Here is a 57,671-nt window from a genome sequence, read left to right as displayed (position 1 = left end):
GTGCCCGGTCATATCTGGCGAGAGCTGGCAGAGGCGGCGGCCGGAGGCGGCCCGCAGGCCGTCAACCTCTACGGTCCAACGGAATGCACCGTGGACTCGACCGCCGGGAAGATCACCGGCGACGGCCCCCACATGGGAACAGCCCTGCCCGGAACGGAACTGTTCGTCCTCGACGCAGCGTTGCAGCCGGTCCCGCGAGGAGACGTGGGGGAGCTGTTCATCGCCGGCCCCGGACTGGCCCACGGGTACCTGAACCAGTCTTCCCTCACCGCGTCGCGTTTCGTACCGAATCCCTTCGGCGAAGCCGGCACGCGTATGTATCGCACCGGGGACTTGGTGAGATGGGGCTCCGGTGACGTTCTTGAGTTCGTCGGCCGAGTCGACCGGCAGATCAAACTCCGTGGCTTCCGCGTCGAACTCGGAGAGATCGAGTCCGCGCTGACCAACCACCCCGGAGTCGACCACGCCGTGGTCGTCTGCCACGAGACGCAGTCCGGCCGGCAGGTGGTCGCTTACTACATTCCGGCGGAGGCCGCCGCCCCGTCTCCCGAGCACCTCAGAAAGCACGCGGCGCAGACGCTGCCGCATTACATGGTTCCGTCCGTGTGCGTGAAGTTGGAGGAACTGCCTCTGACCGCCAACGGCAAACTCGACGTCGCAGCACTGCCGAAGCCCGCCGCCGTGGTGAGCCGTGAGGAGACCCCGGGCGTCGAGCCAAAGGGCGAGCTGCAGGAGTTCATCGCTCAGGTCTTCGCCGAGGTTCTCGGCCGGGACGGGATCAGCGCTGACGACGACTTCTTCGCCCTCGGCGGGCACTCTCTCATGGCATTGCGCCTCGTCGCCCGGTTGAAGAAGAACCTGCGACTGGTCGTCCCCGTCAAAGAGGTGTACCGGCACCCGCGGGTCCAGGACCTTGCCGAGTACGTTGCGGAGCTGGCCGAAGTCGCGCCACGGTCCACCCAGAAGAGCCCCGGATTCGGCGTATCCAAGGACGGGGGAGGGCGGGCATGAAGGACACTACGGTCGTCCGCCCCAAGCGGGAACCGAAAGCCACCAAGCGCTTCATCTGCCTGGGTTTCTGCGGAGGAGGTGCCGGCTCCTACATGAAGTGGGCCGACGCCATGCCGCCCGGCGTGGAACTCGCCGCCGTCTGCTACCCCGGCCGCGAAGGTCGCTTCATCGAGGACTTCGTCGAAGACTGGGACGAGCTCGTCGACGATGCGCTCGACGCGGTGGTCTCCGCGGCCGGCATTCCGTACGTGCTGTTCGGGCACAGCATGGGGGGCTGGGTGGCCTTCGACATCGCGGCGCGGATCGAGGAGCGCGGAGGCCCCGTTCCCGAGGCCCTGGTGGTGTCATCGGCGAATGCTCCGAGCCGTGGCCTGACAGCGGCGGACATGTTCCCGTCCCAGCAGGACAGCGACGAACAACTCATGGCCTGGATACAGGAATTCGGGCTGATGCCCGAGCACGTTCTCAGCGACCCTGATCTCCAGGAGATGGCGGTTGAGCTGATGCGTGCCGACATTCGGGTCCGTGACTCCTTCCGTTACCGGGACGGCGCCGCAGTGAGTACGTCCGTTCAGGTGCTCACCGGCGAGAGCGACGAAGTCATCGACCCCGAATCGAAAGAACTGTGGCGCAAGGTGGCGAAAGGCGAGTTTCGGCACACCGAGCTTCCAGGAGGGCACTTCTATACACCTGAAATCTGGAACACCCTTCCCTCGCACATCGCCTCGCTCAATGAGCAGATCCCCAGCTCACCGGCACGCCGTGACGTCGCGGTGGCCTGGCGCGGCCGCCACGGAAGGAGTCCGCAGTGACCCCCGATGAGCCCGATCGGCTCGCAGCCATGTTCCTGAAGTCCGCCCACGACGCACCGGACCGCGTTGCGATTCGGGACAGCGGCGGTTCGTGGACCTACGCCGAGACCGCCGCAGCGGCCGTGGACCTGGCCGACCGGCTGGCCGGCGCCGGGGTGGCGCCCGGCGAACGGGTCGGGGTCATGGCAGCGCGCCGGGCCGGCGGCCCGGTGGCGATCCTGGCCGTCCTGCTGAGCGGGGCCGCGTATGTGCCGATCGACCCGGGCTGGCCTCCCGCGCGGCGCGCAGCGGTACTTCAAGGCGCACAGGCCCGAATGGTGCTGGCCGTCGACACCGGGCACGACACGCCGGAAGGTGTGCCGCGCATGGACCTGACGACGTCCGAACTGCTGCAGGCCCGGAGCGCCCCGCCGTCCTCCCCGCGCCCCCGCCCGCACCCGGGCGCCGCCTATGTCATCTTCACGTCCGGGTCGACCGGCGCGCCCAAGGGCGTCGAGATTCGGTCCGCCGCCGCGGCCGGGCTGGTCGAGTCGGTGGCGTCGCTGATCGGAATGGGCCCGGACTCCGTGTTCGTCGCCCTGTCCTCTTTCGCCTTCGACGTCTCGGTGTTCGAGATCTTCGCCCCGTGGTCCGTCGGCGGGGAACTCGTCGTCGTCGCCGAACTGCAGATCCTGGCGAACCGGCTGGGAGCACTGTTGGAAGCGCCGGGCCTCCAGGTCTTCCTCCAGACCACGCCGACGGTCCTGGAGCATCTCCTCCAGGCCGGGCTGGAGCTGCCGACGGGTACCGTCCTGCTGCTCGCCGGGGAGCGCCTGCGGCGATCGCTGGTAGCCCAGGTCGCGCACGTCGAGCAGGTGTGGAACCTGTACGGCCCCACCGAAGCCACGATCTACACGACCGCGCACGCCTGCCTTCCGCTGACCCCCGGCGACCCGGAGCCGGACCTGCCGATCGGGAGCCCGGTCAACGGCGCGGTAGCGGAGATCCGGCCGCTCTCGGACACCGCCGAGGAGGTCGGCGAGCTCCTGATCGGCGGACCTGGCGTCGCCCTCGGCTACTTCGGTCGCCCCGACCTGACCGCGGAGAGCTTCCTGGACGGCGGAGCGCGCTACGCCACCGGCGACGTGGTGCGACGGAGGGCCGACGGCCTGCTGGTGCACGCCGGGCGGCTGGACCGCCAGGTGAAGATCCGCGGCAACCGGGTCGAACTGGACGAGGTGGAGGCCGCACTCGTCGACCTGGTGGGCCACGGTCGCGTCGCGGTCCGGATGGACACGCACCGCGTGGTGGGCCCGTACCTCGCGGCGTTCGTCGCCGATCCCCACTGCGACGTCGTGGAACTGCGCCGCCGACTGGCCGCCCGAGTCCCGGCCTACATGGTGCCCACCCGGATCTACCAGGTACCGGAGATCCCGACGACCAGCAGCGGGAAGACCGACCACAGCGCCCTGCGGGCCCCGGAGGAGACCCGGGTGTGGGACGGAGCGGTGTTCGAGACGCTCTCGAAGCTGTGGGAGCGACATCTGGGCGCACCGGCGGCGCCCGACGGCAACTTCTACGCGCTCGGCGGACATCCGCACACCGCCCTGCAGATCGCGACCGGACTGGCACAGGCCCACGACATCGAGGTGGACGTCGCGGTGATCGAGCGGAACCCGGTACTGTCCGACCTCGCCGCCGCGGTGACCGAGCTTGTCGGTATGTCGACGCCCCGTGACTAGAGGAGTTGCTCAACCCTCCGACCGCCCCCGCGCTCCGCTTCGTCGGCAACGCGATCAGGCCCCTCGTCTGCGAAATCGAAAGACGTTCAACATCCCCTGAGCAGCCTCAACATCGTTGCGGGGCTGGACGGTTAGTCGTTACGCTGGCCGCTGCCGGCCGACACCTTCTCAAGGATGCGGCGTCTCGGCTACCGAAGGGATCGAGCTCTCGATCATGCAACGGATTCCCGTGCTCGGCCCAGGAGGACTTGACCACCGATCGGCGGCCAGATTCCTTCTCGCGCTCGTCGGCAAGCAAAAGGCCGCCACCCTCTGGGGCGCGGTCACGTCCGCCGTATGGATGACCAGCCAGGCCCTGATCCCGGTCGCGATCGGCCGCGCGATCGACGGAGGCATCGCCCGCAACGACAGCGGCGAAGTGGTCTGGTGGTCGATGGCCGTGCTGCTGCTCGGCGTCATCAGGGCGACGTCCGGTATCGCGTTCTACCGGCATTCGATCATCACGCGCACGGTGTCGGCCTCCTTGACCGTCCGCATGGTGACGCGGCACGTCACGCGGCTCGGTGCGTCCCTTCCACGACGGCAGGACGCCGACGCCCTGATCGCCACCAGCACCTCGGACGGCACAACGATCGGCGTCGGCCTGCTCTACGCCGGCCGGATCATGGGTGCCGTCGTGGCCGTCACGGCTGTCACGGTGGCCATGCTCACGGTCTCGGTCCCTCTGGGACTTCTGGTTCTCGTGACCGTCCCCGTCCTCAGCGGACTCAGCAGCCTGCTGCTGCGCCCCCTGCACCGGCACCAGGACAACTACCGGTCGCTGCAGGGGCGACTGGCGGGACGCGCCATCGATATCGCTTCGGGGCTACGGGTTCTCCGGGGCGTGGGCGGCGAGCGGCAGTTCGCGGCGCGCTTTCGCTCCGATTCGGCACAGTTGCGGTCGGCGGATGTCGGTGTGGCGCGTGCCGAAGCGGACTACGAGGCGGCGCGGGTCCTCGTGCCCGGTCTGGTCACCGTGATCGTGACGTACACCGCGGCTCTCTTCGCGCTCGACCAGCGCCTGACGATCGGCCAGGTCATCGCGTTCTACGGCTTCGCGACCTTCCTCGCCATGCCCCTCACCGACTTCATGGAGGGCACGAGCCAGGTGACTCGGGCGCTGGTGGCCGCCCGCCGTGTGACCAGGCTGCTGAACGTCGAACCCTGGCAGGGGAAGACGCCCGACGCGGCCGCCACCAAACCGCGGAACCGAGGCAAGGCTCACTTGACCGACACCACCTCGGGACTGGCCGTTCCCCCGGCGACGTTCATGGCAGTCGCCTGTGCCGACCCCTCCGATGCCGATGCCCTGGCCCGTCGACTGGCTCGCTTCGAGGACTCCGGCGATCCCGCACTCGGCGGCGAGTCGTTGGCATCGCTGCCGATCCCGGTGGTGCGATCACGGGTCCTGCTGGGCCTGAACAGCGACCGATTCTTCGCGGGAACCGTACGAGAGGAGATCGCACCGGCCGGCACGGTCGACACCGCGGACATCACCGCCGCCCTTCAGATCGCCTGTGCGACGGATGTCATCGACGCTCTTCCCGACGGCCTCGATACCCGGATGACGGGTCGCGGCAGGACGTTCTCGGGCGGTCAGCTGCAACGCCTGCGACTCACCCGGGCGCTGCTGGCGGACGCCGAGTTCACGGTGCTCGTGGAGCCGACCAACGCTGTCGACGCGTACACCGAGTACCGCGTGGCGGAGAATCTCGCCCGGTTCCACGAGACTCACCCGGAGGGACGAAGCACGGTCGTGTTCACTCTCAGCCCGCTCTTGCTCCAACGAGCACACCGGGTCGCGTACGTGGAGGATGGCCGTGTGATCGCCGCGGGGACTCACGACGACATGCTGGAGAGTCACTCGGCATACCGGATGTTGGTGGCGCGTGACGATGCCTCACGGGTTGGGAAATGAAGGTTCGTACACTCCCGGTCGCCGATGTGAAGTTCGTTCGCCGCTTTCTTCGGCAGGTGGCGCGTCGGCACAGGAAAGAACTGGCTTATGTGCTGGCCCTGTACGGCGTCGCCGTAAGCAGCGGCCTGGTCGGCCCCCGGCTGCTCGGCGCCCTCGTCGAGGACGTGCGGGACGGCACCACCGCCGGGCACGTGACTGCCGTCGCGGCTGCGCTGGGCGGATTCATCCTGCTGCAGGCGTTCCTGACCCGCGTCGCCTTTCGGGCAGCGGGTCGACTTGCCGCCACGGTGCAGGGCGAGATCCGTGAGAAGTTCGTCGACGACGTGCTCGCGCTTCCACTGGCCGTCGTCGAAAGGTCCGACGACGGCGATCTGGTGACGCGTGCCTCACAGGACACGGACACGCTGCGGCGCGCCATGCAGCTGGCGGTACCTCAGGTGACCGAGGCATTGGTGTGGATCGTCCTCAGCCTCGGCGCGCTGCTGCTGGTATCGCCGCTGCTGTCGCTCGCCCTTCTGATCATCCTGCCCCCGCTGGTGATGGTGAACCGGTGGTACCTGGCCAGGGCCCGCTCCGGCTTCCTGCGCGAGGCCGCGGCCTCCTCCGGCATCACCGAAGGCCTGGACGCGACGATCCAGGGTGCGGCCACCGTCGAGGCGTACGGCCTGGAGGCTCACCGTGTCCGCCGCGCGGAGCGCGACACCGAGGCCTGGTACGAGGCGATGGGGTACACCCTGCGCCTTCGGACGGTCCTCTACTCCGTCGAGGAGTTCCTCTTCACCCTGCCGTTGGCCGTCGCCCTGCTCCTGGGCGGATACGCCTACAACCAGGGCTGGGCCGACCTGGGCCAGGTGACCGCGGCGACCCTGTACATCCTTCAGTTGATGTTTCCCCTGGAAACGCTGCTCGACTGGGTGGGAACGCTCCAACAGGGCAGCGCGTCGCTGGCCCGCCTGCTCGGCGTCGCGGATCAGTCCGAGCCGGAGGGCGCCCAGTCCGAGCAGAAGCCTGCCGGGCGCGGCGTCATCGCCTCGGCAGACCTCTCCGCTCGCGATGTCCGGTTCGGGTACGACGACGGGCCGGATGTCTTGCACGGGATCGACCTCGTGGTGCGCCCCGGCGAGCGCGTCGCCATCGTCGGGCCGACCGGAAGTGGAAAGTCGACGCTCGCCCGGCTGCTGTCCGGGACCCATCCGCCGCGCATGGGCGACGTACAGCTGGCCGGCATTCCCCTCCACGAGCTGCCGCACCACGACCTGCGCAAGCACGTCGTGTTGGTGAGCCAGGACCAGTACGTCTTCGGTGGCACACTGCGACAGAATCTTGAACTGGCCGCCTCCGACGTCACACAGAACGCACAGGCGGAGGCCGATGACACCGCTCTCTGGAGAGCCCTGGAGACAGTCGGCGCGGATGGCTGGGTGGACGCTCTCCCCGAGAAGCTGGACACCACGGTGGGCGTCGGCGGGGAAGAGCTCACCGACGCGCAGAGCCAGCAGATCGCGCTGGCCCGCCTGCTCCTGGCGGATCCGAGCGTGCTGATCCTCGACGAAGCGACCTCTCAGCTGGATCCGAGTTCCGCTCGACAGCTTGAGCGGTCGTTCGCGGCCGTACTGGAGGGACGAACCGTGATCTCGATCGCACACCGGCTGCACACGGCCCGCGACGCGGATCGCATCGCCGTCGTGGAAGGTGGACGCGTCGTCGAGGTCGGTTCCCACCAGGATCTGATCGATCAGAACGGCGCCTATGCCCGGCTCTGGTCCAGCTGGGTATGAGCCGCCACTCGTAGCCCGGACGCCCTGCTCAAAACTGGGGATGAAACAGGCTCACTGCCACCTGAGGTTGCGAACCATGTCGCCTTTGCGGCAGGCGTGCTCCCATCGCGCTCCTGTCCAACATGGGGTGGCTTGAGGGGTCTTGTGCGGCGCAGAAATGCCTGCGTACGATAGCGCGGACTCAGCGGACTGCCGAGACACGCGGAAGGTTGTCAACCATGCCGGTGCAAGAGCAGGACGTCTCCCAAATATGGGCGGACGTGATTGGAATCCCAGAAGCGGATGTCGATACCAACTTCTTCGATCTCGGCGGTCATTCACTCCTCCTGATGGAACTCGCCAGTCGGCTCAACCAGCAACTGGGCATTGATACGGACGTCCTCATGTTGATGGAGTATCCGACGGTGGCGAAGTTCACGTCTCATTGGAACAGTGTGGAAACGCTCGTCGACGGCAACCGCTGACTGGCGGGACCACGATCAGCGTCGCGCAATTTCCGCAACTCCGGGTTCCGGCACGCATTCTCGCTCCTGATCCATTCCCGTGAGGCCCACATTGCTGCGTTGGAGGAGTACATGGGTGTCGGCGAGGCCGAAGCGCAGACGGACGATGTCCCTCTCGACGATGTCGAACAGCGCCTGATCTTGATCGTGCGCAAGACGTTGGATGTCCCCTGCACGCTCGATGACAACTTCTTCGCGCTCGGGGGCGGTTCCCTCGACGCGCTCGACGTCCTCGCGCGCATTCGCGAGGAGTTCGGGGTTCGCGTACGACTCCGCGCATTCTTCCGGGCAGGCACCATGCGCGAACTGCGCAACCTGATCGGAGACGTGGGTTGACAACAGACGGCATGGACGCGATGACGGACACGCTCCCCATCGGCCCGCTCCAGGAGGGCATCTGGCTCTTCTGGCGGCTGAACCCGTCGAGCCCCGCCTACAGCATGCCGGAGATCTTCCACTTTGACGGCGACTTCGACGTCAAGGCAGCGGAGTTCGCGTTCAACGAGGTCATCCGCCGCCACGAGGCCCTGCGTACGACGTTCCACGAAACGGACTCCGGCGTCGTGCAGGTCATCGATCGCGATCCGGAACCTGTCTCGGCCAACGTGGTGGACCTCCGTGGGCTGCCGGCCGCTGTGCGGTCCGAGCGGCTGCAATCGGCTCTCGAAGCGGCCTCGAACGAGCCATTCGACCTGTCGGCCGAGCCGGCGATCAGGCTCACCGCCATCCAGGTGTCCGAAAGCCGCACCACGCTGGTCCTGATCGCTCATCACATCGTGTGCGACGGCCTGTCGATGACCGTCGTCCTCGACGAGTTCGGCGAGCTCTACCGCTCCGCGCGCCGGGGAACTCCGCCCGATCTCGGGCCGATCCCACCCGGCTACAGCACCTTCGCGAAAGGACAACTGGCCGCACTCGCCAACGGCACCCTCCGGGAAGAGTCGGCGTACTGGCGGGAACGGCTCGCCGGAGTCACCGGCAGCGCGCTCCCCGGCGTCGACCACACCGCCACGCGCGCCCCGGGTGCGCTGGACACCTGCATGGTGTCCCTCACCCTCGACGACGAGCTGACCGAGGCGCTCTCGGAACACGCGCGCCGCGCCCGGTCGACACCGTTCGCCATCCTGCTGTGCGCGATGAACGTCATGATCGCCGCCGTCACCGGTGACGGAGACCAGGCGCTCGGGATGGCTACGAGCGGCCGCACGCCCGAGTTCGCACGCACCGTGGGCATGCTCGCGAACATGATCGTTGTCCGGTCGCAGATCGACCTGTCCCACACGTTCGCCGCGACCCTCGAAGAGGTGTCGCTGGACCTCATGGACGCCATCGACCACCAGGACCTGCCGTTCAGCAGGATGGTCGCCGACCTGCACGCCACCGGGCCGCAACCCGGCGCCGACGTGGTGCGCATGCTGTTCTCCGCGGGGGCCACCGGTGGCCTGAAACTCGGCGAGGGGCGAATGTCGGAGGTCGTGGCACGCACGGCGGAGGGGCCTTTCGACCTGGTCGTGGACTGCGATATCAGCCCTTCCGGTATCGCTCTCGACTGGGAGTACGCGCTGCGCACCTACTCGCACGAGGTCGCACAGGGCTACTGCGCCGCGTACCAGGAGGTCCTGGCGGCGTTGCTGCACCAGCCCGACGCGCCGATCGACTCACTCGGCCTGACCGAGATCCTGGCCCGTGTCGCCCCGCTCCCGCGAGGTGACGCACCCACGTCCGCCGCCGTGCCCCCCGTGGCGGAGCCGGACCGGTCCACGGACGCCGGGCTCACCGCGGTCGAGGAAGCGGTTGCCGCCATCTGGAGCGAGGTGATCGGCGTACCTGTCGAATCGCCGCACGACGACTTCTTCAAGCTGGGCGGTCACTCGCTGCTGGCGAGCCAGGTCGTCGTGTCGGTGCGCAAGCGGATCTCGCACACCGCGTCCCTGCGACTGCTCTTCGACCACCCGCAGTTACGCGATTTCGTTTCCTGCCTGGATGTCTGAGCCCGGACACGACCACGGTTCGAGTGAGGAGCAGAGATGCAAGAGCCGTTGGCCATCGTGGGCATGGCATGCAGGGTTCCGGGTGCGGCCGACTACCGGTCACTGTGGGCCAACGTCGAGGCCGGTGCGACGGGCATGGTGGAGGTCGGCGAGCAGGACCGCCGACGCGAGGGAGTCAGCCTCGACCCGGCCGTGCGCAACAGCTACGTGCCCGTGGCCGCGCCCCTGGACGGATACGACGAGTTCGACAGCGCCGCGTTCGGTCTCAGCGCCGGCGAGGCCAACGGCATCAACCTCAACCACCGCGTCATGATGGAAGTCGTGCTTGAGGCGCTGGAGGACGCCGGCTGCGACCCGCTGCGGTATCCCAGGAACATCGGGCTGTTCGCCGCCGGAGGGGGTGCCTCGCCGATCTCGGTCGTGCGGCGCATCGGGGACGCTCAGTACGGGGACACCGCGAGGCCGCTCAAGTTGTCGGAAGCGATCAACTGGACGGCGCTCCTCGACAACGATTTTCTGGCCACAAGGATCGCCTACCCGCTCGACCTGCGTGGGCCGTGCCTGACCGTCCAGACCGCGTGCTCCAGCTCCCTCGTCGCTGTGCACCTCGCGAGTCAGAGCGTGCTCTCCGGCGAGTCCGACATGGCCGTGGCCGGCGGCGTGAACATCGAGCTCCCTCACCGGGTGGGCTACTACCACCAGGAGGGGAGCGTCTGGTCCGCCGACGGCTACTGCCGACCGTTCGACAGCGCCGCCGGCGGCACCATCACCGGGAGTGGCGCGGGCGCGGTGGTCATCAAGCGTCTGGACCAGGCGCTCGCCGACGGTGACGCCGTCCACGCCGTCATCCGCGGCAGCGCGACCAATAACGACGGCAACCGGAAGATGGGCTTCACGGCGCCGAGTGTGCACCAGCAGAGCCTGGTCATCGGTGCCGCGCTGGCCGCCGCGGGGGTGGACAAGCGCGACATCGGCTACCTGGAGGCGCACGGAACCGCCACCGCGATCGGAGACGTCGTCGAATGGGCGGCCATCGAACGTTCCCTGGGCGCAGACGGTGTGCGGTGCGCCATCGGCGCGACCAAGGCGAACGTCGGCCATCTCGGCGCCGCCGCGGGCATCGTCGGCCTCATCAAGGCCGCACTCGTCATCACCCACGGCCGGATTCCCCCGGTCGCGAACTTCGTGGAACTCAATCCGCGCATCAAACCGGCGAGCGACCGGCTCTTCGTGCCCGACAGCCGCAGCGTGTGGGAAGACGACGAGAGGCCGCGGCGGGCCGGAGTGAGTTCGATGGGCATCGGCGGAACCAACGCGCACGTCGTACTTGAGCAGGCGCCGGTCGCTGCAACGGCCGACGAACCGCGCGAGCATGTCTGCGTCCTGCCGGTCACCGCCGCCTCCCGCCGCAGCGTCGAGGACACCGCCGACCGCGTGGCGGAGTTCGCCGCGCGGAATCCGCATCGTCTGCGGAGCCTCGCCCACACGTTGAGGACGGGCCGGCGCGTCCTTCCGCACCGAGAGGCGATAGTCGTCGCCAGGCGACACGAGGAGGTCACCGCTTGGCGAACCGGCAGCCGGCTCGCGCAGCGGAACCACAACAGCGCCCTCGTCTTCCCAGGCCAAGGAAGGCCGGCGGGAGATCTGACGGCGGCCGAGGCCGAGATCGACGGATTCGCGGACCTGCTCTCCCAGGCGCTTCAGTGTCTGCCGGCCGAGGACCGGCCGCTGGTGCGAGGGCTCCTCACCGGGGCGTCCGAGACCGCGCCCGAACCACGACTCGCCGAACTCGCGGTGCTCGTGCAGTCCGTGACGATCGCAAGGTCGCTGCTCGCCGGCGGCCTGCAGCCCCAGTCACTGTGCGGTTTCAGCCTGGGCGAGGTCGCCGCTGGCGTGGTCGCCGGCGTGTTCGACCTGACCGAGGCTGCCGCGATCCTGTCGGAGCGGGCCCGGATCGTGAAGGGCACCCCGGCGGGCGGGATGATCCGCGTTCGTCTCTCGGAGGCGTCCGTCACCCCGTACCTCGGCGCCGGGGTGTCGCTGGCGATCGTGCCCGGCGGCAGGGACTGCATGCTCAGCGGTGAGACGGCCGCCATCGACGCGATCGCCGCTCGACTGCGCGGCGACGGCATCGCCGGCGTCCGGGTCCCTGTCGCGCATCCCTACCACAGCGCGGTCCTGAAAGACGCCGTCGCGGAGTACACGGCGACTTGGTCCCAGGTCGACCTACGGCCGCCGAGTCTCCGGCTGATGTCACCGACGACGGGCGACTGGCTGGACGAGGAGACGGCCCGTGATCCCGGCTTCTGGGCGAGCCATCTGGTCCGGACGGTCCGTTTCGGCGACGCCGTGCACAGGCTCCGTGCGCACGATACGGATCTTGCCCATGTCCTGGACTCCGAAGCCGGTGTCACGCCGTTCGTCAGGGAGGTGTTCGGCGCCGACGCGCTGGCCATGACCACCGGCAAGCAGGCGGGCTACGACGCGTTCTCCCAAGCCCGGCTGTTGGCGTCCGCGTGGTCGGCCGGCCAGGACGCGGTCGCGGTGACGACCGCCGAGACCGGCCGGGGGAGCGACTCGGACGCACCCACGACGCTCGTGCACGCTCCCACCTACGCGTTCGACCGCAGTGCTCAGAAGGAGCGGCCGCCCATGCAGACGGAAGCGCAGCCGACTCCCGGTTCCGGCCGGCCGAACCCTGCGGCCGAGGACCGTATCCCGGCGGAAGCTCCGACGCCGGCCCTGTCGCCCGCCGACGCGGCGAGGGTCCATGCCGGGGTCCGGCGGATCGTCGCGAAACTCGTGGGGTGCACACCGCAGGAGGTGGAACCCGGCGCCTCCTTCATCGAGCTCGGATACGACTCGTTCCTGCTCATCCAGCTCGCGGACGCCCTGTCGGCGGAGTTCCGGACCGACATCGACGTACGACTGCTGTTCTTCGACCTGGATTCGTGTGACGGCGTGAGCGAGTACCTCAACGGCGTCGTACCGCCGAGCGGCCGGACGGCGCCCGTCGCCGCCGTGGGCACGGAGCCGCTCCGGACACCCGAAGAACCCGCCGCCCTCGCCACCGTGCCGGAACCGCCTGCCGCGCCCCTCGCCATCCCTGCTCCCCGGCGGTCCGAGCAGGGCGTCACCGCCGACGGCACCGATCCACTCCAGGCCGAGACCGACTGGGCGCGGCGGACCACGGTGTCCAAGCGCATCACCGAGGAAGACCGGTTCGCACTCGCGGACCAGCGAAACCTGATCTCCTCCCGCAAAGGACGCCGCGAGGCGAGCTACCCGGTGGTCGGGGCCCGGGGCGAGGGCGCCCGCTTCACCGACGTCGACGGGCAGGAGTTCCTCGACCTGTGCATGGGCTTCGGCGTCATCATGCTGGGACACGCGTCGGAGCCGCTCACGGCGGCCCTGCGCACGTTCGACGCCTCCGACCTCCTGATCGGCCCGCAGTCGTCCACGGCCGGCGACGTCGCCCGCGGCATCGCGTCGCTGACCGGCGTCGACCGAGTCGCCTTCACCTCTTCGGGGACCGAGGCGGTGATGGGCGCCGTGCGCGCGGCGCGCGCCAGGACCGGGAGGAAACTCGTAGCGCAGTTCTCCGGGTCCTACCACGGCACGTTCGACGGCGTGCTGGTCGCGCCCCGGGCCGGCGGTGAGCGCGGCGAGACGACACCCCTCGGCCGGGGTACGCCGGCCTCGATGGTCCAGGACGTCATCGTCCTGCCGTACGACGACTCCGCGCTCCCCGTCCTGGAGTCCTACGGAGACCAACTGGCCGCGGTGCTGGTCGAACCGGTCCAAAGCCGACGCCCCGGGTATCAGCCTGTCGAACTGCTGCACCAGCTCCGCGCGCTCACCCGCGCACACGGCACCGCTCTCGTCTTCGACGAGATCATCACCGGCTTCCGGTGCCACCCCGGCGGGGCGGCCGCGTACTTCGGTGTCCGTCCAGACCTGGTGACCTACGGCAAGGTGATCGGCGGAGGCACGCCCATCGGGGTCATCGCGGGTGACGCGGAGTTCATGGCGCCCATCGACGGCGGGCGCTGGCGGGAGGGCGATGTCGGGTTCCCGCAACGGCCGAGCATGGTGTTCGCCGGAACGTTCAGCAAACACCCGCTGACCATGGCGGTGGCGCAGCAGATGATCTGGCATCTCAAGAAGCATTCGCCTCGACTGCAGATCTCGCTGGCAGACCGGACCGCCGACCTGGCCAGGAGGATCAACTCCCACGCCTCCGCCAACGGATACCCCCTCGAAGTCGAGCACTTCTCCTCTCTCTTCCGCATCAACGTCGACGGCTCCCCGCTGGCCGAGGACATGTTCTTCCTCGGCCTCCTCAACCGCGGCATCTACGTGTGGGAAGGGCGCACCTGCTTCCTCAGCGCCGCGCACACCGAGGCGGACTGCACCCGCATCGTGGACGCCGTGGCCGAAACCGCGGCGGAAGTCGCCTCGCGGGGCCTGTGGGAGAAGACCCGCGCGCCGCGCGTACCGGCTCCCGCGCCCAAGCCGTCGCCGTCGGAGGTCGTCGGCGAGGCCCCGATGACCGATGGCCAGAAACTGTTGTGGTTGGCCGCCGAGTTGGGCGGTGAGCTCGGCCAGTCCTACCAGATGTCCGAGGCGCTGCGCATCGAGGGCACCCTGGACGCGGAGAGGCTGCGGCGCGCTGTCCAGCGGGTAGCAGAGCGGCATGAGGTGATGCGGACGGGACTGGACGAGAACGGCGAATCCCAGAACTGCCTCGCACACGCCGTTCCGAGAATCACGGTCAGCACCCTGAGCGACGCGTCGCCGGGCGACGTGGAGGCACTTCTCCACCGGTTCGCCCTCAGACCTGCGGACATGTCCGTGCCCTCGCTGTTCCGGTTCCACCTCGTCCAGACGGACGATGCCGCGTTCCTCCAGGCCACCGTGCCGCACGCGGTCGTCGACGGTTGGTCGTTCGAGGTCCTCTGGTCGGAGCTGTCCGCCTGCTACCTGGGCGGTGAGGCGGGTGACGCCCTGCCCGAACCGGCCAGCTTCCTTGAGTACGCGCGGTGGAAGCGCGGGGACGAGGACGCACGGTTCGAGGCGAACGACACCCTCTGGCGGGCCCGGCTCGACGCGGTCTGGGGGTCGGCCCGGCTGTTGGAGGGCGCGGGGCCCTGGAAACCCGTCAGGCGCGTGGACCCCCTTCCCCCGGAGAGCTCCGCGGGCCTGCGCGACGTGGCGCGGGCCGGCGGATGCACGAGGCACACCGCGGCCCTGGCGACGCTGGCGGTGGCGTCGTCGCTGCTCACGGGCGCCCCGCAGTCCCTCATGATGGCCCATCAGACCGGACAGCCCCGCCACACGGACAAGCCGCTCATGGGCTTCTGCGTGGACGTACTGCCCGTGATCGTCGACCTCCCCGACGACAGCACCCTGATCGACGTGGCGAAAGCTGTCCAGGCGCAGATCCTGGACAGCTCGGAGATCACCTCCGGCCTGTACCGCGTACTGCAACACAAGCGGTACCGCCGGCTGCCGACCGGCCTCATCGCCTTCAACTACGAGGTTCAGGGCTCCAGCCCGATGTTCGGCGCCACCGCCTCACCGATGGTGTTGCCGCGCGAGAACATGCCGTGGCCCGCGACCGTGACCATCGAAGAACACGGCGACAGCGTCGAGATGATCTCCGAGATCTCCGAAGACAGCGACCTCGCACCGCTGACGTCCCAACTGGCAGACCGGGTCCAGCAGGTCCTCTCCACCCCCGCCGCGCCGCTCGAAGAACTGCGTCGACGGTGAGCGAGGCCGGCGAGGAAGGCGGAGCCCACACGCAAGGTGCAGCCCACACGCCTCACCGTCGGGAACTGAGCCCCGCTTCCGAAACACGACAGGTGGACAATGGAATCTCTGGTCGAACTCCTGTGCTCGCGGGTGTCCGAGACCCCCGACGCGACCGCCCTGCTCGCGGACGGCGTACGACTGAGCTATGCCGACCTGGACCGGGCCGCAGACCTGGCCGCCGACCGTCTCGCCGCGGCAGGCGTGCGCCCGGGTGACCTGACCGGGCTGCTGGTCGAACGGGACGCGGAGACGGTCGTCTGGCTGCTCGCGATCCTCAAGCGCGGCGCCGCCTACGTACCCTTGGACCCCGGCTATCCGCGGGAGAGAACCCAGTTCATCGCCGAGGACTCCCGGCTCTCCCGCATCGTCGGAGCGCGCTCCACCGCCGAGCGCATCGGGCTCTCGGACCGTCGCCTCATCGACCCGGCGGCGCCGGAAGCCGATCCCGAGTCCACCGGCAGCCCCGGAACCGCGCCGTCGCCGTCCGCTGACAGCGCGGCCTACGTCATCTACACCAGCGGCTCGACGGGCAGGCCCAAGGGATGTGTGATCACGCACGGCAACGTTCTCGCGCTGCTGGACGCAGCCCTGCCCCTCTTCGCCCTCACGGCTGACGACCGATGGGCGATCTTCCACTCCCTGTGCTTCGACTTCTCCGTCTGGGAGCTCTGGGGCGCGCTGGCGACCGGCGCGACCGCGGTCATGGTCCCGTGGCGTACTGTCGTGCTCTCCGCCGACCTCATGGACTTCCTTCAAGAGCAGCGGATCACCGTCCTGAACCAGGTGCCGTCCGTCTTCCGCTACACCGCCCAGGCACACGCCGAGAACGGTCATCCGCAGCTCCCGCTGCGCTACGTCGTCCTCGGCGGCGAAAGCGTGAACCTCGATGTCATCAGGGATTTCGTCGCTGGAGCCGGACCGTGCGGCCCGGAGATGGTCAACATGTACGGGATCACCGAGAACACGGTGCACTCCACGTTCAAGGTGCTCGACGCCGAGACGCTCCGGTCGGGCTCCGCCTCGCCCATCGGCCATCCGCTCCCGCACGTCGGCGCCCACATTCTCACCGCCGAGCGAATGCCGGTGACGGACGGCACGGCGGGGGAGCTGTGGCTGTCCGGTGCGAGCGTGTCCGTCGGATATCTCCACCGCGACGACCTCACCAAAGAGCGGTTCGCCGACTTACGGGTGGGACCGGACTCCGCAATGGTCCGCTGCTATCGCACGGGAGACCTCGTACGGCGGCTGCCCGACGGCGAGCTCGAATACCTGGGCCGCGACGACGATCAGGTCAAGATCCGTGGTTTCCGGATCGAGCTGCGTGAGATCGAGACCGTCCTCGGCTCGCACCCCGACGTACGCGACGCCGCAGTCTGTGTCGTGGACACCGCTCTGGGGCCGGCGCTGGCCGCCTGCATGGTGGGTGTGGATGCTGCGTCTTCCGACGCACTCGCCCGGTCGGTCAAGGAGCTGCTGACGACCTCCCTCCCTGACTACATGGTGCCGCGGATGTACCTGACGGTCGATCGGCTGCCCCTCACGCCATCGGGAAAGCTCGACCGGGCGGCCGTGACAGCGCTGTTCTCCCACCGGAAGACGGGACAGCCGGCGCGTTCGACCCATGGCGCCACGTCCACCAGCTGACGAGGGACGCAGAGTGGGGGAACGCGCGCTCACGGCGCCGGTGTTCGCGGCCCGTCTGGACCGTAGCCCGGGTGATCCCTCACTGGTCCGCTGCCAGCGGCCTGGTTCCGGTCCCAGTCGACGACGGCCCGCAGCGGGAGGTCCGACTCCAGCGGGAAGAAGTGTCCGCCGGCGTATGCCCGCGCCGCGAAACCGGAATCCGTGTAGTCGCACCAGGCCGCGACCTTCGCCATCGTGACCGCCGGATCCAGCACACCGCCCTGCGCCAGAATCGGGGACGTGATCTTTCCTTGCCCGAAGGCATCGAGATACCGGGTGCTGGCGCGGCAGTCCGCGCTCAGCGAGGGCAACACGACAGCCGCCACCTTGTCGCCGAGCGGACCGCTGAAGTTCAGGCCTCCGAGGTTGCGGAGCGCCTCGGCGACCTCCATGGGTTCCATCTCATCGAAACGCACGGCCTGCGGCAGGTGCGGAGCGGCGCAGGCCGCGACCGCCAGCAGCGCCGGAGCCGGGGCGTGCATCCGATCCAGCCTTCGCGCCGTCTCCAGCGTCACCAGGGCTCCGAAGCTGTGCCCGTACAGGGCGTAGTCGTCGACTCCCTCCTCGGCGATGGCGTCGGCGATGAGCGCGGCCATCTCCCTGATGTCGTCAAGGCAGGGTTCGTCGAGCCGATCCTCGCGACCCGGCAACTGCACCACCCGCAGATTCTCGCGCAGCGGTGAGCGTGCGAAGGGCACCAGGAAGCTGCGCGCCCCCGTGCCGGCAGCCGGTACGCAGTACACCGTCCGGCTCGGCGGAACCGCTCCGTCCGCCCCGCCCGCGCCTTTGCGGAAGCCCCTGAAGGAAACACGGGGCGCGAGGCCACGTTCGCCGTTCATCCGGCCACTCCGCAGCACATGATGACGCTCAAGCGGAGGGCCGCCGCCGGCTCGGGGTCCGGGCGAGGGCCTGGCGCACACTCAAGGGCGTGATATCGGTCCACACCGTCTCTATGTGGTCCAGCACCTGGGACTTCGAACCCTGGAAACCCACTGCCGTCCATCCCGCCGGAACGGGCCGGCCCACGGGCCAGATCGAGTACTGCTCCTCGTGGTTGACCACCACGTCGTAGACGACATCCGCCTCGCTGTCGTCTTCACCGAAGGATCCATCGACCGGCATGTTCACGAGCCTCCTGATGTTGAGTCGGAGCCGCCGTCGACGGCTGCCGCGAGCTCAGCAGCCTGTTCGCCGGTCGGAAACGGCAACTCGTCGATCAGCGCGTCGGGATCGGCCAGGCCGCCTGTGAGCAGTGTCAGCAGAGTGTGCTGCCAGCTTCGTGCCGAGGTCCGGTCGAACCGGTCCGCGGCATACTCGACCTCGCCGGCCAGCCCGGCGGCGTGCTGCCGAACAGTCCAGGTCAGCGCGGTCTTCGCGGTACGTTGGTGGATGAACTGCTCGGTGATGTCAAGACCTTCGATGGCGCCGCCGCTGTCCAGCGGAGTGGACTGCAGCGCGAACATCGCGTGGAACAGCGGGTGCTGCCCGCCGCGCCGCGGCAGGCCTTCCACCACGTCGGCCAGCGGCAGCTCCTGGTGGGTCAGTGCCTCCGCCAGAGCCTCGTTGGTGCGCGCGATCAGCTCAGGGAAGCGCATGCCTTCGGTGAAGCGCATCCGCAGCGGGACCGTGTTGACCAGGTAACCGATCAGATCCTCGGTGCCCGGCCGGTTCCGGCAGGCCACCGGTACCCCGACCACCACCTCGTCGACGCCGCCCGTTCGGCGCAGAGCCGCGAAGAAGGCCGCGAGCAGCACGGCGAACGTGGTGGTCCCGCAGGCGCGGGCGACGCGCTCGACAGCGGTCGGATCGACGGCGTCGGGCGGCAGTTGGACGGCGAACCCCTCGGTGCCGAGTCGTCCCCCCGATCGGCGCGGGGATCCCAGTTCGATGGTCGGCAGGTCCCCGGCGAGCCGTGCGCGCCAGTAGGCCCGCTGACCGTCCGCTTCCGCCCCACGCAGCCAGCGCTCCTGCCAGGCGGAGTAGTCGGCGTACTGGGTGGTCGGCTCGGGCAGCGGCCGACCGGTGTAGAGCGCGGCGAACTCACGCCAGAACACGGCCAGCGACCAGGCGTCGAACACCGCGTGATGCACGTTGAGCAGCCACAGGTGCTCCTCGGCGCCGATGCGGTAGCAGGCCGACCGCAGCAGCGGGCCAGTGGTCAGATCGAACGGGCGCCCGGCCTCCTCCTCGGCCCGGAGGGCCGCCTCGTCGGCGTCGGCGACGACGGACACCGCCGTACGCACCGGACGTGCGGGCTGGATCCGCTGCCACACCTTGCCGTTCTGCTCCTCAAGCACGGTACGCAGCGCCTCATGACGGGCCACGATCTCGGTCAGCGCGGCGTCCAGGCGACCAAGGTCGAGTGGACCCCTGATCCGGTAGCCGACCGGTACCGCGTAGGTGGGCGCGCCTCGATGCACACGGTCCAGGAACCACAGGGCCTGTTGCCCGCGCGAGGCGAGGCACCGGTCGCCGTGCTCGTGCGACGGTACGACCGCCCCGTCCGACGCGCCGCGCTCGTGGGCCTGCTTCACCAGGGCCGCGATCCCGGCCACGTGCGGAGCTGCCCGCAGCTGTGCGAACGACAGCGCCACGCCCGTCACCTCGGCGACCCGGCTGAGCAGTTGCAGACCCCGCAGTGAGTCGCCTCCGGCCGCGAAGAAGTCCTCGTCGCGGTGGCTGGGCGGCCCGTCGAGCACGTCGCCGACGAGGGTGGCGACGACGCGCTCCAGCGTCGTCGTCCCCGCTTGGCCGGTGCGGTCGGCTCGGGTCGGCGCGACCGGCGGCAGGAGCGAGCGGGCCACTTTGCCGTTCAGCGGCGAACGCGGGATGCGATCCAGCAGCATGATGGTGTGGGGCACCATGGCCTGGGGCAGCCGGCCGGCGACGTCGGCGCGGATCGCCGCCTCGGACACTCCGTCCTCGGCCTCCACGTAGGCGACGAGACGGGATCCGAAAGGCGGATCCTCCATGGCGATGACGACCACGTCCCTGACGCCGGCGCAGCGATGCATGGCGCTCTCCACCTGACCGGGCTCGACGCGGTGCCCGCGGACCTTGACCTGGCGGTCGGAGCGTCCGAGGAAATGGAGGGTGCCGTCGCTCTGCCGGCTGCCGCGGTCGCCGGTGCGGTACATGCGTGCGCCGGGTGGGCCCTGGGGATCGGGAAGAAAGCGATCAGCGGTGGCAGCCGGGTCGGCAAGGTAGCCACGGGCCAGCGGCGGGCCGGCGAGCCAGATGTCTCCGGGCGTGCCGTCGGGCACCGGCCGCAGATCACTGTCGAGGATGTGGACCACGGCCTTCGCGAACGGGCGACCGATGGGCACCAGCGCGTAGTCGGAGCGGTCGCGGCCGGACAGGTCGCCGTGGTCCGGACGGTGCAGCGCCACGCTGATGGTGGCTTCCGTCGGCCCGTAGTCGGAGACCCAGTCGATGGACTCCGCTCCAGGGATCCGTGACCAGGCGGCGAGCTTGTCGACGAGAATCTTGTCGCCACCGATGAACACGATGCGCACGCAGTCCGGCAGGCGGACCAGTCCGGCTGTCAGATCGTCCACCCACTGATGCCAGTAGGCGCTGGGCAGGCTCACCGTGGTCACCGCGAAACGGTCGATGAGGTCGGTGAACTCCAGGCTGGTGAAGTGGCGTTGATCGGGCATGACGACAGCCGCCCCGGCGACCCACGCGGGCAGGATCTCTTCCAGCGCGGCGTCGATGGCAATCGCCGTGAACTGCAGGACCCGGTCGCTGGGCCCCAGCTTGAGCTCGTCCCGGAGGGACACAGCGTGGTTGGCGAGGCTGGCGTGCGCGACGGCGACGGGCTTGGGCTTGCCGGTGGAGCCCGAGGTGAAAACGCAATAGGCGAGGTTGGACGGGTCGATGGCGGGCGCCGGAGCGGTTTTCGGCCGGCCGGACAGGTCAACGTGGTCCAGGTCCACCGTGGGTACGCCGGAGGGAGCGACGGCGGCCGCCGATCCGTGGTGGACGAGGAGGCCGGCTCCGGCATCAGTGAGCATCGCCTCGGCGACGCCGCGGGGGAGTGACGGGTCGACGGGCATGTACACACCGCCGGCCTTCCACACCGCCAGCATCGTGACCAGCAGATGTGGCGACGGCCCCATGACGACACCGACCAGGCGCTCGGGCCGAATGCCGCTCGCGGCCAGCAGATGGGCGAGTTGGTTGGCCCGTTCGTCGAGTTCGCGGTAGGTGAGGGTGCCGCCTTCCCCGACGACCGCGACGGCATCGGGTGTCAGCGAAGCCTGCGCCTCGACCAGGTGATGAACGCAGGGACCGGGCATGAATCTCCTACCTCCGGACTCAACGGTACGGGTTTGTCCATGCGCACGAAGAAGGCCGTGAAAACCGGGACGGCTCGCCACCGGTACCCCGATTCCACGGTCAGAAATAGGAACGTAGCTCGCCGCGCCGTCGCACATCGACCGTTGCACAGTGGAAGGAACCGCCGAAGCTGTTGAAATTCCGGAACGGGCACGGGATCGCGGCCATTCCCCAGCTCTCGGCGAGGCGCCGCATCGGCTCGTCCTGAGCCTCCACGACCATCCTCTCCTCGTCGATCATGAGCACGTTCATGTTGATCCACTTGCTGGTCATGTACAGCGGGTGGCCGTCGGGAATCACCGGCTGCGGTGCCGTGCGCACTTCCCAGTCCTTGAAGATCTCCGGCGTCTTCGGCACGCGGTCCGGCTGGATCAGCAGCTTGCCCGGCGCCAGCGGCATCAGGCTCGCGTCGATGTGCATGGGGTGGCCGTCGGCCAGGGTCAGCTCATGCACCTGGTACGCATCGCCCAGGTGCCGGCGGACCCATTCGATGCCCATCGCGTTGGTGACATGGCTGCGTTGGGCGAAGATGTCGCGGCCGCACCGGATGAAGTCGGCCGCATCAAAAGTGGGCTCGAACTCGGTGATCACCGAGCGGAACGGCTCCCCTTCCGGTTGCTCCGTCCAGCCGGCGACGTACAGCTCGTCGGGCAGCTCGGGCTTGGGCGGCGAGCTCCATCGGGCTCCCTGCTGGAAGTACTCCTTGAGGAGCGGCCGGTAGGCCGACGCCGCGTGGTAGCGCGAACGCCAGGCCATCGGCGCCTCGATGACGTCGTCGCCGACGACCAGCAGCAGGTCCCGGGGCATCGCGTCGTACAGGCCCGTGCTCGACCAGCCTGGCGCACCGTAGGACTGTCCGTGGTCCCGCGGCTCGGGCCGACGTACCTTGACTCCTTCGCCGGCCAGGATGTCGACCAGCTGGTCGAGTTCGTCGCGCGCGGCCGCGATGCGGTCGGCGGGGAACGGCTGCCCGGCGCGTTCCTGAAACACGGCCTGCTGCTCCGGTGAGAGCGGTGCACCGACCGCGACATGCCACGGAGGGAAGTGCGCACCGTCGACAATGCCGACGATCACTTCCTCCAGTGGATCCCACTCGTTGTAGGAGCTGACCGGGCACTCGGCCGAGGCCTCTGACTCACTCACTTCGCGTCCTCTTCTGGTCGGTGTCAAGGGGGCATCTCAGGCCCCTTGGTCCATGAGCACGCGCAGGCTTGCCGGACGCATGTCCGTCCAGAGCTCGCCGATCCGGTCCAGGCATGCGGACCGCGCGGCCGGGTCACCGACCGGCTCCCAGCCTGCGGGGATCTCTCGCCCCGCAGGCCAGATCGAGTACTGGTGCTCATGGTTGCGCACGATGGTGTAGAGGTCGTCGGCCTCGGTCATGACTGCCTTCCGTCGTCGGCGGCGGGGCAGGCCCCACCGCCGGCTGTCGGTCAACGTGCCTCAGACTCGCCAGGCGTCCGCTTGACCGGTGTCACGGCTACGCGGTGGACGTCCAGGAACCCGACCATCGCGGGGACCGGCGACACGACGCGCCCCTCCTCGCCGAACGACTCGCCGTACTGCTCGGCGACGCGTGGCAGCCGGCTCCAGTGCGTGGTCGGGCGCAGGTGGTGCTCCTGGTGGTAGCCGTCGTTGAAGGTCAGCCAGTTGTAGACGCGGCCGTAGTGGCTGACCGAGTTCGCGTACCGGCTCTCGGGGTGGGCGCCGTAGTGCCGGTAGTAGTTCTGCACGTTGACCAGTGTGAAGGCCGCGGCTATCGCGGGCAGGTAACAGATCAGGAGCCACTGCCAGGACAGCACGGCGAGCAGTGCGATCAGCGCGATGTGAGTGAGGCGGTCGGCCTGCACCTGGCGCAGTTCGCCCTTGCGTCGCTCGGGGTTCCGGGTGGCGAGTTCCTGCAACAGCGTCTCGTCCGCACCGACCCGGCAGCCCCGCCGCAGGGCGGCGAACGTACCGAGGAACTCGCGGACCGATCCGGCGAGGCTGAAGACCAGGTATCGCCACAGCGGCGCGTGTCCGTCGTCTCGGCTGTGGCGAAAGGTGGAGGACACATCGCGTGTTGTGCCGTCCGCGCCCTTGCGGTCGTTGTTGTAGCGGTGGTGGTTGCGCACATGGCTCAGGTGGTACGCCTGAACCGACTGCGCGATGTTCGCCGAGTTGATCAGCGACATCACCGCGTTGAGGCGCGGCGAGACGAACCAGGGCTTGTGCACGAACAGATGCGACACGATGATCACGCTGTACGTCACCAGGAAAGTCACGAGCGCGAACGACCCTAATCGCGGCCACAGCCCGGTGGGGTCAGTCGTGGCGAGTGAGATCGTCACCGCGAACTGAGTGATGCTGAACAGAACCAGAACGGCGTCGATAGGGCTGTGGCGGAACACCCGGGGCTGGCGAGTTTCCATGAGACTGACACCTCTGCTTGTCATGTGCGCTGAAATGCATAGGGTCGGATAATCCGGCCGCGCGACGCGCCCCGATCGCGAGGCTTCGCAGAGCTTCCCATGGCTTCGGTTACTGATTTGGCGTGTACGGTCAAGTCGCCGCCCCCGTAGATGACGTCCTGTTTCCCGCGCAGTGACCTGATCAGGCCCAGTGTTCTCTTGAATTGGCCAGGTCTCGTGCTGGAAGTCGACATGCAAACGCAACACCGCATTCAACAGCGTCGGTTGTGAGGAGGTCAAGACCTCGTTTGGAGTTCAGCATCTCCTCACAGTCATTAGTTAATCGGAGCCTTGTCGTCCGGTGCCTGCGGTGAGGGCGGTGTGAGTCGCCGCAGGCCGCTGACTCCGCACGGACAACCACCGGCCATGCAACACCTCTTGACAGTGCAATTCCCGACGGAAAATACTGTTGGCCATCCATGTTGAGGGGATGGCTGGAGGCTCAGGTCCTCCTGGGGGCACCGATAAACGCCACCTCCCCAACCGCCGTCGACAGTGCCCATTTCCATCTGGTGGAGCGAAGCCGAGTTGGTCGCCGGCATTGTGGAGTGGCGGTCCATCTCCGTTGGGACAGCAAGCGCATCGCCGGTAACCAGATCGTGGCGCAGTGCTGGTGGAATCTCCGCGTTCAGGATTCGCAGTGGGAGGGACAAGACTGTGGCCAGCGTTGATCGCGCCGAACGGTACCGGTTCTCACCGGACATCCTCGCGGCGGTTCGTGCCGCGTCGCGTCCGGACAACTGGCACGGACCACTCGAAGTCGTCGAACACTGGCTATGGATCTCCGTGTGGTGCGCGGCGTCCGTGCTGGCGATTCAGCGTGCCCCGCTCTGGGCTGCCGTCCTGGTCTACATCGTCGCGGTGTTCTTCATCGGCGGGCGCCAGCGGGCCCTCGCCGGAGTACTGCACATGGCCACCCATCGCGCGTTCATGGCGCACTACCGCGCCGGCAACGTCATCGGGGCGCTGTTCGGCGGATACCCGGTGCTCCAGAGCTTCACCGGCTACCGGGCCTCGCACCTCGGTGAGCACCACGGCCGGCTGGGCGATCCGGACCGAGACCCCGACTACCAGCAGTACCAGGACAACGCACTATGCGGAGACAACCTCAGCCGGGCCGCGTTGCGACGGTATCTGTGGACGGCCCTGAGCCCACGTGCCACCGCCTCGTACATCCTCTACCTGCTGCGGCACCGGATCGTGGCCAAGGGCGAGCAGACGTCCGAGCGGTGGCTGCGGGTCGCCGTCCTCACCGCGGTGCTCGCGTGGGCGGTGCTCGGCGGTTGGTGGACCTGGCTTCTGCTGCTCTGGTTCGTGCCGCTGATCACCACGCAGGTGTGGATCGGCGCCGTCGCCGAACTCATGGAGCACTTCCCGCTGATCGAGACCGCACCGCGCATGGACATCTACATGTCCTGGAACCGGGTGTACGGCCTCGGGACGCGCTTCCTGCTCGGGGAGAAGGACGGCGAGGGCTTCCACCTCGTCCACCACCTGTTCCCACGGACACCGATGTGGCGGCTGCGGGAGGTCGACGCGATCCTGCGCAGCGACCCGGTGTACGCGGCGCTGCCCCGCCTGGACGGCGTGCTCGGCGGGATGGGACAGATCTACTGGTCCCTGCCGTCCGACGGCCGCGGCACCGCGGGAGCGGTCCCGAGCACCCCGCTGCCTGAAACGTGAGCGTCCGGGACGGTGTCTCGATCGTCGTCTGCTCGGCCGGCGCGGTCACCCCGACGGGAGATCGACGTCGACGCCCATGCACTACTCACGAACGCGGGGGAACTCGATGACGTCCAGTGCTGACGTGGAGCACGCCCGAACTCCGTCCTCGGCGGCGCCGGTCGCGCTGACGGGGCTGGTACCGGCGTCGGTGGGGCAGGAGGGGCTGTGGTTCGTCGATCAGCGCGACGGCGGCTCGACGCAGTACTCGATGGTGTTCGCCTTCCGCTTCCGTGGGGATCTGGTGGTGCCCGCTCTGGAATGGGCGGTCAATCAGGTGGTGGCTCGGCATGGGGCGCTGCGCACGACCTTCGTGGACGTGGAGGGAAGGCCGCTGCAGCGGATCGCCGATGAACTGCCCGTGCGATGGGTCGTCGAGAATGTGTCGGGGGACGACGCGTTGCGCCGGCGGTTGCTCCTGGAAGAGGAGCACGGTTTCGACCTGGAGTCAGGCCCTGTGTTCAGGGCCGGTCTGCTGAAACTGGCCGAGCGTGAGCATGTGCTGGTGCTGGCGGTGCACCATGCGGTGTTCGATGGTCATTCACTCGACATCCTGATGGATGAGCTGCGCGAATTCTACGCGGCGGCGGTCGACGACCGTGTGCCGGCCGTGGAGAAGTCGGTGGCGCAGTACGCGGATTTCGCGGTGTCGCAGCGGCAGTGGATGCAGACCGACGAGTGCCGGGAGCAGCTGGAGTTCTGGCGCCGCACGCTGGACGGTGCCAAGCCGCTGAGTCTGCCGGCTGACCGACCGCGGTCGGCGGTCTCGTCGGTTGCCGGGGATGTGGTCCAGTTCGAGGTGGACCAGGAGGACATCGCTGGTCTGGACCGCCTGTTGGCCGAGGAACGGGTCACGCCGTTCATGTTCCTGCTCGCGGTGCACCACGTGACGTTCGCGCGCGCCTCCGGGCAGCGTGACGGCGTCGTGGGCAGTCCGATGGCGAACCGGCGCGGACCGGGGATGCAAGAGGCCATCGGATATTTCGTCAACATGGTGCCGCTGCGGGTCGATTCGACGGACGCTCGCACTTTCCGGGACCTGTTGCGCCGGGTCCGTGGCGTGTCACTGGACGCGTATGAGAACCAGGACTATCCGTTCCCACAGCTGGTGGCCGATCTGAACTCAGGACCTGGCGGGCGCCGGACCGAATTGTTCGAGACCGCTCTGGCATTGGAATACGGCTCATCGGATCTCGACGGGTGGCCCGGTGCCGAAGTCGAACCCGTGGGCACCGGGGGAGTCACAGCCGCATTCGATGCGATGTTCTCGATCTACTCGGCGGGCCGAGGCTTCGGCGGGGAGATCAGCTTCCGCACCGCTGTGTTCGACCGGTCGACAGTCGAGTCGCTCGCGGAAGACTTCGTGGTGATCCTGCGTCAGGCCCTCGCGAATCCGGACATGGAGCTGGGCGGGCTGCTGGCGCCGTCCGGCGAGCAGCCGAACGGGCCGGGCGTGCTGGCGGCCGACGGTCAAACCGAACGACCGGTTCCTGGAAGGCCGCCGCGCAACGCCCGGGAGGAGATCCTGTGCGGGTTGTTCGGCGAGGTGTTGCAAGTCGAGGACGTTCGGATCGACGACGACTTCTTCGATTTGGGCGGGCACTCGCTGCTGGCCGGACGCCTGGCGTCGCGGGTGCGATCGGTTCTCGGCGTGGAACTGGCCCTTCAGTGGTTGTTCGAGTCTCCGACGGTGGCGGGTCTGGCCGGCCGGTTGGAGGACGGAGCGTCCGATTCGCTGGCGGCTCTCCTGCCGCTGCGAGCGGAGGGCAGCCTCGCCCCCGTCTTCTTCCTGCCCCCGATCGGTGGACTGAGCTGGTCCTATGCGAGATTCCTGCCGTACATCCCGAAGGGACACCCGGTGTACGGCTTGCAGGCCACCAAGTTCGCCGGGGACGCCGACCGGCCGGCGTCGGTCCGGGAGCTGGCCGAAACGTACCTCGAACTGATCCGGGGAGCGTGCCCTCAAGGACCGTACTCCCTGATGGGATGGTCGTTTGGCGGCGTCGTCGCCCAGGAGATCGCCGTGATGTCGGAGACCGCCGGAATCGATGTCCGCAACCTGGTGCTGCTCGACGCCGTCCCCGCGGTTCACAGGCCGACGGCGGGAAAAGAGCCGTCCGAGGAAGAGCGTGAGGCCATCGCGGAATCGATCCATGGATCCGGCGGCAGCGCCTCCGGCGAACTGACGGAGTCGGTGTTTCGCGAACTCTCGGAGATCGCGGCCCACTGCCTCGGCCTCCTGCGGGCCCATCGCTCGCGGGTGTACGGCGGGAGCGCGGTGAGCTTCGAGACCGACGAGACGGGACCGGAACGCGATCAGGTCGGGGTCGGCTGGGCCGAACTCGCCGGTCGCGGCGTCGACATCCACCGGCTGGATTGCACGCACGAGGAAGTCATGGATGCCGCGGTGGTGCGACGGATGGGGCCCATCATCACAGAAGCCATGAACGAGCGGAGTGCGGGGCGTTCCGACGCCTGAGCGGGCCGAACGGCCTGGATCGGTGGACCGCCTCGCCGTGCCCGTCGTCGCGGCCCTGCGGGGCTCCGTCAAGCTCACGGTGAGCGGTGCATCACCGGCGAACAGATCGGGCAGAGCCTGAGTGACACGATCTCGGTCACCCAGCGACACTGCGCACCGCGAGGGCCGTCGTGGCGTGGATGGCTCTGTTCGGTAGGCCAGGTCTCATGGCGTGCGGAACCCGCGAAACGTGACCTGCTTCCGGCTCTCGAAGCCGAGCCGTTCGTACAGCGCGATCGCGGCGGTGTTCGTCTCCGCCACGTGCAGGAAGGGGCTTTCGTTCCGGGACAGGACGCGTGCGACGAGCGCACTCACCAGGCGGACGGCGTGGCCTTGCCCGCGTGCCTCGGGCGCTGTGCAGACGGCGCTGATCTCGGTCCATCCCGGAGGCCGCAGCCGTTCGCCGACCATGGCCACCAGACGGCCGTTGTCGCGGATGCCGAGGTAGGTGCCGAGTTCGTGGGTGCGCGGCCAGAACGGCCCCGGTCGGGTCCGCGCGACGAGGTCGAGCATGTCGGGCACATCGGCCGTATCCAGTTCGATCACGCCGGTGTCGAGCGCGGCGCGGGCCTGAGCGGGGCGGTCACCGGGCCAGATCATCTGCCGGCCTTCCAGGACGAAGACCGGCTCCCAGTCCGGCGGCGGGGTCGCCGGGCAACTGAACATGTCGGCGAACGCGCCTTGACCGAGCAGCCGGGCGAGGTCGGCCCAGTCCGCCGAGTCCGCAGTGGGCGGCACTGCCGAGAAGCTCGCGACGTCCGGCACGTACGTGGCGGCCCGGCCAAGTCGGCGGGCGAGGGCTGAGTGGTGGCCGCGCAGTGACTCGCCCACCGGGTCATCGAGTACGGCGGCGTCCTCGCTCGTCATCGTGCTGTGCCTTTCTCCGTCGTTCCAGCCGGTGGGGGCTGAGGCTGGACGGTTGGGCGGACGGTACCGGGAGCCACCGTTCGCCCAACCACCGGCCCCCCGTGGCTCACACCAGCAGGAGTGTCTTGCCGATCGTCGTCCTGGCTTCCATGGCGGCGTGGGCGTCGGCGGCATGTTCCAGCGGGAACGTCTGCCCGATCACCGGCCGCAGGCGCCCGGCCGCGGCCTGCTCAAGTGCGTCGGCCCCCAGCTCCTGAAGGTTCAGCCCCATCTCCCTCACCTGCTGCAGTCCGAGCACGGTGACTCCCCGCTCCACGAGCGCGGCGGGGTCGGTGTAGCCGCCGCTGGCGGCGCCGGTCAGCAGGAACCGTCCGCCGGCCTCGACCAGAGAGGTTGCCGCCGTGCCGATGTCGCCGCCCACGCCGTCGAACACCACGTCGACGGTCGCGCCGCCGGTCAGTGTGCGCACCCGCTCGGTCCAGTCGGGCTGTGCGTAGTTCACCGCCTGCGCGCCCGCGTCGCGGACGGCCGACAGCTTGGCGTCGCTGCCGACGGCGCCGATCACCTTCGCGCCGGCGTTCACGGCGAGTTGCACCAGAAGGCCGCCCAGGCCGCCGGCCGCGGCCTCGACCAGCACCCACTCCTCCGGCTTCGGGGCGGCCAGCCGGAACAGGGCCATCGCGGTCGCGCCGTCCGTGAGCAGGGCCACCGCGTCGGCGGTGGACAGCGCCTCCGGAATCGGGATCACAGCGTCGGCGGCGACCAGCGCCTTCTCCGCATAGCCCCCCGAGCCGCTGGACTGAGCGATCACCCGCCGGCCCAGCAGGCCCGGATCGGTGTCCGGGCCGACCGCGCCGATCACCCCGCCGACGCCGCTGCCGGGTATGTAGGGAGGGGTGGGCAACGGCAGCGGGAGCGGAGCGCGTCCGGCTCGTATCTGGGTCTCGGCGAACACCACGTTCACCGCTTCGACGTCCACCACCACCTGACCCTTGCCGGGCTGTGGATTCAGGGGCCTCACCGGCCACCAGCACCGAGGGAGCTCCGAACTCGGTCAACCAAATTGCTCGCATGGGCGGTCAGGGGCACGGCGACCCGTGGGGGTCCGTTGCCCCGTCCTCCTTTCACATTCGTGTGTGCGGCTCCCGCACACCGCTTACCAGTCGGTCACCGCCCGTGGGCGGGAGGTCCGGGTACCTCGTGGGACGAGGGAGGCGGCAGGGTCACCGGCGAAGGGCGCAGCCCCTCGGAGAGAAGGGCGAGGTAGCGTCTGCGGTCCGCGCCGTGGGGATCGTCGGGATGCACGGTGGCCATGGTCATGACGATGACCGCGACCAGGTCGCGTACCTCCAGTTCCGGCCGTACCGCTTTGGCGTCGATGGCGCGGCTCAGCAGCCGTTGCATGGAGTGCAGGAAGTGCTGGGCGGTTTCGTTGGCGAACGCCTGGAACTCCAGGGCGAGTGAGTGAATCGCCTGCCGCCGGGCCAGCAGGTCGGTGACGGTGGTGAGCGCGTCGACGAGGTCCTGCCAGGGATCGTCGGTGCGTACGGTGGTCGCGGGCTCGATCTCGGTGGCCAGGAGATGGTCGAAGACGGCCTGGATGAGCTGGTCGCGATTGCGGAAGCGGCGGTAGAGCGTCATCACGCTCACCTCCGCCCGCTCGGCGATCTGCTCCAGTGTCGCCTCCGGCCCGATCTCCTCGAAGGCCAGGACCGCGGCGCCGACGATCCGCTCGTAGTTACGAGCGGCATCCGCCCGCAGTGGCCGTCTGCTCACCAGGTCACTCGCAGGCTGTTCAAGCCGTACACGGCGCTGAAGACCTTGAAGTCGGCCCGCTCGTCGGGGTCCGCAAGCGCCAGGCGGGGGAAGCGCTCAAGCAGGGCCGGGAAGGCGATGCGCATCTCCAACCGCGCCAGCGGAGCCCCCAGACAGTGGTGCACACCGTGGCCGAAGGCGAGATGACCGGCGGCTCCCCGGGTGATGTCGAGGGCGTCGGGATCGTCCAGGAAGCCGGGGTCGCGGTTGGCGGCGGGCGGGGCGAGGATCAGCAGCGAGTCCGCGGGGATGGCATACCCGGCGAGCTCCACGTCCGTCGTGGTCGTACGCGACGGCAGCGATTGCACGATGGACAGCCAGCGCAGCAGCTCCTCGACGGCGGGCTCGACCAGCGCCGGATCCTCGCGGAGCATCGCCAGCTGGTCCGGATGCCGCAGCAGGGCCAAAGTGCCCAGGCCCAGCATGTTGGCGGTCGTCTCGTGCCCGGCCAGCAGCAACAGGCCGGCGATGCCGACGAGTTCGTCGGTGGACAGGTCGTCGCCGTGCTCGCGCACCAGCATCCCCAGCATGTCCTCGCCCGGATCCTTCCGGGCACGGGCGACCAGACCGGCCATGTAGACGCGGTCCTCCCGCCGCGCCGCGGCCTGCCGCTCGGGCGACGAGGTATCCAGCAGACGAGCGGAGCGCTCCTGGAACTCCGCACGGTCGGCGTACGGCACGCCCAGCAGCTCGCAGATCACCAGTGACGGCACCGGCAGCGCGAAGTGCGACACCAGGTCCGCCGGCTTGCCGACCTGTTCCACATCGTCCAGAGCAGCCTGCACGATCCCCTTGATCCGCGGCTCCAGCCTGCGCATCCGGCGCACGGTGAACTCCGGGGTGAGCATCCGGCGCAGCCGCGTGTGCTCCGGCGGGTCGAACGCGGGCAGTATTCCCGCCCGCATCCTGGCCCGCTCGTCCTCGTCCAGCGCACCGGCGGCGTCGAACGGTGTGCGGGCGGCGCTGAACCGGTCCGGGTCCGCCAGCACCTCCCGCACATCCTCGTAACGACAGACCAGGTACGCGGCCCCGCCGAACGGCGACTGCGTCCGCACCACGCCCTCGCCGTCTCTGGCGCGGGCCAGTTCCTCGACCGGATCGAATCCGTTCCGCCGCATCTCCAGCGGCAACTGCGGCGTGTGCGTCATCTTCGCTCCGTCCGTCGCACGAGCGTGTGAGGTGGTCCGAACGCCACCACGTAACCGTTAGTCGCCTAACAGTTAGCTGGTTTGCGTTGTGCAGCGAAGAGGACGGGATGTAGCGGCGGGCGGTCGGCCTTCGTTCCGCCCCGTCCGGAGTCTCAGGGCTGCTCGGGCCTCCGTGCGCCGTCGAGGAAGATCACGGCCGCGTACTTGGCGCCTTCCCGCAGGTCGACGGCGATGATCCGGGCGATCGCCCGGTCGGCCGGAAGATCGCCGAGACGCGCGGCGTCGAACGCCTCTCGGCCGGAGCGCGGGCAGCATCGAGCGCACCAGCGGTGAGCGCCTCGCGAACCTGGCGCCCTTCCCCGTCGACCTGCACCAGATCCACGCCCCTTCCCGGCCCGCCAGGTGGAGACCGCGCACGAGGAACTGGCAGCCTGGATCGCACCACCCCGTTGATCGACGAACTCCGCGCGATCGCCGACGCGCACCGGGCCCACCGTCGGCCAGGTGGCCCTGGCCTGGCTGATCGCCTACTACGGCGACACCGTCGTAGCCACACCAGGAGCCTCCAAACCGCATCACGCCGAAGAAGCCGCCGGGGCGACGAAGATCACCCTGAGCGACGAGGAGACCCGGTGTCTCGCCGACCTGTCGACCGAAGTCACCCGCTGACCATGCCCTGGTTCTGGGGCCGCGGACACAGAAGGAGCACAAAGGAGCACAGTGGAAGGTGGGGGCGAAGCGTCGTCCGCTGCGCCATGCGCAGGCAGGAAGGAGCCGCGACGATGACTACCCAGCACAGCACCGTCAGCGAGGTGATGACGCGCGATGTCGTCACCGTCCGCCCGGACACCCCGTTCAAGGAGATCACCTCCGTCCTGTCCAGCCACGGCATCAGCGCGGTGCCCGTGGCCGACGCGCGCGGTGCGCCGATGGGTCTCGTGTCCGAAGCCGACTTGCTCCGCAAGCAGGCCGAACAGCCCGCCGGTGGGCAGGCGGCCGCGCCCGGATGGCCCCGCGAGAAGGCCAAGGCACGCGCGGAGAACGCCGCCGGGCTGATGACCACCCCCGTCGTCACCGCTCACGCCGACTGGACGGTCGCGCAGGCGGCCCGTGAGATGGACCGCCACCGGGTCAAGCGGCTGCTGGTCGTGGACGAGACCGACCGCATCACCGGCATCGTCAGCCGCTCGGACCTGCTCCACGTCTACCTGCGCCCCGACGAGGAGATCCGCGAGGAGATACGTGCCGACGTGCTGCAAGGGATGTTGCGGCTGGGCGGAGACGAGGTGCAGGTCCAGGTCCACGACGGTGTCGTCACCCTGCGCGGCGAGGTCGAGAAGCGCAGCACCGCCCAGATCGCCGAACGGCTCGCCGGCGGAGTGGAGGGTGTCGTCACGATCAGGCCGATGATCGACTACGCCATCGACGACAGGACCGCCGAGGACCACCGGCAGCCGGGCATCGAGGCCACCGGTCCGCGACACCGTCCCCTGTAGGGGCCCTGCGCAAGGACCGGAAGGACCCCGGTGGCCCCTATGCCGCTGTCGTTTCACGGCAGTGGCGGGGGGTACCCGAAGCGCCCTCCAGCGCCGGAAGGGCAGGCGAGACCCATGGCAGCTCCTGGGATGAGGGTGGTGGTCGTCGGGGCCACCGGAAATGTCGGCACCAGCGTTGTCCAGGCGCTCGGCGCGGATGAGCGGATCGACTCGGTCCTGGGGCTGGCCCGCCGCTTTCCGCAGTGGTCACCGGCCAAGACCGAGTGGGCGAGCGTCGACATCGCGGACGACAGCACCGACCTGGCCGGTCACTTCGCAGGCGCCGCCGCCGTCATTCATCTGGCATGGCAGTTCCAGCCCACGCACCACCCGGCGACGACCTGGCGCACGAACGTGCGGGGCAGCACCCGGGTCTTCGACGCCGTGGCCGCGGCGGGTGTTCCGGCGCTGGTCCACGCGTCCTTCGTCGGGGCCTACTCACCCGGGCCCAAGGACCGGGCCGTGGACGAATCGTGGCCCACCGACGGCTGGCCGGAGGCGACGCTCTGCCGGGAGAAGGCCTACGTCGAGCGCATCCTGGACGCCTTCGAACCCCAGCACCCCGAGATCCGGGTGGTGCGGATGCGGCCCGGCTTCATGTTCAAGCGGGAAGCCGCATGCGAGCAGCACCGGTTGTTCCGCGGCCCGCTGGTGCCCAAACGCCTCACCCGTCCCGAGCGCATGCCCGCGATTCCGGCCATCCCCGGCATGCGGTACCAGGCGCTGCACACCGACGACGCGGCCGAGGCTTTCCGTGAGGCCACCGTCCGCACGGTGCACGGAGCGTTCAACCTCGCCGCCGAACCCGTTGTGGACGCGGCCATGCTGGCCGAGATGTTCGGTGCCCGGGTCTTCCCGATGCCCGGCTGGCCCGTCCGGGCCGCGGTTTCCGCCGCCTGGCGGACGCGTCTGCTGCGTACGCCCCCGTCCCTGTTCGACGCGGTCCTGCACTTCCCGATCATGGACACGTCGAGGGCGCGGCGGGAACTGGACTGGGCGCCCCGGTACACCGTCCAGGAGGCGATGCAGGAGTGGCTGGCCGGCCTCCGCGACGACGCGGGCATGCCCACTCCACCTCTGGCCCCTTCCGCCGGGCGCGCCGGTGAGGCCAGGACCGGAGCCGTCGCGCGATCATGAAACGGTCCCATGTCCATGTCCATGTCCATGTCCGCGCCGTGGAACTCGCCGACTCCTGAGGATCTCCTGCGAGCCGTTCAAGCGGTCGGCGTCAGCGACGAGCGCCTGCTCCAGGCCCTACGAGCGACGCCCCGAGCGGCATTCGTCCCCACCGGGCGGGAATCGCACGCCTACCAGGACGTGCCCATTCCGATCGGGCACGCACAGGTCACCACGCAGCCCTCGCTCTCCGCCACGATGATCCAGGGCCTGGACCTGAGCGGGCACGAGCACGTCCTTGAGATCGGTACCGGACTCGGCTTCCAGACCGCACTGCTCGCCCGGCTGGCCGCCGATGTCGTGACCGTCGAGATGTGGCCGGAGATCTCCCGGCAGGCGGGGCGCAACCTCGCCCGGCAGGGCATTCGGAATGTCGAGTTGCGCATCGGGGACGGCAGCGGCGGCGTGCCGGACCGCGCACCCTACGACGCGGTCATCGTGTCCGCCGCGTTCCCGGAGGTTCCCGCGCCGCTGGCCGGGCAACTGCGACGCGGCGGCCGTCTCGTACAGCCCATCGGGCCGGGCGGCCGGGAGAAGGTCATGTCCTTCCTGCGTACCGCGACGGGACTGCAGCGCACGCGGGTACTCACACCCGCGCGTTTCGTGCGCCTGCATGGCCAGTACGGCTTCCCTGAGCGCTGAGCGCTGAGCGCCGGGCAGCGGGTACTGAGGAGCCGTCATTCCTCCGCGATGCGGGCCAGGGCGAGCGTGATGTTGTCGGGTCCGCCGGCCGCGATGGCGGCCTTCCACAACTCGAAGGCGGCCCGGCCGTCGTCGTACTCCCGCAGCAGTTCGTCGAGGACGTGGTTCGGCAGCGGGTCGGTCAGGCCGTCGGTGCAGATCAGGAATCTGTCGCCGGGAGCCAGGGGCGCGGCCGTCACATGCGGGGTGACAGCGCGGTACTTCGTGGTGCCGCCGAGGGACTGGGTCACGACGGAGGTGGTGCGCTGTCCGGGTGCGAGCGGAGGGTTGTCGTCCACGCTGACCTGGAGCAGGCCGTCCCGGGGAGCGGCGAAGACCCGGCTGTCGCCCACGTTGAACGCCAGCAGCGACCGGGGCAGTATGACGGCGCCCGCGACGGTCGTGCCCATGGTGGCCAGTCCCTCGCCGTTGTCGCCGGCGGCCGCGTAGACCTCCCGGTTGCAGGCGTGCAATGCCTCGCGGACGTCCTGCTCATGGGCCAGGACAGGCCCGGTCGAGGCGAGCCGGCGGACGACCAGGGCACTGGCCACCTCGCCGCCGGGCTGGCCGCCGAGCCCGTCGGCGACGGCGACGACGAGCGGTGTACCGAGGGGGAACACCAGCGTCTGCGGGTTCTCCGTCGCGGTGGCGCACAGCGTCCACGGCCCGACGACGAGGCTGTCCTCGTTCCGGTCGCGGACCAGCCCAGGATGGCTGAGCGCACTCACAGCGACGTACGTCATCGGGCGCCACCGCCTTCCTCGTACGAGACCGGATCGTGCGCCAGACCGTGCTCAACAAGACCATTCTCAAGCGGCCGCCCTCGGCAGTGCATCTTGGCCGCGGGGAGCGGCCGCCTTTCTCCAGTCATTTCGCCTGTATTGCTCGATAACGGATATGCGGCAGTTACGTAATAATTGGCCATGTCAGTCACGTCTCCTTGACGGGATGAGGCACATGGGTAAGGCAGGGACCCATGTCGATGAGCGGTTGTCGATGGGCGGCGTCATCGACGAAGCGGCGACGGCGAGAGTGTCGCTCGACGAGAAGGGCACCGTGACCGGCTGGAACGCGGGTGCGGAGCGGCTGCTCGGCTACGGCGCGACGGAGATGGTGGGCCGTGGCGGCGCCGTTCTGCTCGCCGACGGCCTCTCCTCAGGAACCGAGTACGCCGGCACGTCCGCCGAGGAGTTCCTGCGGTCCCTGGCGACGCTGCCCCGCTGGAACGGCCGGGTGGCGCTGCCGGGCCCCGAGCCCGAGGACGACCGACTGACCGGATGGAGCTTCGCCCAGACCCCGTGCTGCGCCATGGCGCTGTACGACGCCGGCCTCCGGCTGCGCCGGGCGAACGGACCGGACCGGCTCGGCCAGGTTCTCGCCCAGCCCGCCGTCTCCCTGGACGCCCTGTGCGACAGGGCGCTGGGCGCCATGCTGTCCGGCGGCCGCCCCACGGACGACATTCCGCTGCTGGTCGCCCGTACCCGCGCGCTCGACGCCGATCACGTGGCGACCCTGGACGTGCCCGCCGATCCCGCCATGGTCGCCGGGGCGCGCAGGTTCGCGGCCGACCGGCTCGGGGAGTGGGGGCTGGATGAGGCCGCGTACGTCACCGAACTGGTCGTGAGCGAACTGGTCACCAACGCGATCCGGCATGCCGCGCCGCCCGTCCAGCTGCGGCTGATCCTCGACCGCACGCTCATCTGCGAGGTGTCCGACGCCAGCTGCACCGCCCCCCACCTGCGCCGGGCCCGCACCTACGACGAGGGCGGCCGCGGCCTGATGCCGGTCGCCCAGCTGACCCGGGCCTGGGGCACCCGCCACACCGCCCTCGGCAAGACCATCTGGGCGGAACAGGCCCTGCCCGCCCCCTGAACCCAGGGCAGCGGAGCGCGCCCGGCGAACCCACGAGCGACGGACGGAGGAAACCACAGGGACTGCAACCCACTCATCCACACTTTCCGCCCAGCCATCGCATGGAGCCACCAGCGGAAACGGGGTTCCGAGATGCACGGACCCGACGACGGGTACGCACGCCACGACGGGTACCGAGAACACGACGAGGCGGCCCGGGCCTTCGCCCAGGGCGGGCCGTCCGGGGCAGTGCTGGCCGGAATCGACTGGGCTCGGACCGCTCTCGGGCCCACCTGGACGTGGCCGCACCGGCTGGTGGAGACCCTGCGTGTCGTACTGACCTCCGAACAGCCGATGGCCCTGTTCTGGGGACCCCGGTTCATCCTGCTCTACAACGACGGCTACGCCGGGATCATCGGCACCAAACACCCCAGGGCACTCGGGGCCCCGGCCAGGCAACTGTTCCCCGAGAACTGGGACGACTACACCCGCCCCATGTTCCAGTCCGTCGTCGACCGGCGCCGTGCCATGGTCGTCCACGACCGCTCGTTCTGTCTCATCCGCCGCGGCTTCCTGGAACAGACCTACTTCGACATCTCCTTCCAGCCGGTGTTCCTGGACGACGGCTCCGTCGGCGGGGTGCTGTGCTCCGTGTCGGAGACCACCGGCCGGGTGCTCAGCGAGCGGCGGCTGCGGCTGCTTGCCGAGGTCGGTGTGCACGGCGCCGACCTGTCCGGTCCGGCGGAGGTCGTGCGCGAGATCGCCGGGGTGCTGGCCGCTCACCCCGACGACCTGCCGTTCGCGCACCTCTACCTGCCCTCCGAGAAGGAGGAACCCGCTCTCGCCGCGTCCACCTGCCGCCCCCTGCCCGCCGGGGCAGCACTGCCGCCGGACATCACCGCGGAACTCGCGCGGGGCACAGCGGTCGTGGTGCCGGCCGAGCCGTTCGTGTGCGGGACGGCCACGGCCCGCGACACCGTGCCCGGCACGCCCTCCGACGTGGTACCCGCCGAGGCGCTCGCCCTCCCGCTGACCAACGCGGGCCGCCTGAACGGCGTGCTCGTCGCCGGAATCAACCCCCTGCTCCCCCTGGCCGGCGGCTACCGCGACTTCCTCGACATCCTCGGGCGCACCGTCACCGCCGCGCTGGCGGCCACACTCGCACACGAGGAGCAGCGCCAACGTGCCGAGGCCCTGATGGAGCTGGACCAGGTCAAAACGGCGTTCTTCTCAAGCGTCAGCCATGAACTGCGCACGCCGCTCACCCTGTTCCTCGGTCCCGTCCAGGACGCACTGGCGCAGGAGAACCGGCCGGAGACGCGCCGACGTCTGGAGATGGCCGAACGCAACGCACTGCGGCTGCTGAAGCTGGTCAACACACTGCTGGACGTCACGCGCGCCGAGGCCGGGGCACTGGAGGGCGACTTCGAACCGGTCGACCTGGCGGCCTTCACCGCCGAAATGGCCGGCATGTTCCGTTCCGCTTTCGAGGCCGTGGGTCTGGCACTGGACGTCGACTGCCCGCCGCTGCCCCAACCGGTCCACGTGGACCGGGAGATGTACGAGAAGATCATCTTCAATCTGCTCAGCAACGCGCTGAAGTTCACCCCGTCCGGCGGAGCCCGGGTCGCCACGTCGGCCGTCGGCGACCGGGCACGGCTGACCGTCTCGGACACGGGCATCGGCGTCTCGGAAGAGGAACTGCCGCGGCTCTTCGAGCGCTTCCACCAGGTGCACGGGACGCAGGCCCGCTCCCACGAGGGCAGCGGTATCGGCCTGGCACTCGTCAAGGATCTGGTGCAGCAGCACGGCGGCACCATCGGCGTCAACAGCCGCCCGGGCCGGGGCACCACGTTCACGGTGGAGATCCCCTTCGGCACCGCGCACCTGCCCCGCCCGCCGTCGGCGAAGCGGGCACGCGGAACGGCGCCCGCACCCTCCCGGCAGGCCACCGCCTATGTGCAGGAGGCGTACGGCTGGGTCACCGGCGAAGGACCGCCGCCACGCACCGAGCGGCAGCCGCACACCGACGGGGCCACCGGGCACAAACCCCGCCCCCGGCTGCTCATCGCGGACGACAACCGCGACATGCGGGACTACCTGTACGACCTCCTGCACGGGGAGTACGACGTCCGGCTCGTGCCCGACGGCCGGGCGGCCCTCGCGGCCGTGGCCGAGAGCCCGTACGACCTTGTGCTGACCGACGCGATGATGCCCGGCATGGACGGCTTCGAACTGGTCCGCGCGCTGCGGGCCGGCCCCCGCACTTCCCACCTGCCGATCGTGATGCTCACCGCACGGGCCGGCGAGGAGGCCGTCGTCCAGGGCATCGAGGCGGGGGCCGACGACTATCTGGCCAAACCGTTCTCGTCCCGCCAACTGCTCGCCCGCGTACGGGCCAACCTGGAGCTCTCGCGGCTGCGGGGCCGGATCCTGACCGAAACCCGTGAGCACGCCACCGCGCTGGCCGCGCTCGCCGAGGCCGGGCTGCGGCTGTCGGGCAGCCTCGAACCCCGGCAGGTCCTGGAGACGGCCGGTGAACTGCTCGTCCCCCAGGTCGCCGACGAGGTGCGTATCGAGGCCCTGGGTCCGGCCGCGGACGGGTCGACGGACACCGTCGTGTACACCTCGTCGGACAGTGCCCAGGCCGACGAGCGGCCGGCCGAGATGGTGGCCCGCATCCTGCGTGGCGCCCGCGAACCGCAGGAGGCCGCGGACGGCCGCATCCTCGCTCTGCCGCTGACCTCACGCGGTCGGACACTGGGCGCCCTCGCCGTGGTCCGGCGGCACCGCCCCTGCTCCGGGGACGAACGCACCTACCTGCACTCGATGACCAGCCGGATCGCCGTGGCGTACGACAACGCCACCCGCTACCAGAACGAGCGCCGTCTCGCCGTCGCTCTGCAACGCGCCCTGCTGCCCCAGGCGTTGCCCGAGGTGCCGGGAGTGGCCACCGCCTCCTACTACCGGGCCAGCGCCCTGGGAGCCGAGGTGGGCGGCGACTGGTACGACGCCATCCAACTGCCGGGCGGCGCGGTCGGCTTGGCGATCGGGGACGTCATGGGCCACGACGTCGACGCCGCCATCGTGATGGGCAGCCTGCGGTCGGCACTGCACACCTACGCACTGGAGGGCGCCACCCCCAGCGAGGTGCTGGCCCGCCTCGACGCCCACTTCCGCGCCCTCGACAGCGACCGCTTCGCGACCTGCCTGTACGCCGTGTACGAGCCCGGTTCCCACCGACTGCGCTACGCGTCCGCGGGCCATCTGCCTCCGCTCCTCGTGGCCGGGGACCGCACCGGCTACCTGGACCTCGACCCGGGCATGCCGCTCGGCGTGGCCTGCGGCGACGTCACCGACCACGTGACCCGTCTCCTCCCGGGCACCGGCCTCCTGCTGTTCACGGACGGCCTGGTCGAGCACCACACCACCGACCTGGACGACCGCCTGGACGCCCTGTGCCGTGCCTGCCGCGACCCGGCGCCCGCTCCGGTGTCCTCGCGGTCCGCTCTCACCCCGGACATGATCATCGGCCGGGCTCTCGGCCTGCTGGCCACCCCCGGCCGGGTCGACGACGACACGGCCCTGCTGGCCGCGGTCCCGGAGTGAGGACCGCGGCCCGGAGCCGACGTCACTCGGCGTGGGTCAAGGCGCGACCGCGCTGCCGCCGAAGGTCACCACCAGCCGGCCGTCCGCAGCGAAGGACCAGCGCAGGGCACCGGCGTACGAGGAGCACCGGGAGCCGTTCGTGCCGGACCAGAACTGGTTCGAGCTGTCGGAGTTACCGATGATCCGGTCGTTCGTGCCGCTGCCGCTGCGGCACGAGGTGTTGTTCCGGAACACCGAGGTACCGCCGTCGAAGTTGTAGTTGCGCTCGGCGTTGTCGATGCTGACGTTGTCCGACACGGTCATCGTGCCGGGGTTCCTGTTGTAGGTGAAGCCGTGCTTGCCGTTGCCGTAGGCGATGCTGCGCCGGATGACGTGGGCGACCGCGATGTCCTCGCCGCCGAGCTTGTAGCCGTTGCGGTCACCGTTCCCGGCCTGGGAGCCGTCGCTGAGGGTGCCGTTGTCGTAGGAGAGGGAGTCCTCGATGGTCACCGGGCCGATGGCTCCGGTGTCCGTCTTGGTGTAGAGGTCCCAGCCGTCGTCGATGTTGTTGCGGGACACGGCGTAACGGAAGACGTTCCCGGGGCCGGTGGTCAGCTTCGCGGCGAAGCCGTCGGCGTCCTCCCCGTCGGAGTCGGCGTTGTCGTGGGACTCCGCGCTCAGGACGAGGTTGTTGGACGGCCACTGGTCCTTGGGGGTGCTGGAGGCCATTCGGGAGAGCTGTAGTCCCGTGTCCCGGTTGTAGCGCGTCACCGTGCGCTCGAAGACGTTGTTGCTGCCGCCGACGAAGATGCCGTTGTCACCGGCGCGTTCGACGACGATGCCGGAGACGTGCCAGTACGACCCGTTCACGGCGAGCCCGCGGTTCGCCGCGTCCTCGCTCTGCGCCGAGAAGTTCAGGACCGGTGTCTCGCCCGGGTAGGCGGACAGTTTCGTGCGGGCACTCGACGTGCCGTTGTTGCCCGCCGGGATGGTGACCGTCTGCGCGTAGCGGTAGGTCCCGCCGCGCAGATGGATCGTCCCACCGGGAGCGATCCGGCTGATCGCCGAGGGGAGCGTCGTCGGGGCCGACTCGGTACCGGCCGCGCCGTCGCTGCCGTTCGGCGCCACGTACAGCACTGAGCTCGCGGCCTGGGCCGGGTTGCCGGACAACGCGACGAGCGAGCCGGCCAGCAGGCTGACACCTGCGATCACAGTTCTCAGTTGCATCGTGTCTCCCAAGTTCGGTGGACGGGTGCGACGATGCGGTCAGTTCCCGTGCATGAACAGACGGGACGGCTGGATACCGCATCCAGGGAGGAGTAAGCGCTTTCCCTGGACGCTAGGATTCTGTTGCGTACGCGTCAATAGCTGCATACATGATTTTTATTCACAAACATGAATGACCGCCGGGCGTCGTGCCCGCCAAGGGCTTACGCGCCCCTGCCTCCGGACGGCCGCTCCCGCACCACCTCGGTCGCCGCCTTGTCGTCCCGCAAGCCCAGGAACCGCGGATGGCGCAGCATCCCGTCCCGCGTCCACTCGGTGAACGCGATCTGTGCGACCAGCTCCGGCTCGACCCACCGGGGACGCGGCTCGCGAACGCGGTCGACGAAAGGTGACGTCGGCCTGCGCATGCCCTCCAGACGGCGGTGCAGCTCCACGAGGGTGCGGTGGTCGAAGCCCGTGCCGACCTTGCCCGCGTAGCGCAGCCGGCCGGCGCCACCGCCCTCGTAGTGGCCCAGCAGCAGGGCGCCGAACCCGACGCGGCTGCCCGCCGGTGCCGTGAAGCCGCCGATGACGAACTCCTGGCTCCGCGAGCACTTCAGCTTCAGCCAGTCCGGGGAGCGACGCGGCTGGTAGCGGCTGCCCGCGCGCTTGGCGATCAGGCCCTCCCAGCCGCGGGCGCACACGGCGGCCAGCAAGTCGGCACCGCCCTCGTTGCGATGCGTCGTCATCCGCAGCGGATCGCGGTAGGTGAGGGCACGGCGCACCAGGGACTTGCGGACACGCAGCGGCAGTTGTCCGGTGTCGGCGCCGTCCAGGCGGAGCAGGTCGAAGACGTAGTACGTCACGGAGACCGGGCTGGCCTCGACGTCACGGCGCCGGGTGAGGCCCATCCGCTGCTGGAGGCGGGAGAAGTCCGTGCGGCCGTGCGAGAACGCGACGATCTCCCCGTCGATCGTGAAGTCCTCGCACTCCTGGTCGGCCAGCGCGTCGACGATCTCCGGGTAGGTGGCGTTGATGCGGTTGCCCGAGCGGGAGTACAGGCCGACGCGGTCTCCTTCGCGCACGGCCAGCGCGCGGATCCCGTCCAGTTTCCGTTCGAAGACCCAGTCGCCGGAGAACTCGCGTCGCTCGCTCAGTGTGGCAAGCATCGGCTGGGAGGCCAGCTCTACTCCGGGCCGGGCCGGGCGCAAGGCACGCCGCTGGGCGTCGGGGAGCGTGGCGAGCAGGCCCGTCGTCATCGGGGCTCACTCCTGGCGGCTGTCGGCCGCCACCTGGGCGAGTGTGCGGCCGGTGCGGATCGAGCGGGCACGGCGGGGGTCCGGTGTTCCCCGTCCGGCCTGGCCGCCGCGTCCCTCGCGTGCCTTCACCAGGAGCCACGCCTCCTCGCCGCCGTCCGCGCCGTCGCGGAACCGGGTCAGCGCGTACTCGCCGCGCATCTTCGAGCCGTGCAGCCGGAACGTGGCGTGTCCGCGCTCCAGCGCCTCCCCGAAAGGAACGGGCCGGCCCCGGCGGTCGTGGCTCAGGGGCTCATACGTGCCGTGGTCCCAGACGATGACGGTGCCGCCGCCGTACTCGCCCCTGGGGATCACGCCTTCGAACTCCTCGTACTCCATTGGGTGGTCCTCGGTCGGGACGGCCAGCCGTTTGTCCTGCGGGTCGCTGGACGGGCCCTTCGGAACGGACCAGGACTTCAGTACGTCGTCGACCTGGAGCCGGAAGTCGAAGTGCATCCTGCGGGCGTCGTGGATCTGCACCACGAAACGGGGCGCGTCGCCTTCGGGTGCCTGCTCAAGGGATTCCTCGCGGCGCTTTCCTCCACCAGGCTCTTTCGTCCTCCCGAAATCACGTTTGCTCCGGTAGTCACGCAGCCGGTCGTTCGCGCTCACATCCGGCTCCCTTCTCGGAGAGGCGACGCTACGGTGGTCGGCGGGCACGGTCGGCACCGCTCGTGCCCTGGCTCGCCCACCTGCACGGGCCCTGGCCCGCCCCTGCATCGTCATCACCCGGGTACCCACTTGAGGTCCGAAGGAAGGAGTCGCGCCGCCTTGCCCCACGAAAAGGATCAACAGAGGGAGCTCTTCAGGAGGCAGTCCCGGGTACGCGGAATGATGCTCGGCCTGGCACTTGGGGACACCATGGGCGGGGCGCGAGGCAGGCTGCCGGGCGGCGGGGCGCTGCGGGCCGGCGTCAGCACACAACTGGCCTGCTTCACCGCCGAGGGCATCATCCGCGCCCAGGTGCGCGGGAAACACAAGGGTATCTGCTATGCGCCGGGGGTGGTCCTGCACGCCTACTGCCGGTGGGCCTTCCTACAGGGCATCGAGACGGAGACGATGCGGCGCCGCTGGAATTCCCACGGCCACGCGGTGTGGCCGGACGGCTGGCTCGCCGGGGTGCCCGCGCTGGCCGAGCGGCGCGGTAGCGCACCGGCCACGGTGACGGCCCTGTCCCGGATCGAGGAAGGCCAGGAGCAGATGGCCACCACGAGCCGGGGCTGTCACGCGCTGACCCGGACCCTTCCGCTCGCGGTCACCGGACTCGGAGGCATCGCCCAGGCCGGTGCGCTCGCTGCTCTCACACACGGCGACACAGCCGCGCAGGCCGCCACCACCCATGCGGCCATCCTGGTCCACCACTGTCTGACGCACCCCGATCCAGAACCCGGCCCGCTGTCCCCCCACTCCGGCGGATCCGCCCGGGAAGCGCTGCACGCGGGGATCACCGCCCTCGCGTCCTTCGGGAAACGCATCACCGACGACGAGCACAGGCATCTCTCGGCAGCGTTCCGGCACGCTGTCGACGAGCCGGCGGACGCGGGACGGCTGGCTCGGCTCGCGCCGGACGCCACCGCACCCTCGGCGCTGCTCGGTGGCCTCTACGCAGCGGCATCCTTTCCCGACCGCGCCGATTTCCGCGCCGCACTGGAGTTCGCGGCGGGCGCGCCGGACGGTGACTCCGTCGCCTGCGTGGCCGGCGCGCTGCTCGGTGCCGCACACGGGGTCGAGGCACTGCCGCTCGGCCTGGTCAGCCGTCACGAACTGGCGTGGGTGCTCGACACCCTGGCCTGCGACCTGCTGCTGGAAGACGAAGACTCACCCAGCGGCAGTGAGTACGTCAAAGGATGGGACCCGCACTGGTGGCACCGCTATCCCGGTTGGTGACGCTCGTCGTCTCAGAGACGAGGGTGATGTCCGCCCAGTCCCGCGCCGACCGTCAGGAGAACGAAGGCGCCGAACGTCGCACCGAGCCTGGCGAACCGGCGCCAGGGCGGCAGCACCCACACCGCCACCATGGCGGCGATCATCATGAGGAAGCCGAGGGCGAAGCTCAAGGCACCGAGCAGGGCGACCAGGGCGAGCGTTCATGTATGTGGATGCTGTCTTGCATGTAAGACGGCATGCCCTCGAAGATGGCCCAGAGCCGTCGACCGAACGGCCGGAGGGCGGGCGAGGGCTGATGGGGTGGGACTCCGCGGCGATGCTCGTGCTGGCCGGGGTCGCGGCCGGGCTCGCGGGGTCCGTCGCAGGGCTGGCCTCGTTGTTCAGCTACCCCGCGCTGCTCGCGGTCGGGCTGCCGCCCGTCGCCGCCAACGTGACCAACACCGTGGCGCTGTTCTCCAACACCGTGGGCACCGCGGCCGGTTCGCGGGCCGAGTTGCGCGGCCAGGGGGAACGGCTCCTGCGGCTGGGCGTCATCGCCGCGCTCGGCGGCGCGGTCGGTGCCGCACTGCTGCTCGGCACCCCGTCCTCGGCGTTCGAGGCGGTCGTGCCGTGGCTCATCGCCCTCGGCTCGGTGCTGATCCTGGTGCGCGATCCCCTGCGGAGGATGGTGGCGTCACGGGCGCCGGACCCCGGATCGGCCCGGCCCACCTTCCCGCTGACCTGCGCCGTGCTGCTCGTGGGACTGTACGGCGGCTACTTCGGCGCGGCCGCGGGGGTGCTGATGCTGGCGGTGCTGTCGCTGGCGGCCGCCGAACCGCTCGCCGTGACCAACGCGGTGAAGAACATCGCGACCGGGGCCGCGAACCTCACCGCGGCCGTCGCGTACGCCGTCGTGGCGCCGGTGGACTGGATCGCCGCCGTGGTCCTCGGGCTCGGCGCCCTGCTGGGCAGCTGGGTGGGTCCCATGGTCGTACGGCGGCTGCCCGAGACCCCGTTGCGGATCGCCATCGCCCTCGCCGGGCTGGGCCTGGCCGTCACCCTGTGGTACCGGGCCCAGGCCTGACGTCACCGGACGGCGAGTTCGGCCTTCCGCAGGGGGAGCGGGACGACGGCGGATCCCACAGCGTCCGCGTGCGCCGCGATACCGGCGCTTTCCACGTCCGTCCTCTCGTCGAGGGCGAGTTCGGTCTCCGCCGTGCCGTCGTCGGAGGCGGCGGTGGGCCCCGCGGACTCGCCCGTACGGACCGACCGCGTCAGCACGGCACGCGAGCCGGTGCGCTCCTCCCGTGTCCGCAGCAGCCATGCGACGTCCCGCCCGAAGGACCACAGCAGCGAACCGAGGGCGGCGGCCACCAGAGAGAACGTCACACCGTACGGCAGCCACCCGGACGCCGCCGCCAGCAGCACCACGCCCTGGACCGCCGCCACCGTCTTGCGCGCCATGCTGTGCGGCAGAGAACCGTTCAGCCACGGCATCACCCGCGCCGCCGCCACGAACCCGTACCGCATCAGACCGATCAGCAGCACCCACGGGCCGAGCGCCATCGACACGTACACGCTCAGCACCAGGATCAGGAACGCGTCGACCTCCATGTCGAAGCGAGCCCCCAGCGCCGTCGACGTGCCCGTGCGGCGGGCGACCTTGCCGTCCACGCCGTCCAGAATCAGCGCCACCGCCGTGAGACCGACGAAGAGGGAGACCGGCGGTGAGCTCTGGAAGGAGTCGGCGACCAGGGCCGTGATGCCGCCGACGAGCGTCGCCCGTCCGAGCGTGACACGGTTGGCCGGACCGAAGGAGCGGGGCCGGGTGCGGCGCAGGGCGCGGTTCAGGACCGTCCAGGTGGCGAGCGCGAACGCCAGACCCGTCAGCCAGCCCGCCGGGCCCATCCCGATCGCCGTGCCCAGGAACGCAAGGAGCAGGAGTTGCGCACCCGCGCCCACCGCCGTCTCCTGGAACAACGGCCGTGCGTCGTACGTGTTGTTCAGGGCCACCGCATACCTTCCGAACGTGTGACAGAGTCGATCATCGCCGCGTACCGTGTGCGCGACTCCCACCGCTGCGTACGTGGAGAAGCACCCGACCGTTCAGAGAGACCCACATGAACCGCACAGTCCGTTCCTTCTGGCTCCGCTCGCCCGGTCAGGGGGAGATCCGTCAGACCGCGCTGCCGGAGACCGGCGAGGGAGAGGTCCTCGTACGGACTCTGTGTTCCGGGGTGAGCCGCGGCACCGAGACCCTCGTCTTCCGAGGTGGCGTGCCCGAGAGCCAGCACACCGCGATGCGCGCGCCCTTCCAGGAGGGCGAGTTCCCCGGGCCCGTGAAGTACGGCTACCTCAGCGTGGGACAGGTGGAGGAAGGGCCGGCGGAACTGGTGGGCCGGACCGTCTTCTGTCTGTATCCGCACCAGACCCGGTACGTCGTGCCCGCGAGCGCCGTGACCGTCGTACCGGAGAACGTGCCCGCCACGCGGGCCGTCCTCGCAGGGACCGTCGAGACCGCGGTCAACGCCCTGTGGGACGCGGCACCGCTGATCGGCGACCGGATCGCCGTGGTCGGCGGCGGCATGGTCGGGTGTTCCGTCGCCGCGCTGCTGGCCAAGTACCCCGGTGTGCGCGTCCAACTCGTCGACGCCGATCCCGCCCGCGCCGGCATCGCCCGCGCGCTCGGTGCCGACTTCGCGCTGCCCGCCGACGCGTTGGGGGAGTGCGACCTCGTCGTGCATGCCAGCGCCACGGAACAGGGGCTCACCCGGTCGCTGGAACTCCTGCGCGACGAAGGCACGGTGATCGAGCTCAGCTGGTACGGCGACCGGCGGGTCTCGCTGCCGCTCGGTGAGGCCTTCCACTCACGGCGGCTCGTCGTCCGCAGCAGCCAGGTGGGCACCGTCTCCCCGGCGCGGCGCGCCGGCCGCACCTACGCCGACCGGCTCGCACTCGCCCTCGAACTGCTCGCCGACCCCGCCTTCGACGCGCTCGTCACCGGGGAGTGCGACTTCGAGGAACTGCCCGATGTGCTGCCCGCGCTCACTTCCGGTGAACTGCCCGGACTGTGCCACCGCGTGCTGTACGACACCGAATAGGGCACACGCCCGGTCCCGACCCCCCAACGGGCTGAGACCGGGCCGAACGGAAGCCTGACCTCCGAAGAAACAGCAAAAGAGGAGTGAACAACGGGTAGGGGCCAGCCGTACTACACGGCATGCCCCGGCCGGGGGCAGACGCACCGCACTGGAGGGTCGTCCGTTGTTCAGCATCACTGTCCGCGATCACATCATGATCGCCCACAGCTTCCGCGGAGAGGTCTTCGGACCCGCGCAGCGCCTGCACGGGGCCACGTTCCTCGTGGACGCCACCTTCCGCCGCGCCGAGCTGGACGACGACAACATCGTCGTCGACATCGGGCTGGCCACCCAGGAACTCGGGGCCGTGGCGAGCGAGTTGAACTACCGAAACCTCGACAACGAGCCCGACTTCGCGAACACCAACACCTCGACGGAGTTCCTCGCCAAGGTCATCGCCGACCGCCTCGCCGAGCGCATCCACAAGGGCGCCCTGGGCGAGGGCGCCAAGGGAATCGCGGGCATCACCGTCACCCTCCACGAGTCGCACATCGCCTGGGCGAGTTACGAGCGTGACCTGTGACCGACATGACCATCGACCAAGCAACCATCGGCCCGGCGACCATCGACCAAGCAACCATCGGCCAGGCGCCCGTTGACGAGGCCCCCGCACCCCGGGTGCCCAGGGACGGACAGACGACGCTCGACTACGTACCCGTCCAGAACGCGGCCCTGCAGAACGCCCAGATCATCCCCATGTCCCTGCGCTCCGTGCACTTCGTCATGCCGGGCGGTGTCGACGACCCGTCCCGGCCGAGCGGCGGCAACGCCTATGACCGCCGGATCTGCCTCGATCTGCCCGGCTTCGGCTGGCAGGTCCACAAGCGCATGATCGACGGCAACTGGCCCCGGCCGGACGCGGACGCCCGCGCCGAACTCGCCCGCACCCTGGCGGACCTGCCCGACGGCACCGTCGTCCTCCTCGACGGACTCGTCGCCTGCGGCGTCCCCGAGATCGTGGCCCCCGAGGCCGAACGACTCTGCCTGGCCGTGCTCGTGCACCTTCCGCTGGCCGACGAGACCGGTCTGAAAGCCGAGGACGCCGCGGAACTCGACGCGCTGGAGCGGGCCACCCTGCGGGCCGTGCCCGCCGTGATCGCCACCAGCGACTGGGCCGTACGACGCCTCGTGTCCCACCACGGGCTCGCCCCCGAGCGGGTCCACGTCGCCGCCCCCGGCGCCGACATCGCACCCCTCGCCTCCGGCACCGACGGCGTCTCCCGGCTGCTGTGCGTCGCGGCCGTGACCCCGCGCAAGGGACAGCACCGGCTGGTGGAGGCCCTCGCGACCGTCACCGACCTGCCGTGGAGCTGCGTCCTGGTGGGCGGACTCGAACAGGACCCCGAGTACGTCGACCACATCCGGGCCCTCGTCAAGAAGTTCGGCCTGGAGGGACGGCTGCACCTGGCGGGCCCGCAGGCCGGCGCCGAACTCGACGCCAGCTACGCCGCCGCCGACCTCATGGTCCTCACCTCCTACGCGGAGACGTACGGCATGGCCGTCACCGAGGCCCTCGCCCGCGGTATCCCCGTGCTGGCCACCGATGTCGGCGGACTGCCCGAGGCCGTGGGCCGCGCCCCCGACGGAGGGGTGCCCGGCATCCTCGTACCGCCGGAGAACCCCGCGGCCATCGCCGCCGAACTGCGCGGCTGGTTCGGCGAGGCCGACGTACGGCGCCGCCTCAAGGCCGCGGCCCGTGGCCGCCGGGCCGCGCTGGGCGGCTGGGCCAGAACGGCCCGCAGCCTCGCCGGAGTGCTGGGACGGCTGCGCCACGAACCACGGAAGGCGGCGTGAGATGAGTACGACGACACCCGCGGCGACCGCGGAGAACACACCGGGGACGAGCCTCAGCCTGGCCGGGCGCGGCGAGGGCACGGCCGACGCCCCGAGCGCACCGCCCGAGGAGCACGGTTACGCGCCCCAGTGGCTTCAGTTGCGTGAGCCCGCCGACGCCGCCGCCCGGGCCGCCGACCTCCTCGACCCGCTGCGCATCCGGCTTGCCAACCTGCCGGGCCGCGCCAAGGGCCTGGTCGTCCACGACCTCGGTTGCGGCACCGGCTCCATGGGCCGCTGGCTCGCACCCCTCCTCGACGGCGCCCAGCACTGGGTGCTGCACGACCACGACGCGGACCTGCTCCGCCTGGCCGCCGCGCGGGCGCCCCGCGCGGCGGGTGACGGCAGCCCCGTCACGGTCACCACACGGCGCGGCGACCTGGGGCACCTGACGGCGGCCGACCTGGAGGGTGCCTCGCTCGTCACGGCCTCCGCGCTGCTCGACGTCCTCACCCCGGACGAGATCGCGGCTCTCGCCGAGGCCTGCGTGGGCGCCGGCTGCCCGGCCCTGCTGACGCTGTCCGTCGCCGGCCGGGTGGAGTTCACCCCCTCCGACCCCCTGGACGCCGAGATGGCGGAGGCCTTCAACGCCCACCAGCGCCGGGGCGACCTGCTCGGCCCCGACGCGGTCACCGTGGCCTGCGAGGCCTTCTCCGAGCGGGGCGCGACCGTGCGGGTGCACCCGAGCCCCTGGCAACTCGGCGCCGAACAGGCCGAGTTGACGCAGGAGTGGCTGCGCGGCTGGGTCGGTGCCGCATGCGAGCAGCGCCCCGAGCTCACGGAGCGTGCCGAGGCGTACCTGGAGCGGCGGCTGGAGCAGTGCGCGGCCGGTGACGTGCGGGTGGTGGTCCACCACAGCGACGTACTGGCCCTGCCCCGGCCGACGGGCGGGACGTCATGACCGCACCGGTGGAGGAAGCGGTCGAGGCACATCGACGGGCCGGCGCGGAACGCGTCCCGCCTCGTGGCGTGAGGACGTGCCGGAAGCCGGACGCGGCCCTGCCCGACGTGACCCTGCGCACCTGCTCGTCCACCACGAACCCGCGCAAGGCGCTGCCCGGCACCGATCCGCGTACGGCAGTGCCGGACCCGCGCCCGCACGAGGCGCCCCTCGCCGAGCAGCCGGCGGCCGAGGCACGCCCCACCAAGAAGGCGCTCCGCGCCCTGCGCACCCACTTCGGCACCCTCGCCGGGACCGCCATCCTCGGCGTACTGGTCTGGCGGCTCGGCACCGGAGTCCTCCTCGACGGGCTGCGGCGCGTCGACGCCCCCACCCTGGCGGCGGCGCTCGCCATCGGCGCGGTCACCACGGTGCTCAGCGCCTGGCGCTGGTGCGTGGTGGCGCGCGGGCTGGGCATCCGGCTGCCGCTGGGGCCGGCCGTCGCGGACTACTACCGTGCGCTGTTCCTCAACGCGGCCCTGCCCGGCGGCGTCCTCGGCGACGTCCACCGCGCCGTGCGGCACGGGCAGAGCTCCGGCGACATGGGGCGCGGCGTCCGCGCGGTCGTACTGGAGCGCACCGCGGGGCAGATCGCGCTGGTCGTGGTCGGTGTAACGGTCCTGCTGACCCAGCCTTCCCCGGTACTGCAGGAGACCCGCCGGTTCGCCGCCCTGCTGGGACTCGCCGCGCTGGGCGGGCTCGCGATCTGGGCCGCGGTCCGCATGGGCCGCACGACCGGCGCCGTGCGCCGCGGCCGTGCGCCGCGCGCCCTGCTCGTCGAGGCACGCCACGTCCTGCTCGGCCGCCGCAACTGGCCCGCCGTCCTGATCTCTTCGGTCGCGACGCTGGCCGGGTACGTGGTGATGTTCCTGCTCGCCGCCCGGGTCGCGGGAACCACCGCGTCCGTGACCGAACTCGTACCGCTCGCGGTGCTGGCGCTGCTCGCCATGGCCCTGCCGCTGAACGTCGGCGGCTGGGGCCCCCGGGAGGGCGTCACCGCCTGGTCGTTCGCGGCGGCGGGCCTGGGCGCCTCCCAGGGACTGACCGTGGCCGTGGTGTACGGCGTGCTCAGCTTCGCGGCCGCCCTGCCCGGCGCCCTCGTACTGGTCGCGCGCTGGTACCTGGGCCTGCGGGCGAAGAGGGTTCGTCAGGAGGACGTGACCACGGAGAAGTACGCCCCGAAGGCGTCCACCAGCCCCGCCAGAAGCTCCTTTCCCTTCTCGGCGGACGCCAACGAAGGACGGCCGATGACACCGGACTCGGTGTAGGCCGGCATACCGAGGGAGAGGAGATGACGGCGGTCGTCGGCAAGCAGATCGGCGGACTCGTAACCCGGCCGGACCAATTCGGGATGGCAGTGCAGAAGGATGGAGGTCTCTATTTCTCCCGCATGCATATCACTGAGCAGCGAGGTCTCGACACCCGCCCGTTCCCGCGCGGCGTCCCAGTCCTCCAGCGCCGGGAAGAGCGCCATGCGATGTCCCTCGGCGGTGGATTCCTGCACCACATTTCCCAGGACGTAATTCCCGCCGTGCCCGTTGACCACGACCAGCGCCTGGACACCCGACCGGCGCAGGGAGGCCGCGATGTCCCGGACCACGGCGTGCAGGGTCACGGCCGAGATGCTCACCGTGCCCGGCCAGGCCGCGTGCTCGTGCGAGCAGGAGATGGTCACGGGCGGCAGCAGGTGCACCGGGTACGCCGCGGCGATCTCCCGGGCCACCGCGCAGGCGACCAGCGTGTCCGTGGCCAGCGGCAGATACGGGCCGTGCTGTTCGAGACTGCCGACGGGGAGCACCGCGACCTGCCGGGCCACGCCCGCTCCTCGCGCCCGTACGTCCTCGGTGGTGTCCGCCGGCACCGGCACGGACACCGTCGGCAGCGGCCCCTTCGGAGTCGGCTGCGTTCCCGAACTGCTCATGTTTTCCCGGCCTTTCGTCTCCGCTGATGCTCCGGCATTTTCCCATGACGTCAGGGCTTACCAGATAGGAACCAGATCATGACAGAAACTGCTGACGTGCTCGGCGCGAATGCCCAGGCCTCCGGTGCCGTACGCGTGGTGAATGCGCCCCTGCCCACCGTGTACGGCGACTTCGAGGCCGTCGGTTACCTCGACCAGGACCGTGGTGAGGAACAAGTCGCGCTCGTGTACGGCGATATCAGCGCCGCCGAGGGTGAGGGAATACTCACCCGCCTGCACTCGGAATGCCTGACCGGTGACGCGTTCGGGTCCCAGCACTGCGAGTGCGGCGACCAACTCGACAGCGCGCTGCGGTCCATCGTGGCCGAGGGCCGGGGCATCCTCGTCTATCTGCGCGGGCACGAGGGCCGGGGCATCGGCCTGCTCGCCAAGCTCCAGGCGATGAAGCTCCAGGCGGAGGGCCTGGACACGGTCGAGGCGAACATCGCGCTCGGGTTGCCCGTGGACGCCCGTGACTACCGGGTCGCGGCGGAGATGCTGCACGACCTCGGGGTCCGCTCGGTACGGCTGATGTCGAACAACCCGCGCAAGCGGGAGGCGCTGCTGCGGCACGGGATCAAGGTCGCCGAGCAGGTGCCGCTGCTGATCACTCCGTGTGAGGACAATATTGCCTACCTGCGCACGAAGCGGGAGCGGTTGGACCACTATTTGCCTCACCTGGAGGCAGCGGCGGTCCGTTCTTCTTGAGGCTGTTTGCTGTCTGCGGGTTGTTCGGGGTTGCTCGCGCCCGCGCGGCGGAGCCGCATGGTGTCACTGCCCCGCGCCCCTGAAGGGGCGCGGCCTCGTCCCGCTTGCGCCGCATGAACCCTCCCCGGCCGTGGAAGACCCAACCCGTGATGCACAACGCACGCGTCGTCGTCATCGGTGGTGGGGTCATCGGCACGAGCATCGCCTATCACCTCGCCCGGGCCGGCGTGCCCGACGTCGTGCTCGTCGAGCGTGACGAGCTGGCCTCCGGCTCGACCGCACGCGCGGCGGGCGGCGTCCGCGCCCAGTTCTCCGACGAGCTCAACATCCAGCTCGGCGCCCGCAGCCTGGAGGCGTTCGCCCGCTTCGGAGAGGAACCGGGCCACGACATCGGACTGCACCGCGTCGGCTACCTCTTCCTGCTGTCGACCGAGGCGGAGGTCGCCGCCTTCGAAGCGGGCGTCCGGCTGCAGAACACCCTCGGTGTGCCCAGCCGCATGCTCGACCCCGCCGAGGCACAGCGGCTCTGCCCGCTGATCACCACCGACGGCCTGCTGGCCGCCGCGTTCTCGCCCGACGACGGGCACTGCACGCCCGAGGCCGTGGTCCACGGCTACGCGGCCGGGGCCCGCCGCCACGGTGCGAGAGTGCTGCGGCACTGCGAGGCCACCGGCATCGAGACCCGCGGGAACACCATCACGGCGGTGACCACCAGCCGGGGCCGGATCGCCACCGACACCGTCGTCTGCGCGGCCGGCCCCTGGTCCCGGGCCGTCGGCGCCATGGCGGGCGTGGACCTCCCGGTGGAGCCTTTGCGCCGTCAGATCGCCGTCACCGAACCGGTCCCGGACCTGCCGCCGGACCTCCCCATGACGATCGACTTCGCCAGCAGCTTCTACTTCCACACCGAGGGCCCCGGCCTCCTCGTCGGCATGTCCGACCCCGACGAGACCCCCGGCTTCGCCACCGAGACGCACGACCGCTGGATCCCCCGCCTGTACGAGGCCATGGAACGGCGCGCCCCGGCCCTGCTCGACCTGCGCCGGACGGGCGGCTGGGCCGGCCTGTACGAGATCAGCCCGGACCACAACGCGCTGATCGGCGAGGCGGGTTCGTGCTCCCGCTTCCTGTACGCCACCGGTTTCTCCGGCCACGGCTTCCTCCAGGGCCCGGCCGTCGGCGAGGTGGTCCGCGACCTGTACCTGGGCCGCGTACCCTTCGTCGACATCAGCCCCCTGAGCGTCGACCGGTTCGCCGCCGACGCCGCGCGCCCGGAGGTCAACCTGGTATGACCCAGCTCCACCTGTGGCTCCGCCACGAGTCCCGCTCCACCGAACGCCGCACCCCGATCGTCCCCTCGGACGCCGCCCGGCTCGTCGAGAACGGCATCACGCTGACGGTGGAGGAGTCCCCCCAGCGGATCTTCCCGACGCAGGAGTACGAGGCTGCCGGGTGCCGTGTCACGACGGCGGGCTCCTGGGTCACCGCACCCCGGCACGCGGTGATCGTCGGACTCAAGGAACTCCCGGACCGGCCCACCGAGTTGACGCATCGCCACATCTTCTTCGGGCACGCCTACAAGGGGCAGCCCGGAGCGGAGGCGCTGCTGCACCGGTTCGTCGCCGGGGGCGGGGCGCTGCTGGACCTGGAGTACCTCGTCGACGACGAGGGCCGCCGACTCGCCGCCTTCGGATACTGGGCCGGGTACATCGGCGCGGCCCTCGCCGTGCTCCACCACCGGGGCGTGCTCGACACCCCGCTGCGGCCCACGGGCAAGGAGGAGCTGGAGGAGCGGCTCCGCGCGTCCGGGGGAGAGGTGAGCGCGCTGGTGATCGGCGCCCTGGGCCGCAGCGGCCGCGGGGCGCGCGTCGCGCTCGGCGAGGCCGGGATCGCGCCCACCTGCTGGGACCTGGCCGAGACCCGCGACCTGGACCGGCGGGCCCTCCTCGACCACGAGCTGATGGTCAACACCGTGCTGACGACCCGGCCGGTGCCGCCCTTCCTGACGGACAAGGACCTCGACGACCCCGACCGCGGGCTGCGCACCCTCTCGGACGTCACCGTCGACGTCGGCTCACCCATGAACGTGCTGCCGATCTACGACACGACCACGGACTGGGAACACCCCGTACGGCGCCTGCGTGAGCGGCCGCCGCTCGACCTCATCGCCATCGACAACCTGCCGTCCCTGCTGCCGCGCGAGGCCAGCACCGACTTCTCGGGCTCGCTGCTGCCGCAGCTGCTGGACTTCGGCGTCACCGGACCGTGGGGGCGCTGCCTGGCCCGCTTCCATGAGGCGTTGCGGGAATCCGGTATCGGAGGAGGGGAGTTCGACGATGACTGAGGGCGCGACCGGGACCGGGGCCGTTTCCGCGAGCGGCACGGTCCACTGGATCGGTGCGGGCCTGTCCACGGGCAGCGGACTCGGCGCCCTGTGCGACGTCGCCGACCGCGTACGGCTCTGGCACCGCACCGAGGAACGCGCCGCCGGCACCCTGGCGGCCCGGGGCCTGACGGGCCGCGCCGAGCCCCGCGCGTACACGCTCCCCGCGCTCGCGGCCGAACTCGCCCCGGGGGACGTGGTCGTCTCGATGCTCCCGGCCCCGGAGCACGCGCCGTTGCTGGCCACCGCCATCGGACGGCGGGCCCACTTCGCCTGCTCCAGCTATGTCTCGGACGCGGTCCTCGACCAGGTGCCGGAAGCCGAGGCCACGGGTCTGACCGTTCTCACCGAGGCCGGCCTGGACCCCGGCATCGACCACCTCTTCGCCCAGGGCCTCATCGCGCGGGCCGAGCGGGCGGTCGGCGCGAGCACCGCCGCCACGTACACCCTCACCTCGTACTGTGGCGGCATCCCGGCGGTACCGAACGACTTCAAGTACCGCTTCAGCTGGGCCCCGGCGGGGGTTCTGGGCGCTCTGCGCGCACCGGCCCGCTACATCGAGGACGGCGCGGAGACGACGGCGGCCCGCCCCTGGCAGGCGACCCGCTCCCATGTCATCGACGGTGAGACCTTCGAGGCCTACCCCAACCGCGACAGCGTCCCCTTCGTCGACCAGTACGCTCTCCCGGCCGCCTGGAAGCCCCGCACCTTCGTCCGCGGCACCCTCCGCCTCGACGGCTGGCTGGCCGCCTGGGCGCCGGTCTTCGCGGAGCTCGAACGCGGCGACGACGAACGCATCGCCGCGCTGGCACGACAGCTGGCGGCGACGTACCCCACCACCGAGGCCGACCGCGACCGTGTCGTCCTCGCGGTGTCGCTCGATGTGACGGCAGGGTCGGGCGAGCGCTGGTCGGGCCGCTACCTGCTCGACGCCGTCGGCACCACGGAGGAGAGCGCGATGGCCCGCTGCGTCTCCCGCCCCCTCGCCCTCGGCGTACGGCACATCCTCGACGGCTCCCTCCCACCGGGGCTCAGCCGGGCGGCTCAGACGGCGGAGCGGTCGCAGGAGTGGCTGGCCGAACTGGCGGCGGACGGGGTCGAGTTCTCGTTCCGGGAGAGCCGGTGAGCGTCGCGGAGATCCCTAGGGCCTGTTGCGAAAGTCCCGCCTGCCCGGCGACGCCCGGCACGCCCTCTCGCCGCACCGGGCACAGGCCCAAGTACATCCAGTACGAGGGCCTGCGCCCGGCACGCCGAGAGCACGCACCGGACGCCGCCGGGCCCGCCCTTCGGGCGGACGACGGGACTTTCGCAACAGGCCCTAGTTGTATTGCCCTGTGAGGTTGGGGACGCGGCTGGCGGGTGGTTGGCCTTTGAG

The 57,671-nt window shown here is 70.2% G+C and carries 44 protein-coding genes and 2 pseudogenes (1 of these 46 running past the window's edge); 29 read left to right on the top strand and 17 right to left on the bottom strand.

The window, feature by feature from the left end; all coding sequences use genetic code 11:
• The 10 genes from IE262_RS37025 to IE262_RS36980 all read left to right on the top strand — a co-directional run.
• Positions 1-1,011, top strand: the 3' portion of a protein-coding gene (locus IE262_RS37025) for a non-ribosomal peptide synthetase (protein WP_229877908.1). The gene continues 771 nt to the left of window position 1, outside the view; 1,011 of the gene's 1,782 nt are visible here — the last part of the coding sequence; its start codon lies off the left edge, out of view; the stop codon is at positions 1,009-1,011.
• Entirely contained in the window at positions 1,008-1,823 is an 816-nt protein-coding gene (locus IE262_RS37020; RefSeq protein ID WP_189879946.1) for a thioesterase II family protein, read from the top strand. The genes IE262_RS37025 and IE262_RS37020 overlap by 4 nt, the downstream gene beginning before the upstream one ends.
• A complete protein-coding gene (locus IE262_RS37015; RefSeq protein WP_189879944.1) occupies positions 1,820-3,544 on the top strand; it encodes a non-ribosomal peptide synthetase in 1,725 nt (574 codons plus the stop codon). The genes IE262_RS37020 and IE262_RS37015 overlap by 4 nt, the downstream gene beginning before the upstream one ends.
• Before the next feature lie 214 nt (positions 3,545-3,758).
• Entirely contained in the window at positions 3,759-5,501 is a 1,743-nt protein-coding gene (locus IE262_RS37010; RefSeq protein WP_189879943.1) for an ABC transporter transmembrane domain-containing protein, read from the top strand.
• Positions 5,498-7,279 (top strand): ABC transporter ATP-binding protein, encoded by a 1,782-nt coding sequence (locus IE262_RS37005; RefSeq protein ID WP_134039701.1) that lies wholly within the window; start codon positions 5,498-5,500, stop codon positions 7,277-7,279. Before IE262_RS37010 ends, IE262_RS37005 begins: the two co-directional genes overlap by 4 nt.
• 218 nt (positions 7,280-7,497) lie before the next feature.
• On the top strand, positions 7,498-7,743 hold the full coding sequence (locus IE262_RS37000) for an acyl carrier protein (protein ID WP_166681729.1): 246 nt from the start codon (positions 7,498-7,500) through the stop codon (positions 7,741-7,743).
• Between the two features lie 99 nt (positions 7,744-7,842).
• Complete coding sequence (locus IE262_RS36995) at positions 7,843-8,118, top strand: phosphopantetheine-binding protein (protein WP_189879941.1); 276 nt, start codon at positions 7,843-7,845, stop codon at positions 8,116-8,118.
• Positions 8,119-8,129: 11 nt separating this feature from the next.
• Positions 8,130-9,773, top strand: a complete 1,644-nt coding sequence (locus tag IE262_RS36990) for a condensation domain-containing protein (protein WP_189879939.1) — start codon at positions 8,130-8,132, stop codon at positions 9,771-9,773.
• 36 nt (positions 9,774-9,809) lie between these two features.
• A complete protein-coding gene (locus IE262_RS36985; protein ID WP_189879936.1) occupies positions 9,810-15,548 on the top strand; it encodes a type I polyketide synthase in 5,739 nt (1,912 codons plus the stop codon).
• Between the two features lie 99 nt (positions 15,549-15,647).
• On the top strand, positions 15,648-17,234 hold the full coding sequence (locus IE262_RS36980; RefSeq protein ID WP_189879935.1) for an amino acid adenylation domain-containing protein: 1,587 nt from the start codon (positions 15,648-15,650) through the stop codon (positions 17,232-17,234).
• Positions 17,235-17,263: 29 nt separating this feature from the next.
• On the opposite strand, the gene IE262_RS36975 is transcribed toward IE262_RS36980, so the two are convergent.
• The 6 genes from IE262_RS36975 to IE262_RS36950 form a co-directional block, all read right to left on the bottom strand.
• Positions 17,264-18,112: a thioesterase II family protein gene (locus IE262_RS36975; RefSeq protein ID WP_189879933.1), complete on the bottom strand. Its 849-nt coding sequence runs from the start codon at positions 18,110-18,112 to the stop codon at positions 17,264-17,266.
• Between the two features lie 28 nt (positions 18,113-18,140).
• The gene (locus tag IE262_RS36970) at positions 18,141-18,395 is read right to left on the bottom strand and encodes an MbtH family protein (protein WP_134039708.1); all 255 of its coding nucleotides are present in this window, start codon (positions 18,393-18,395) and stop codon (positions 18,141-18,143) included.
• Between the two features lie 2 nt (positions 18,396-18,397).
• Positions 18,398-21,574, bottom strand: coding sequence for a non-ribosomal peptide synthetase (locus IE262_RS36965; protein WP_189879931.1), 3,177 nt, complete (start codon positions 21,572-21,574; stop codon positions 18,398-18,400).
• A 100-nt stretch (positions 21,575-21,674) separates the two neighbouring features.
• Positions 21,675-22,688: an amidinotransferase gene (locus tag IE262_RS36960; protein WP_229877907.1), complete on the bottom strand. Its 1,014-nt coding sequence runs from the start codon at positions 22,686-22,688 to the stop codon at positions 21,675-21,677.
• 105 nt (positions 22,689-22,793) lie between these two features.
• Complete coding sequence (locus IE262_RS36955; RefSeq protein WP_189879927.1) at positions 22,794-22,997, bottom strand: MbtH family protein; 204 nt, start codon at positions 22,995-22,997, stop codon at positions 22,794-22,796.
• Between the two features lie 50 nt (positions 22,998-23,047).
• Entirely contained in the window at positions 23,048-24,025 is a 978-nt protein-coding gene (locus IE262_RS36950) for a fatty acid desaturase family protein (protein ID WP_229877905.1), read from the bottom strand.
• 696 nt (positions 24,026-24,721) lie between these two features.
• Between IE262_RS36950 and IE262_RS36945 the strand changes: the two genes are divergently transcribed.
• Both IE262_RS36945 and IE262_RS36940 read left to right on the top strand, forming a co-directional pair.
• Entirely contained in the window at positions 24,722-25,747 is a 1,026-nt protein-coding gene (locus IE262_RS36945; RefSeq protein WP_134039712.1) for a fatty acid desaturase, read from the top strand.
• 124 nt (positions 25,748-25,871) lie between these two features.
• Positions 25,872-28,265 carry a condensation domain-containing protein gene (locus IE262_RS36940; RefSeq protein WP_189879920.1) on the top strand — a complete coding sequence of 798 codons (2,394 nt, stop codon included), beginning with the start codon at positions 25,872-25,874 and terminating at the stop codon, positions 28,263-28,265.
• Between the two features lie 204 nt (positions 28,266-28,469).
• On the opposite strand, the gene IE262_RS36935 is transcribed toward IE262_RS36940, so the two are convergent.
• The 4 genes from IE262_RS36935 to IE262_RS36920 all read right to left on the bottom strand — a co-directional run bounded on the left by IE262_RS36935 (position 28,470) and on the right by IE262_RS36920 (position 32,134).
• Positions 28,470-29,171, bottom strand: a complete 702-nt coding sequence (locus tag IE262_RS36935) for a GNAT family N-acetyltransferase (protein ID WP_189879918.1) — start codon at positions 29,169-29,171, stop codon at positions 28,470-28,472.
• A 106-nt stretch (positions 29,172-29,277) separates the two neighbouring features.
• Positions 29,278-30,153, bottom strand: coding sequence for a zinc-binding dehydrogenase (locus tag IE262_RS36930; RefSeq protein ID WP_229877903.1), 876 nt, complete (start codon positions 30,151-30,153; stop codon positions 29,278-29,280).
• A gap of 185 nt (positions 30,154-30,338) precedes the next feature.
• Positions 30,339-30,947, bottom strand: a complete 609-nt coding sequence (locus IE262_RS36925; RefSeq protein ID WP_229877901.1) for a TetR/AcrR family transcriptional regulator — start codon at positions 30,945-30,947, stop codon at positions 30,339-30,341.
• Positions 30,944-32,134, bottom strand: coding sequence for a cytochrome P450 (locus IE262_RS36920; protein ID WP_189879916.1), 1,191 nt, complete (start codon positions 32,132-32,134; stop codon positions 30,944-30,946). Before IE262_RS36920 ends, IE262_RS36925 begins: the two co-directional genes overlap by 4 nt.
• Before the next feature lie 504 nt (positions 32,135-32,638).
• Between IE262_RS36920 and IE262_RS36915 the strand changes: the two genes are divergently transcribed.
• The 4 genes from IE262_RS36915 to IE262_RS36900 all read left to right on the top strand — a co-directional run bounded on the left by IE262_RS36915 (position 32,639) and on the right by IE262_RS36900 (position 35,487).
• Positions 32,639-32,803: a hypothetical protein gene (locus IE262_RS36915; protein WP_189879914.1), complete on the top strand. Its 165-nt coding sequence runs from the start codon at positions 32,639-32,641 to the stop codon at positions 32,801-32,803.
• Between the two features lie 113 nt (positions 32,804-32,916).
• Positions 32,917-33,630, top strand: a complete 714-nt coding sequence (locus tag IE262_RS36910) for a CBS domain-containing protein (RefSeq protein WP_189879912.1) — start codon at positions 32,917-32,919, stop codon at positions 33,628-33,630.
• A 114-nt stretch (positions 33,631-33,744) separates the two neighbouring features.
• A complete protein-coding gene (locus IE262_RS36905) occupies positions 33,745-34,806 on the top strand; it encodes an NAD-dependent epimerase/dehydratase family protein (protein ID WP_229877899.1) in 1,062 nt (353 codons plus the stop codon).
• Positions 34,807-34,815: 9 nt separating this feature from the next.
• On the top strand, positions 34,816-35,487 hold the full coding sequence (locus IE262_RS36900) for a protein-L-isoaspartate(D-aspartate) O-methyltransferase (RefSeq protein WP_229877897.1): 672 nt from the start codon (positions 34,816-34,818) through the stop codon (positions 35,485-35,487).
• A gap of 35 nt (positions 35,488-35,522) precedes the next feature.
• Here IE262_RS36900 and IE262_RS36895 read toward each other — a convergent pair whose 3' ends face one another.
• Entirely contained in the window at positions 35,523-36,269 is a 747-nt protein-coding gene (locus IE262_RS36895; RefSeq protein WP_134039718.1) for a PP2C family protein-serine/threonine phosphatase, read from the bottom strand.
• 565 nt (positions 36,270-36,834) lie between these two features.
• Here IE262_RS36895 and IE262_RS39985 point away from each other — a divergent pair.
• A pseudogene (locus IE262_RS39985) lies at positions 36,835-37,398 on the top strand (ATP-binding protein); the annotation flags it as partial.
• 132 nt (positions 37,399-37,530) lie between these two features.
• Entirely contained in the window at positions 37,531-40,986 is a 3,456-nt protein-coding gene (locus tag IE262_RS36885) for a SpoIIE family protein phosphatase (protein ID WP_189879909.1), read from the top strand.
• A 36-nt stretch (positions 40,987-41,022) separates the two neighbouring features.
• Here the strand turns inward: IE262_RS36885 and IE262_RS36880 are convergent, their stop codons facing one another.
• The 3 genes from IE262_RS36880 to IE262_RS36870 form a co-directional block, all read right to left on the bottom strand.
• Positions 41,023-42,192: a right-handed parallel beta-helix repeat-containing protein gene (locus tag IE262_RS36880; RefSeq protein ID WP_189879907.1), complete on the bottom strand. Its 1,170-nt coding sequence runs from the start codon at positions 42,190-42,192 to the stop codon at positions 41,023-41,025.
• A 203-nt stretch (positions 42,193-42,395) separates the two neighbouring features.
• Positions 42,396-43,430 (bottom strand): non-homologous end-joining DNA ligase, encoded by a 1,035-nt coding sequence (gene ligD / locus IE262_RS36875; protein ID WP_189879906.1) that lies wholly within the window; start codon positions 43,428-43,430, stop codon positions 42,396-42,398.
• 6 nt (positions 43,431-43,436) lie between these two features.
• On the bottom strand, positions 43,437-44,078 hold the full coding sequence (locus IE262_RS36870) for a DNA polymerase ligase N-terminal domain-containing protein (RefSeq protein WP_189879904.1): 642 nt from the start codon (positions 44,076-44,078) through the stop codon (positions 43,437-43,439).
• 159 nt (positions 44,079-44,237) lie between these two features.
• Between IE262_RS36870 and IE262_RS36865 the strand changes: the two genes are divergently transcribed.
• Complete coding sequence (locus IE262_RS36865) at positions 44,238-45,353, top strand: ADP-ribosylglycohydrolase family protein (protein ID WP_189879902.1); 1,116 nt, start codon at positions 44,238-44,240, stop codon at positions 45,351-45,353.
• Positions 45,354-45,364: 11 nt separating this feature from the next.
• Here IE262_RS36865 and IE262_RS36860 read toward each other — a convergent pair whose 3' ends face one another.
• Positions 45,365-45,523, bottom strand: coding sequence for a hypothetical protein (locus IE262_RS36860; RefSeq protein WP_189879900.1), 159 nt, complete (start codon positions 45,521-45,523; stop codon positions 45,365-45,367).
• A gap of 125 nt (positions 45,524-45,648) precedes the next feature.
• Between IE262_RS36860 and IE262_RS36855 the strand changes: the two genes are divergently transcribed.
• Positions 45,649-46,416, top strand: a complete 768-nt coding sequence (locus IE262_RS36855) for a sulfite exporter TauE/SafE family protein (RefSeq protein ID WP_189879898.1) — start codon at positions 45,649-45,651, stop codon at positions 46,414-46,416.
• A 2-nt stretch (positions 46,417-46,418) separates the two neighbouring features.
• Here IE262_RS36855 and IE262_RS36850 read toward each other — a convergent pair whose 3' ends face one another.
• Complete coding sequence (locus IE262_RS36850; RefSeq protein WP_189879896.1) at positions 46,419-47,345, bottom strand: CDP-alcohol phosphatidyltransferase family protein; 927 nt, start codon at positions 47,343-47,345, stop codon at positions 46,419-46,421.
• 107 nt (positions 47,346-47,452) lie between these two features.
• On the opposite strand from IE262_RS36850, the gene IE262_RS36845 reads away from it, so the two are divergent.
• The 5 genes and pseudogenes from IE262_RS36845 to IE262_RS36825 all read left to right on the top strand — a co-directional run.
• Entirely contained in the window at positions 47,453-48,433 is a 981-nt protein-coding gene (locus IE262_RS36845; protein ID WP_134039729.1) for a zinc-dependent alcohol dehydrogenase, read from the top strand.
• A gap of 163 nt (positions 48,434-48,596) precedes the next feature.
• Positions 48,597-48,995, top strand: a complete 399-nt coding sequence (locus tag IE262_RS36840) for a 6-pyruvoyl trahydropterin synthase family protein (protein ID WP_134039730.1) — start codon at positions 48,597-48,599, stop codon at positions 48,993-48,995.
• Positions 48,992-50,266, top strand: coding sequence for a glycosyltransferase family 4 protein (locus tag IE262_RS36835; protein WP_134039731.1), 1,275 nt, complete (start codon positions 48,992-48,994; stop codon positions 50,264-50,266). The genes IE262_RS36840 and IE262_RS36835 overlap by 4 nt, the downstream gene beginning before the upstream one ends.
• 1 nt (position 50,267) lies before the next feature.
• Complete coding sequence (locus IE262_RS36830) at positions 50,268-51,206, top strand: methyltransferase domain-containing protein (protein ID WP_189879894.1); 939 nt, start codon at positions 50,268-50,270, stop codon at positions 51,204-51,206.
• Positions 51,203-52,267, top strand: a pseudogene (locus IE262_RS36825) (lysylphosphatidylglycerol synthase transmembrane domain-containing protein); the annotation flags it as partial. The gene IE262_RS36830 and the pseudogene IE262_RS36825, both read left to right, overlap by 4 nt.
• A 125-nt stretch (positions 52,268-52,392) precedes the next feature.
• Here IE262_RS36825 and IE262_RS39980 read toward each other — a convergent pair.
• On the bottom strand, positions 52,393-53,166 hold the full coding sequence (locus tag IE262_RS39980) for a creatininase family protein (RefSeq protein ID WP_308432840.1): 774 nt from the start codon (positions 53,164-53,166) through the stop codon (positions 52,393-52,395).
• A 78-nt stretch (positions 53,167-53,244) separates the two neighbouring features.
• On the opposite strand from IE262_RS39980, the gene ribA reads away from it, so the two are divergent.
• The 4 genes from ribA to IE262_RS36805 all read left to right on the top strand — a co-directional run bounded on the left by ribA (position 53,245) and on the right by IE262_RS36805 (position 57,422).
• Positions 53,245-53,913, top strand: coding sequence for a GTP cyclohydrolase II (gene ribA, locus IE262_RS36820; protein WP_134039735.1), 669 nt, complete (start codon positions 53,245-53,247; stop codon positions 53,911-53,913).
• 149 nt (positions 53,914-54,062) lie between these two features.
• On the top strand, positions 54,063-55,205 hold the full coding sequence (locus IE262_RS36815; RefSeq protein WP_373305225.1) for an NAD(P)/FAD-dependent oxidoreductase: 1,143 nt from the start codon (positions 54,063-54,065) through the stop codon (positions 55,203-55,205).
• Positions 55,202-56,257 (top strand): saccharopine dehydrogenase, encoded by a 1,056-nt coding sequence (locus IE262_RS36810; RefSeq protein ID WP_189879887.1) that lies wholly within the window; start codon positions 55,202-55,204, stop codon positions 56,255-56,257. Before IE262_RS36815 ends, IE262_RS36810 begins: the two co-directional genes overlap by 4 nt.
• Positions 56,250-57,422: a saccharopine dehydrogenase family protein gene (locus tag IE262_RS36805; protein ID WP_189879885.1), complete on the top strand. Its 1,173-nt coding sequence runs from the start codon at positions 56,250-56,252 to the stop codon at positions 57,420-57,422. The genes IE262_RS36810 and IE262_RS36805 overlap by 8 nt, the downstream gene beginning before the upstream one ends.
• Positions 57,423-57,671: the final 249 nt, after the last annotated feature.

The organism is Streptomyces bluensis (assembly GCF_014650715.1).
Classification (GTDB): Bacteria; Actinomycetota; Actinomycetes; order Streptomycetales; family Streptomycetaceae; genus Streptomyces; species Streptomyces bluensis.
The sequence above is the reverse complement of the archived record's forward strand: the minus strand, read 5'-3'. Positions and strand labels throughout refer to the sequence as shown.

Bases quoted from the DNA above. Each gene is read 5' to 3' on its own strand.
- IE262_RS37020 (WP_189879946.1), top strand. From the start codon at position 1,008: ATGAAGGACACTACGGTCGTCCGCCCCAAGCGGGAACCGAAAGCCACC.
- IE262_RS37010 (WP_189879943.1), top strand. From the start codon at position 3,759: ATGCAACGGATTCCCGTGCTCGGCCCAGGAGGACTTGACCACCGATCG.
- IE262_RS37005 (WP_134039701.1), top strand. From the start codon at position 5,498: ATGAAGGTTCGTACACTCCCGGTCGCCGATGTGAAGTTCGTTCGCCGC.
- IE262_RS37000 (WP_166681729.1), top strand. From the start codon at position 7,498: ATGCCGGTGCAAGAGCAGGACGTCTCCCAAATATGGGCGGACGTGATT.
- IE262_RS36990 (WP_189879939.1), top strand. From the start codon at position 8,130: ATGGACGCGATGACGGACACGCTCCCCATCGGCCCGCTCCAGGAGGGC.
- IE262_RS36985 (WP_189879936.1), top strand. From the start codon at position 9,810: ATGCAAGAGCCGTTGGCCATCGTGGGCATGGCATGCAGGGTTCCGGGT.
- IE262_RS36980 (WP_189879935.1), top strand. From the start codon at position 15,648: ATGGAATCTCTGGTCGAACTCCTGTGCTCGCGGGTGTCCGAGACCCCC.
- IE262_RS36975 (WP_189879933.1), bottom strand. From the start codon at position 18,112: ATGAACGGCGAACGTGGCCTCGCGCCCCGTGTTTCCTTCAGGGGCTTC.
- IE262_RS36970 (WP_134039708.1), bottom strand. From the start codon at position 18,395: ATGCCGGTCGATGGATCCTTCGGTGAAGACGACAGCGAGGCGGATGTC.
- IE262_RS36965 (WP_189879931.1), bottom strand. From the start codon at position 21,574: ATGCCCGGTCCCTGCGTTCATCACCTGGTCGAGGCGCAGGCTTCGCTG.
- IE262_RS36955 (WP_189879927.1), bottom strand. From the start codon at position 22,997: ATGACCGAGGCCGACGACCTCTACACCATCGTGCGCAACCATGAGCAC.
- IE262_RS36950 (WP_229877905.1), bottom strand. From the start codon at position 24,025: ATGGAAACTCGCCAGCCCCGGGTGTTCCGCCACAGCCCTATCGACGCC.
- IE262_RS36935 (WP_189879918.1), bottom strand. From the start codon at position 29,171: ATGACGAGCGAGGACGCCGCCGTACTCGATGACCCGGTGGGCGAGTCA.
- IE262_RS36920 (WP_189879916.1), bottom strand. From the start codon at position 32,134: ATGACGCACACGCCGCAGTTGCCGCTGGAGATGCGGCGGAACGGATTC.
- IE262_RS36910 (WP_189879912.1), top strand. From the start codon at position 32,917: ATGACTACCCAGCACAGCACCGTCAGCGAGGTGATGACGCGCGATGTC.
- IE262_RS36905 (WP_229877899.1), top strand. From the start codon at position 33,745: ATGGCAGCTCCTGGGATGAGGGTGGTGGTCGTCGGGGCCACCGGAAAT.
- IE262_RS36900 (WP_229877897.1), top strand. From the start codon at position 34,816: ATGTCCATGTCCATGTCCATGTCCGCGCCGTGGAACTCGCCGACTCCT.
- IE262_RS36895 (WP_134039718.1), bottom strand. From the start codon at position 36,269: ATGACGTACGTCGCTGTGAGTGCGCTCAGCCATCCTGGGCTGGTCCGC.
- IE262_RS36885 (WP_189879909.1), top strand. From the start codon at position 37,531: ATGCACGGACCCGACGACGGGTACGCACGCCACGACGGGTACCGAGAA.
- IE262_RS36880 (WP_189879907.1), bottom strand. From the start codon at position 42,192: ATGCAACTGAGAACTGTGATCGCAGGTGTCAGCCTGCTGGCCGGCTCG.
- ligD (WP_189879906.1), bottom strand. From the start codon at position 43,430: ATGACGACGGGCCTGCTCGCCACGCTCCCCGACGCCCAGCGGCGTGCC.
- IE262_RS36855 (WP_189879898.1), top strand. From the start codon at position 45,649: ATGGGGTGGGACTCCGCGGCGATGCTCGTGCTGGCCGGGGTCGCGGCC.
- IE262_RS36845 (WP_134039729.1), top strand. From the start codon at position 47,453: ATGAACCGCACAGTCCGTTCCTTCTGGCTCCGCTCGCCCGGTCAGGGG.
- IE262_RS36830 (WP_189879894.1), top strand. From the start codon at position 50,268: ATGAGTACGACGACACCCGCGGCGACCGCGGAGAACACACCGGGGACG.
- IE262_RS39980 (WP_308432840.1), bottom strand. From the start codon at position 53,166: ATGAGCAGTTCGGGAACGCAGCCGACTCCGAAGGGGCCGCTGCCGACG.
- ribA (WP_134039735.1), top strand. From the start codon at position 53,245: ATGACAGAAACTGCTGACGTGCTCGGCGCGAATGCCCAGGCCTCCGGT.
- IE262_RS36815 (WP_373305225.1), top strand. From the start codon at position 54,063: ATGCACAACGCACGCGTCGTCGTCATCGGTGGTGGGGTCATCGGCACG.
- IE262_RS36810 (WP_189879887.1), top strand. From the start codon at position 55,202: ATGACCCAGCTCCACCTGTGGCTCCGCCACGAGTCCCGCTCCACCGAA.
- IE262_RS36805 (WP_189879885.1), top strand. From the start codon at position 56,250: ATGACTGAGGGCGCGACCGGGACCGGGGCCGTTTCCGCGAGCGGCACG.